Annotated in this window: 54 protein-coding genes (2 of these 54 running past the window's edge); 28 read left to right on the forward strand and 26 right to left on the reverse strand. The window is 58.6% G+C overall.

What is annotated here, in order from left to right; all coding sequences use genetic code 11:
* From hrpB to AKG12_RS09435, 3 genes are all read left to right on the forward strand, one after another.
* On the forward strand, positions 1 to 1801 hold the 3' portion of the coding sequence (gene hrpB / locus AKG12_RS09425) for an ATP-dependent helicase HrpB (protein WP_052818616.1). The gene continues 686 nt to the left of window position 1, outside the view; 1801 of the gene's 2487 nt are visible here — the last part of the coding sequence; the start codon falls outside the window, past its left edge; its stop codon occupies positions 1799 to 1801.
* Between the two features lie 29 nt (positions 1802 to 1830).
* Positions 1831 to 3138, forward strand: coding sequence for a two-component system sensor histidine kinase ActS (gene actS, locus AKG12_RS09430; protein WP_082178795.1), 1308 nt, complete (start codon positions 1831 to 1833; stop codon positions 3136 to 3138).
* Between the two features lie 73 nt (positions 3139 to 3211).
* Positions 3212 to 3799 (forward strand): ActR/PrrA/RegA family redox response regulator transcription factor, encoded by a 588-nt coding sequence (locus AKG12_RS09435; protein ID WP_046799745.1) that lies wholly within the window; start codon positions 3212 to 3214, stop codon positions 3797 to 3799.
* A gap of 6 nt (positions 3800 to 3805) precedes the next feature.
* On the opposite strand, the gene AKG12_RS09440 is transcribed toward AKG12_RS09435, so the two are convergent.
* Positions 3806 to 4291, reverse strand: a complete 486-nt coding sequence (locus AKG12_RS09440; protein WP_004444350.1) for an MmcB family DNA repair protein — start codon at positions 4289 to 4291, stop codon at positions 3806 to 3808.
* A gap of 183 nt (positions 4292 to 4474) precedes the next feature.
* Between AKG12_RS09440 and AKG12_RS09445 the strand changes: the two genes are divergently transcribed.
* Entirely contained in the window at positions 4475 to 5188 is a 714-nt protein-coding gene (locus AKG12_RS09445) for a L,D-transpeptidase (RefSeq protein WP_046799744.1), read from the forward strand.
* A gap of 81 nt (positions 5189 to 5269) precedes the next feature.
* On the opposite strand, the gene AKG12_RS09450 is transcribed toward AKG12_RS09445, so the two are convergent.
* From AKG12_RS09450 to hslV, 4 genes are all read right to left on the reverse strand, one after another.
* A complete protein-coding gene (locus tag AKG12_RS09450) occupies positions 5270 to 7438 on the reverse strand; it encodes a malate synthase G (protein WP_052818618.1) in 2169 nt (722 codons plus the stop codon).
* Between the two features lie 119 nt (positions 7439 to 7557).
* On the reverse strand, positions 7558 to 8523 hold the full coding sequence (locus AKG12_RS09455) for a DUF1402 family protein (protein WP_052818819.1): 966 nt from the start codon (positions 8521 to 8523) through the stop codon (positions 7558 to 7560).
* A gap of 196 nt (positions 8524 to 8719) precedes the next feature.
* Positions 8720 to 10027, reverse strand: a complete 1308-nt coding sequence (gene hslU / locus AKG12_RS09460; RefSeq protein ID WP_052818619.1) for an ATP-dependent protease ATPase subunit HslU — start codon at positions 10025 to 10027, stop codon at positions 8720 to 8722.
* Between the two features lie 75 nt (positions 10028 to 10102).
* Positions 10103 to 10627, reverse strand: coding sequence for an ATP-dependent protease subunit HslV (hslV, locus tag AKG12_RS09465; protein WP_046799741.1), 525 nt, complete (start codon positions 10625 to 10627; stop codon positions 10103 to 10105).
* A gap of 201 nt (positions 10628 to 10828) precedes the next feature.
* Between hslV and hisB the strand changes: the two genes are divergently transcribed.
* From hisB to coaA, 7 genes are read left to right on the forward strand one after another with little or no spacing between them, the layout of a single operon-like run.
* Positions 10829 to 11425 carry an imidazoleglycerol-phosphate dehydratase HisB gene (gene hisB / locus AKG12_RS09470; protein WP_046799740.1) on the forward strand — a complete coding sequence of 199 codons (597 nt, stop codon included), beginning with the start codon at positions 10829 to 10831 and terminating at the stop codon, positions 11423 to 11425.
* Positions 11426 to 11447: 22 nt separating this feature from the next.
* The gene (locus AKG12_RS09475; RefSeq protein ID WP_052818620.1) at positions 11448 to 11942 is read left to right on the forward strand and encodes a DUF2628 domain-containing protein; all 495 of its coding nucleotides are present in this window, start codon (positions 11448 to 11450) and stop codon (positions 11940 to 11942) included.
* Position 11943: 1 nt separating this feature from the next.
* Positions 11944 to 12594 carry an imidazole glycerol phosphate synthase subunit HisH gene (gene hisH / locus AKG12_RS09480; protein WP_052818621.1) on the forward strand — a complete coding sequence of 217 codons (651 nt, stop codon included), beginning with the start codon at positions 11944 to 11946 and terminating at the stop codon, positions 12592 to 12594.
* A gap of 1 nt (position 12595) precedes the next feature.
* Positions 12596 to 13345: a 1-(5-phosphoribosyl)-5-[(5-phosphoribosylamino)methylideneamino]imidazole-4-carboxamide isomerase gene (gene hisA / locus AKG12_RS09485; RefSeq protein ID WP_052818622.1), complete on the forward strand. Its 750-nt coding sequence runs from the start codon at positions 12596 to 12598 to the stop codon at positions 13343 to 13345.
* Positions 13342 to 14118, forward strand: coding sequence for an imidazole glycerol phosphate synthase subunit HisF (gene hisF, locus AKG12_RS09490; protein WP_052818623.1), 777 nt, complete (start codon positions 13342 to 13344; stop codon positions 14116 to 14118). The genes hisA and hisF overlap by 4 nt, the downstream gene beginning before the upstream one ends.
* A gap of 15 nt (positions 14119 to 14133) precedes the next feature.
* Complete coding sequence (locus tag AKG12_RS09495; RefSeq protein WP_045020515.1) at positions 14134 to 14457, forward strand: phosphoribosyl-ATP diphosphatase; 324 nt, start codon at positions 14134 to 14136, stop codon at positions 14455 to 14457.
* Positions 14454 to 15455 carry a type I pantothenate kinase gene (gene coaA, locus AKG12_RS09500; protein WP_170979844.1) on the forward strand — a complete coding sequence of 334 codons (1002 nt, stop codon included), beginning with the start codon at positions 14454 to 14456 and terminating at the stop codon, positions 15453 to 15455. The genes AKG12_RS09495 and coaA overlap by 4 nt, the downstream gene beginning before the upstream one ends.
* Positions 15456 to 15498: 43 nt before the next feature.
* Here the strand turns inward: coaA and lysM are convergent, their stop codons facing one another.
* The 3 genes from lysM to AKG12_RS09515 form a co-directional block, all read right to left on the reverse strand.
* Complete coding sequence (lysM, locus tag AKG12_RS09505) at positions 15499 to 15948, reverse strand: peptidoglycan-binding protein LysM (protein WP_046799734.1); 450 nt, start codon at positions 15946 to 15948, stop codon at positions 15499 to 15501.
* 86 nt (positions 15949 to 16034) lie between these two features.
* Positions 16035 to 16469, reverse strand: a complete 435-nt coding sequence (gene arfB, locus AKG12_RS09510) for an alternative ribosome rescue aminoacyl-tRNA hydrolase ArfB (protein WP_046799733.1) — start codon at positions 16467 to 16469, stop codon at positions 16035 to 16037.
* Between the two features lie 127 nt (positions 16470 to 16596).
* Entirely contained in the window at positions 16597 to 18207 is a 1611-nt protein-coding gene (locus AKG12_RS09515) for a phosphoenolpyruvate carboxykinase (RefSeq protein ID WP_052818821.1), read from the reverse strand.
* Positions 18208 to 18545: 338 nt separating this feature from the next.
* On the opposite strand from AKG12_RS09515, the gene chvI reads away from it, so the two are divergent.
* The 12 genes from chvI to trxA all read left to right on the forward strand — a co-directional run bounded on the left by chvI (position 18546) and on the right by trxA (position 36096).
* Positions 18546 to 19271: a two-component system response regulator ChvI gene (gene chvI / locus AKG12_RS09520; RefSeq protein WP_081284512.1), complete on the forward strand. Its 726-nt coding sequence runs from the start codon at positions 18546 to 18548 to the stop codon at positions 19269 to 19271.
* Between the two features lie 56 nt (positions 19272 to 19327).
* Positions 19328 to 21118 carry a two-component system sensor histidine kinase ChvG gene (gene chvG, locus AKG12_RS09525; protein ID WP_046799731.1) on the forward strand — a complete coding sequence of 597 codons (1791 nt, stop codon included), beginning with the start codon at positions 19328 to 19330 and terminating at the stop codon, positions 21116 to 21118.
* Positions 21108 to 21572: an HPr kinase/phosphorylase gene (locus tag AKG12_RS09530; protein ID WP_052818625.1), complete on the forward strand. Its 465-nt coding sequence runs from the start codon at positions 21108 to 21110 to the stop codon at positions 21570 to 21572. Before chvG ends, AKG12_RS09530 begins: the two co-directional genes overlap by 11 nt.
* A gap of 125 nt (positions 21573 to 21697) precedes the next feature.
* On the forward strand, positions 21698 to 22099 hold the full coding sequence (locus tag AKG12_RS09535; protein WP_003505374.1) for a PTS sugar transporter subunit IIA: 402 nt from the start codon (positions 21698 to 21700) through the stop codon (positions 22097 to 22099).
* Between the two features lie 10 nt (positions 22100 to 22109).
* Positions 22110 to 22385, forward strand: a complete 276-nt coding sequence (locus AKG12_RS09540) for an HPr family phosphocarrier protein (protein ID WP_046799729.1) — start codon at positions 22110 to 22112, stop codon at positions 22383 to 22385.
* A gap of 127 nt (positions 22386 to 22512) precedes the next feature.
* On the forward strand, positions 22513 to 23913 hold the full coding sequence (gene ahcY, locus AKG12_RS09545) for an adenosylhomocysteinase (RefSeq protein ID WP_052818626.1): 1401 nt from the start codon (positions 22513 to 22515) through the stop codon (positions 23911 to 23913).
* Between the two features lie 208 nt (positions 23914 to 24121).
* Positions 24122 to 26707, forward strand: coding sequence for a sensor histidine kinase (locus tag AKG12_RS09555; protein WP_052818628.1), 2586 nt, complete (start codon positions 24122 to 24124; stop codon positions 26705 to 26707).
* A complete protein-coding gene (gene tsaE / locus AKG12_RS09560; RefSeq protein WP_052818629.1) occupies positions 26704 to 28215 on the forward strand; it encodes a tRNA (adenosine(37)-N6)-threonylcarbamoyltransferase complex ATPase subunit type 1 TsaE in 1512 nt (503 codons plus the stop codon). Before AKG12_RS09555 ends, tsaE begins: the two co-directional genes overlap by 4 nt.
* 16 nt (positions 28216 to 28231) lie before the next feature.
* Positions 28232 to 28969: a nucleotidyltransferase family protein gene (locus AKG12_RS09565; protein ID WP_052818630.1), complete on the forward strand. Its 738-nt coding sequence runs from the start codon at positions 28232 to 28234 to the stop codon at positions 28967 to 28969.
* The gene (addB, locus tag AKG12_RS09570; protein WP_052818631.1) at positions 28966 to 32151 is read left to right on the forward strand and encodes a double-strand break repair protein AddB; all 3186 of its coding nucleotides are present in this window, start codon (positions 28966 to 28968) and stop codon (positions 32149 to 32151) included. Before AKG12_RS09565 ends, addB begins: the two co-directional genes overlap by 4 nt.
* Entirely contained in the window at positions 32141 to 35698 is a 3558-nt protein-coding gene (gene addA / locus AKG12_RS09575) for a double-strand break repair helicase AddA (protein ID WP_052818632.1), read from the forward strand. The genes addB and addA overlap by 11 nt, the downstream gene beginning before the upstream one ends.
* Positions 35699 to 35775: 77 nt before the next feature.
* The gene (gene trxA, locus AKG12_RS09580; RefSeq protein WP_052818633.1) at positions 35776 to 36096 is read left to right on the forward strand and encodes a thioredoxin; all 321 of its coding nucleotides are present in this window, start codon (positions 35776 to 35778) and stop codon (positions 36094 to 36096) included.
* Between the two features lie 46 nt (positions 36097 to 36142).
* Here the strand turns inward: trxA and AKG12_RS09585 are convergent, their stop codons facing one another.
* From AKG12_RS09585 to AKG12_RS09620, 8 genes are all read right to left on the reverse strand, one after another.
* Positions 36143 to 37522: a bifunctional folylpolyglutamate synthase/dihydrofolate synthase gene (locus AKG12_RS09585; protein WP_170979845.1), complete on the reverse strand. Its 1380-nt coding sequence runs from the start codon at positions 37520 to 37522 to the stop codon at positions 36143 to 36145.
* A gap of 84 nt (positions 37523 to 37606) precedes the next feature.
* Positions 37607 to 38503, reverse strand: a complete 897-nt coding sequence (gene accD / locus AKG12_RS09590; RefSeq protein WP_046799720.1) for an acetyl-CoA carboxylase, carboxyltransferase subunit beta — start codon at positions 38501 to 38503, stop codon at positions 37607 to 37609.
* Positions 38504 to 38529: 26 nt separating this feature from the next.
* Positions 38530 to 39369, reverse strand: coding sequence for a tryptophan synthase subunit alpha (gene trpA, locus AKG12_RS09595; RefSeq protein ID WP_046799768.1), 840 nt, complete (start codon positions 39367 to 39369; stop codon positions 38530 to 38532).
* A gap of 4 nt (positions 39370 to 39373) precedes the next feature.
* On the reverse strand, positions 39374 to 40594 hold the full coding sequence (trpB, locus tag AKG12_RS09600; protein WP_046799719.1) for a tryptophan synthase subunit beta: 1221 nt from the start codon (positions 40592 to 40594) through the stop codon (positions 39374 to 39376).
* Between the two features lies 1 nt (position 40595).
* Complete coding sequence (locus AKG12_RS09605) at positions 40596 to 41258, reverse strand: phosphoribosylanthranilate isomerase (protein ID WP_052818634.1); 663 nt, start codon at positions 41256 to 41258, stop codon at positions 40596 to 40598.
* 99 nt (positions 41259 to 41357) lie between these two features.
* The gene (locus tag AKG12_RS09610; RefSeq protein WP_052818635.1) at positions 41358 to 42125 is read right to left on the reverse strand and encodes a M48 family metallopeptidase; all 768 of its coding nucleotides are present in this window, start codon (positions 42123 to 42125) and stop codon (positions 41358 to 41360) included.
* A 69-nt stretch (positions 42126 to 42194) separates the two neighbouring features.
* The gene (locus AKG12_RS09615) at positions 42195 to 43427 is read right to left on the reverse strand and encodes a polyhydroxyalkanoate depolymerase (RefSeq protein WP_082178782.1); all 1233 of its coding nucleotides are present in this window, start codon (positions 43425 to 43427) and stop codon (positions 42195 to 42197) included.
* Between the two features lie 126 nt (positions 43428 to 43553).
* Positions 43554 to 44396: a fumarylacetoacetate hydrolase family protein gene (locus tag AKG12_RS09620; RefSeq protein ID WP_046799715.1), complete on the reverse strand. Its 843-nt coding sequence runs from the start codon at positions 44394 to 44396 to the stop codon at positions 43554 to 43556.
* Positions 44397 to 44524: 128 nt separating this feature from the next.
* On the opposite strand from AKG12_RS09620, the gene AKG12_RS09625 reads away from it, so the two are divergent.
* Complete coding sequence (locus AKG12_RS09625; protein WP_052818636.1) at positions 44525 to 45127, forward strand: nitroreductase family protein; 603 nt, start codon at positions 44525 to 44527, stop codon at positions 45125 to 45127.
* Between the two features lie 103 nt (positions 45128 to 45230).
* Here the strand turns inward: AKG12_RS09625 and gyrB are convergent, their stop codons facing one another.
* From gyrB to AKG12_RS09650, 5 genes are all read right to left on the reverse strand, one after another.
* Entirely contained in the window at positions 45231 to 47666 is a 2436-nt protein-coding gene (gyrB, locus tag AKG12_RS09630; RefSeq protein WP_052818637.1) for a DNA topoisomerase (ATP-hydrolyzing) subunit B, read from the reverse strand.
* A gap of 157 nt (positions 47667 to 47823) precedes the next feature.
* Positions 47824 to 48189 (reverse strand): helix-turn-helix domain-containing protein, encoded by a 366-nt coding sequence (locus AKG12_RS09635; protein ID WP_046799712.1) that lies wholly within the window; start codon positions 48187 to 48189, stop codon positions 47824 to 47826.
* Positions 48186 to 48755 (reverse strand): Smr/MutS family protein, encoded by a 570-nt coding sequence (locus AKG12_RS09640; protein ID WP_052818638.1) that lies wholly within the window; start codon positions 48753 to 48755, stop codon positions 48186 to 48188. The genes AKG12_RS09635 and AKG12_RS09640 overlap by 4 nt, the downstream gene beginning before the upstream one ends.
* Positions 48752 to 49864, reverse strand: coding sequence for a murein transglycosylase A (gene mltA, locus AKG12_RS09645; RefSeq protein ID WP_052818639.1), 1113 nt, complete (start codon positions 49862 to 49864; stop codon positions 48752 to 48754). The genes AKG12_RS09640 and mltA overlap by 4 nt, the downstream gene beginning before the upstream one ends.
* Positions 49861 to 50559 carry a Tim44/TimA family putative adaptor protein gene (locus AKG12_RS09650; protein WP_046799709.1) on the reverse strand — a complete coding sequence of 233 codons (699 nt, stop codon included), beginning with the start codon at positions 50557 to 50559 and terminating at the stop codon, positions 49861 to 49863. The genes mltA and AKG12_RS09650 overlap by 4 nt, the downstream gene beginning before the upstream one ends.
* A 154-nt stretch (positions 50560 to 50713) precedes the next feature.
* On the opposite strand from AKG12_RS09650, the gene AKG12_RS09655 reads away from it, so the two are divergent.
* Together AKG12_RS09655 and secB are read left to right on the forward strand one after the other, a co-directional pair.
* Positions 50714 to 51274, forward strand: a complete 561-nt coding sequence (locus AKG12_RS09655) for an FxsA family protein (protein WP_052818640.1) — start codon at positions 50714 to 50716, stop codon at positions 51272 to 51274.
* 102 nt (positions 51275 to 51376) lie between these two features.
* Positions 51377 to 51859: a protein-export chaperone SecB gene (gene secB / locus AKG12_RS09660; protein ID WP_046799707.1), complete on the forward strand. Its 483-nt coding sequence runs from the start codon at positions 51377 to 51379 to the stop codon at positions 51857 to 51859.
* 108 nt (positions 51860 to 51967) lie between these two features.
* Here secB and dnaQ read toward each other — a convergent pair whose 3' ends face one another.
* Genes dnaQ through AKG12_RS09685 form a run of 5 tightly spaced genes read right to left on the reverse strand, consistent with a single transcriptional unit; the run spans position 51968 to position 55569 of the window.
* Positions 51968 to 52666 carry a DNA polymerase III subunit epsilon gene (dnaQ, locus tag AKG12_RS09665; RefSeq protein ID WP_046799706.1) on the reverse strand — a complete coding sequence of 233 codons (699 nt, stop codon included), beginning with the start codon at positions 52664 to 52666 and terminating at the stop codon, positions 51968 to 51970.
* Positions 52659 to 53264 carry a dephospho-CoA kinase gene (coaE, locus tag AKG12_RS09670; protein ID WP_052818641.1) on the reverse strand — a complete coding sequence of 202 codons (606 nt, stop codon included), beginning with the start codon at positions 53262 to 53264 and terminating at the stop codon, positions 52659 to 52661. Before coaE ends, dnaQ begins: the two co-directional genes overlap by 8 nt.
* A complete protein-coding gene (locus tag AKG12_RS09675; protein ID WP_052818642.1) occupies positions 53264 to 54124 on the reverse strand; it encodes a shikimate dehydrogenase in 861 nt (286 codons plus the stop codon). Before AKG12_RS09675 ends, coaE begins: the two co-directional genes overlap by 1 nt.
* Entirely contained in the window at positions 54117 to 54716 is a 600-nt protein-coding gene (locus AKG12_RS09680) for a Maf-like protein (RefSeq protein WP_052818643.1), read from the reverse strand. Before AKG12_RS09680 ends, AKG12_RS09675 begins: the two co-directional genes overlap by 8 nt.
* 31 nt (positions 54717 to 54747) lie before the next feature.
* Positions 54748 to 55569 carry a pyruvate, water dikinase regulatory protein gene (locus tag AKG12_RS09685; protein ID WP_046799702.1) on the reverse strand — a complete coding sequence of 274 codons (822 nt, stop codon included), beginning with the start codon at positions 55567 to 55569 and terminating at the stop codon, positions 54748 to 54750.
* 407 nt (positions 55570 to 55976) lie between these two features.
* On the opposite strand from AKG12_RS09685, the gene hemE reads away from it, so the two are divergent.
* Both hemE and hemJ read left to right on the forward strand, forming a co-directional pair.
* The gene (gene hemE, locus AKG12_RS09690) at positions 55977 to 57011 is read left to right on the forward strand and encodes a uroporphyrinogen decarboxylase (RefSeq protein ID WP_052818644.1); all 1035 of its coding nucleotides are present in this window, start codon (positions 55977 to 55979) and stop codon (positions 57009 to 57011) included.
* On the forward strand, positions 57008 to 57253 hold the 5' portion of the coding sequence (gene hemJ, locus AKG12_RS09695) for a protoporphyrinogen oxidase HemJ (protein ID WP_052818645.1). The gene runs 300 nt beyond the window's last position; the window shows 246 of its 546 coding nt (coding positions 1-246); it begins with the start codon at positions 57008 to 57010; its stop codon lies beyond the right edge, outside the window. The genes hemE and hemJ overlap by 4 nt, the downstream gene beginning before the upstream one ends.

A 57253-nucleotide genomic window follows, 5' to 3' on the forward strand; every position in this document is an offset into this window, starting at 1 on the left:
CTTCCTGCCGGGCCAGGCGGAAATCACCCGCACGGCCGCGCGGCTGGAGGGACGCTTTTCCGATGATACGGACATCATCCCGCTTTACGGTAACCTGTCACAAAAGGAGCAGGACGCAGCGATCAAGCCGGCGGTGCCCGGACGACGCAAGATCGTGCTTGCCACCTCCATCGCGGAAACCTCGATCACCATCGACGGCGTGCGTGTGGTGATTGACAGCGGGTTGCAGCGACTACCGGTGTTCGAACCGGCAACGGGAATAACGAGGCTGGAGACCGTGCGGGTGTCGCGGGCTTCCGCCGATCAGCGGGCGGGCCGCGCGGGGCGAACGGAACCCGGCGTTGCGATCCGTCTATGGCATCCGGGACAGACGGCGGCGCTTAATGCCTTTACGCCACCGCAAATTCTGGCGAGTGATCTTTCCGGCCTTGCGCTGGATCTCGCTCATTGGGGTGTTCACGATCCTTCCATGCTCGCCTTTCTGGACACACCGCCTGAAGCAGCGCTTAAGGAATCGGTAGCACTTCTCAAAAATCTCGGCGCTCTCGATGAAAGCGGCGCACTGACACAGCGTGGTCGCCTGATGCGCGGCCTTTCACTGCCGCCACGGCTGGCGGCGATGGTGATTGCAGCGGCAAGCGAGAGTGCAGGGAAAAAGGCGGCGATGCTCGCCGTCATGTTGACGGAACAGGGGCTGGGCGGAAACGATCTCGATCTCGATGAACGGCTGCGGCGCTTTATCTCCGACAGGAGCGAAAGGGCGCAGGCGGCGCGCAAGCTGGCATCAAGGCTGTTCGATGCGATTGGCGATACAAAGACGGTAGCCGAATTGCCGAGCGAAGCCGGCCCGCTGCTGCTGCATGCCTATCCGGACAGGATCGCGCTTCAGCGTGGAGCACGCGGCCGTTATGTGATGGCGAATGGGCGCGGTGCCGAACTTGCCGAGACCGAGCGGCTGGCGGCGAGCAGAATGCTTGTCGTGGCCGACATTACCGGGCGAGCGGCGCAACCGCGCATCCTTGCGGCAGCAGGCATTGACAGGCTCGATATAGAAGAGCGGATGCCGCACCTTATCGTTCAGCAGGACCAGTTGCTCTTTGACAAGGCAAGCGGCCAGGCACGCGCCCGCCGGGTCACGCGCCTCGGCGCCATCATCCTCGATGAAACGCCCCTGCCCCGCCCGGAAGGCGAAAAGGCGGCACAGGCGCTGGCCAATGGCATTCGGGAATTCGGCATCGGCATTCTGCCCTTCTCGAAAGAAACCCTGCAGCTACGCGACCGGATCGGTTTTCTGAACGCAAGCATCGGTGATCCCTGGCCCGACGTCAGCGATGCGGCATTGCTTTCGCGACTTGATGACTGGTTCGTTCCTTTCCAGCACGGTGCGCGTAGCCTGCAGGACATTCGACCCGGCAGCCTTTCCGAAGGGATTATGTCTCTGGTACCGCACGAGGTGGCGCGTGACCTCGGAAGACTAGCGCCAACACATTTCGAGGCGCCGACGGGCCAGCGGCATCCCATTCGATATGATGCCAGCGAACCGACCCTTTCCATTCGCGTGCAGGAGCTTTTCGGGTTGACGTCGCACCCCGCTATCGCGCAGGGGCGCTTGCCTCTGCTGCTGGAATTGACGTCGCCGGCACACAGGCCGATACAGACCACACGCGATCTTCCGGGTTTCTGGGCGGGATCGTGGAAAGATGTGCGGGCGGATATGCGTGGGCGTTATCCGCGCCATCCATGGCCGGAGGACCCGGCAGCGGCGCTACCGACCAGCCGTGCGAAACCGCGCGGAACGTGACGACGATGAATAGGGTAAAGGAGACGAAGGTGGCTGGCCATCCTATCGAAACCACAAGGCTTGGCCGCGCCAGCCGCAGAATAAGGCTGCAGACAATTGTCTGGCTGCGATGGCTCGCCGTTGCCGGACAGACGGCGACGATCTTGTTCGTTGCTTTCGGGCTTAACTTCCCCCTGCCGCTTCTGGCCTGCGGCCTGCTGATTGCGGCGCTGGCGCTTGCCAATCTGTTTCTCACAGCCCGCTTTCCCTCCACCTATCGTCTGGAGCCGTGGGAAGCGACGTTGCTGCTGGCCTTCGACCTGCTGCAATTGACGGCGTTGATCTATATTACCGGCGGCCTTTCCAATCCTTTCGCACCGCTGATCTGCGTGCAGGTGATCATCGCGTTTGCCTCGCAGCCGCTGCGGCATTCGCTTATTCTTCTTGCCTTTGCCGTCATCTGCTCAACAGCGATCGCCTTTTCGCCGTTTCCGGTTCCCTGGTATCCCGGCGAGGTTTTGCCGATCCAGCTCCTGCTGCACGTCGGTACCTGGGTCGCGATCATCGCCACCACATCCTTTGCGGCCTTTTATGCCTATCGCGTTTCGCATGAGGCCAATCAGCTGGCCGACGCGCTGGCCGCAACCGAACTGGTGCTGGAGCGGGAAAAACACCTCTCGCAGCTGGATGGGCTGGCAGCCGCCGCAGCGCATGAGCTCGGCACGCCGCTTGCGACCATCAGCGTTGTCGCCAAGGAAATGGAGCGCGAGCTCGGAAATGATGAAAAATATGGCGAAGACATAGCGCTGCTGCGCAGCCAGAGTGAAAGGTGCCGCGATATTCTGCGCCGCCTCACGTCGCTTTCCGCCGATAATGAGGAACATATGCGTCGCCTGCCACTCTCTTCACTGATCGAGGAGGTGATGGCGCCACACCGGGAATTCGGCATTCGCCTCGAACTTGTGGAAAAGAGCAACCGGGCCGACGAACCGGTCGGCATTCGCAATGCCGGCATCATCTATGGACTGGGCAACCTCATCGAAAACGGCGTGGATTATGCGCGGGAGAAGGTGACGGTGACGGTTGAGCATGATTCGCAGAACGTCGCGGTCCTCATCGAGGATGATGGGCCGGGTTATGCCCATGACGTGCTTGCCCGTATCGGCGAGCCCTATGTGACCGAACGTCACAACGACACGCGGGCGGGCGGGCTGGGGCTTGGCCTTTTCATTGCCAAGACGCTGCTTGAGCGATCCGGCGCCACCGTTACCTTCGAAAATCTTGGCTCCAGCAAAACCGGCGCGCGGGTCACAATCATCTGGCCTCGCGCGCTTATGGACGATAAAAGAAACCGTTGACTTTACCATCCACGTTGAAGCGGCGATAAGAAGAAGAAAACAAAGCCGACGAAGTTGCCGGAAGGCCGGAAACATGAAGACAGAAGACCAGACCCCAACCACCAGCGCACCCGCGGACGATATCGATCCCATCGGACCCGACAAATCTCTGCTGATCGTCGATGATGACGGACCGTTTCTGCGCCGGCTTGCCCGGGCAATGGAAACGCGCGGCTTTGCCGTCGACACTGCCGAGACGGTGAGCGAGGGCATTGCCCGCTCCAAGGCTGCGCCGCCCAAATATGCGGTGGTCGATCTGCGGCTTACCGATGGCAACGGGCTGGAAGTGATCGAAGCTATCAGGCAGAACCGGGACGATACACAGATTGTCGTGCTGACCGGTTATGGCAATATCGCAACCGCCGTTACCGCCGTGAAGCTCGGAGCGCTGGACTATCTCGCCAAACCCGCAGATGCGGACGATGTCTTTAATGCGCTTACACAGCGCAAGGGTGAAAAGACTGAAGTTCCCGAGAACCCCATGTCAGCCGACCGTGTGCGGTGGGAGCATATTCAGCGCGTTTATGAAATGTGCGAACGCAACGTCTCAGAGACCGCCCGCCGTCTCAACATGCACCGGCGCACCTTGCAGCGCATTCTCGCCAAGCGCGCACCCAAATAAGCGGCGTCATTCGCCGAAACTGCGCCCGGTTGTCCATTCCGCCAGCATCAACCGGGTTGCAGCGGTTCTCGAGAAATCCAGCATCACCGATTTGCGGGTCGCCGGCGGCAATTTATGCTCCGGCGCATCGCGAAGCATATGGGCGCCATATCCATCCGAGAGGATCAATCCGCATTCTTCCGGAAAGATATCGGTCGGCACTTCGGGATGGGTCGCGAAAAACAGCCTGTCGCAATGCAGGCGGTATTCCGGCCATTTGCGATCGACACGGAAATCCTCGATCGAGGATTTGATTTCGATGATCCAGATCTCCCCCTTGACCGACAGGCTGATGAGATCCGCCCTTCGTCCACTCGCAAGCGGCAGTTCCGGCAGCACCGAATGGCGCATCTCGTGCAAAAGCACCTGAACGCCACGACGCACCAGCATCGCCTTGTCCGACTGGCGGCCGTCTATTAAGGGATTATTGTTGGTAACGGAAAGAATAGTCATGGATAAAGGCTGCTGAAGCGTTTGGCCCATTGTTGCAAAAAGGCAATCAACCGGCAATTTTAGATGCGCAGCCGTTTCGCGGCGACGCAACGGCTTGCCAAGAGCGGCTGAATGGAAAATAACCGATTTATCCAATTAAGCCTACTCCTTCGCACAATTTGGCGAATTTTCCGCGAGAACGACATGCGCATCCGTACTTCATTGACCGCACTTGGTCTGACGGCAGCACTGGCTCTGGCCGGCTGCGCTGAAACCACATCCCAATCAACTCGCCCGACATCCGGCAAGATAGCGGCATCAGTGCCGGTTGCTGATCCCGTTCCGGCAAAAGTCGAAACCGTTCAGATTTTCAATGACGTATACGGTCCCGTGACCGATGCGGGCTACGCGCTGCCGGCCATTCCGATCAATCGTGTAAACGAGAAGTTCCGCCGTCAGATCGTTGAGTTCCAGACGAACGAACGTCCCGGCACGATCATCGTCAATACGCGCGATCGTTACCTCTATTATATCCTGTCCGGCAACCGCGCCGTCCGTTACGGCATCGGCGTCGGCAAGGCAGGTTTTGCCTGGGCCGGTGAAGCCTATGTCGCCTGGAAACAGGAATGGCCGATGTGGCATCCGCCGAAGGAAATGGCCGACCGCAAGCCGGAAGTCGCGAAATATGTCGAGGCAGGCATGGGCCCCGGCCTGTCCAACCCGCTCGGCGCGCGCGCCATGTATCTCTTTAACGAAAAGGGACAGGATACGCTGTTCCGCATCCATGGTTCGCCCGAATGGGCTTCGATCGGCACCGCCGCCTCTTCCGGCTGCATCCGCATGATCAACCAGGATGTCATGGATCTGTACAGCCGCGTCCGTCCGGGCCGCAGCTCCAAGGTCGTCGTGATCCAGTAAGATCAGATACAAGCAAAGAAAAAGCCGCCGTGGAATTTCCCGGCGGCTTTTTTATTTATCCTAGACGTCTAAGCAGCGGCCTCAGGCTGACTGCTTCGCCTTCAGTTCCAGACGGCGGCGGTGCAGAACCGGTTCAGTGTAGCCATTCGGCTGTTCACGGCCCTTCAGTACAAGCTCGACAGCCGCCTGAAATGCGATCGATCCTTCAAAATCGGACGCCATCGGCAAATAGGCAGGGTCGTCGGCATTCTGCCCGTCGACTACCGCAGCCATGCGCTTCATTGTCTCAACGATCTGCTCTTGCGTCACCACGCCATGGCGCAGCCAGTTCGCCATGTGCTGTGCGGAGATGCGCAGCGTAGCGCGATCTTCCATCAGTCCGACATTGTTGATATCAGGCACCTTGGAACAACCCACACCCTGATCGACCCAGCGCACGACGTATCCCAGAATGCCCTGCGCATTATTGTCGAGTTCGCGCTGGATTTCCTCCGGCGTCCAATTGGGACGCGGCGCGACCGGCACCGACAGAATATCGGAAAGCTTCGCGCGGCCTCGGCTTTTCAAGCCTTCCTGAACGGCTGCGACATCGACCTTGTGATAATGTGTGGCATGCAGCGTCGCCGCCGTCGGCGAAGGCACCCAGGCGGTGTTGGCGCCTGCTTTCGGATGTGCGATCTTCTGCTCCAGCATTGCCGCCATCAGGTCCGGCATGGCCCACATGCCCTTGCCGATCTGCGCATGGCCGGAAAGGCCGCATTCCAGCCCGATATCGACGTTCCAGTTCTCGTAAGCCGCGATCCAGGCCGCCTGCTTCATGTCGCCCTTGCGGATCATCGGCCCCGCTTCCATCGAGGTATGGATTTCGTCGCCCGTGCGGTCGAGGAAGCCGGTGTTGATGAAAACGACGCGGTCCTTCGCAGCACGGATGCTTTCCTTGAGGTTGACTGTGGTGCGGCGCTCCTCATCCATGATGCCCATCTTCATGGTATTCGGCGCCATGCCGACGAGGTTTTCGACGCGAGAGAATATCTCGTTGGCGAAAGCGACCTCTTCCGGCCCGTGCATCTTCGGCTTGACGACATACATGGAGCCGGCGCGGGAATTCTGCCGCCGCCCGGACGGGCCGACATCGTAAAGCGCGATCAGCGCGGTGACGACAGCATCCATGATGCCTTCCGGAACCTCACGACCATCTCTATCGAGGATTGCCGGATTGGTCATGAGATGACCGACATTGCGCACCAGCATCAGCGAGCGCCCCGGCAAAGTGAGCGCCGAACCATTGGGTGCGGTATAATAACGATCTGGGTTCAGCCTACGGGTGAAGGTCTTGCCACCCTTCGCAACCTCTTCCGTCAGATCGCCGCGCATCAGGCCAAGCCAGTTGCCGTAAACCAGAACCTTGTCTTCGGCATCAACGGCAGCGACCGAATCCTCGCAATCCATGATGGTTGTCAGCGCGGATTCGAGAATGACATCCGAGATACCTGCCTTATCCCCCTTGCCGATTTCGGTCGAAGGATCGATGACGATCTCGGTGTGCAAACCATTCTTGCCAAGCAGGATGGTTGCCGGCCTTTCTGCCTCGCCGGTAAAACCCTTGAATTGCGCGGCATCCTTCAGTCCCGTCGTGCCGCCACCGATTGCAAGCTGCAATGCCCCGTCAGCAATTTTGAAGCCGGTCACATCCGACCAGCCTGCCGTTTCGAGCGGGGCCGATTCGTCAAGGAAGTTGCGCGCCCAGGCGATGACCTTTTCGCCGCGTTTCGGATTATAGCCCCTGCCCTTTTCCGCGCCATCGGCATCAGAAATGGCATCCGTGCCATAAAGCGCATCGTAAAGCGAACCCCAGCGGGCATTGGCGGCATTCAGCGCGTAACGCGCATTCATGACTGGGACAACGAGCTGCGGGCCGGCGACAGCGGCAATTTCAGGATCGACATTGCTGGTTTCCACCTTGAAGCCGGGACCTTCAGGCAGCAGATAACCGATTTCCTTCAGAAAGCTCTCATAGGTGTCAAAATCCACCGGAGCGCCATTTTGCCGATACCAGCCATCCAGCTTTTCCTGCAGGGCGTCGCGCTTTGCCAGCAATTCACGGTTCTTGGGAGCAAGCGCGTGGACGATGGCCGAAAAGCCTTCGAAGAAAGTCTCGTTGTCCAAGCCCGTGCCCGGCAGGACTTCATCCGTCAAAAAGGCATAAAGCCTGTCATCGATGGAAAGACCGAATTTATTCGTGCGGCTCACATGCGCCTCCTTTATTCTGAAGGCACAGATTGGACGCGGAGACCGCTGCTCGTCAATTGCGGCAGGCAGCCAAATATTATTTCCTTTTTGGAAACAATGTAGGCGATAATCGCCTTTTTCTACAAAAGCGCCTGCAGGTCCTTGATACGGTCATTCACCAGCCAGCCGTAATAGTTTTCTTCCGGCAACAGGGGCTGTTCGCCGCCTGCGGCGCGCTGGCGGTTTTTCTGTGCGAGAGCGGCCGCGCGCTGCTGAGAGCCGCCGACATTATAAAGCGTGGAGGTCACGCCCGGATTTCTCGAAATATCCATGTCGGCAATCGATCTGTAATCATCGATCGATTTGCGGATGGAGGCGGCCATGAAGGCCAGCGAGCGGTCCGGGTCCATGATCGCGGTATAGACGGCGGTGGCGTCGTTCTCATCCAACCTGTCATAACCAGAGGTTTTCGAAACCATGTCGGACAACATCAGCGCCGTCAGCGGGTTGATCTGGCCGAGACCGAAGGTCTGTCCGGCGTAGAAGGGCTGGAAAAACACGGCACTGAAACGGTTGTTCGGATAGGCAACGCCATCCACCGTCTTGCCGCGGAAGCTGCCGTCCCAGACATCTTCCCGACAGTTCCAAAGGCCGTAGGAATCCTTTTTCGACTGACATTTGGTAAATTGCGAACGTGCCAGAAACTGCGCGATGGTTTCGTCCTTGTAGCCGAAACGGAAGCTGCTGCCGGCATAGGAGGCAGCTTTGACATAGTAGGATTGCAGCCGGTCATAGGCGTCGACATTGTAGGTATGCTCGCCGACAATCGCACCGATCATATGGATCGGATCGATGCCGTAGCGCCCGGCAGTCGACTTGATCTTGGCGATCAGCGCCTTGTCGGAGGACAAGAGGTCGATCACCTTCTGGTATTTGCGTTCGAAAGAGCTGTTGGACGCCTTGGTTCTGCGGGCGGAAGCGCCGGGAACACCGGGCTGTTCGGCGTTGCGATTGCCCGGTGGAACGACCGTCGCCGCCTCGGCATAAGAAGATGAAACGGCAGTGACCGCCAGAGCCACGGCAAATGCCAGAAGAGTTTTGCGCACGAGCGAATGCCTTTTCTCAAGCCTGCGGCTTCCCTTCGAAACACGTGAGGAAAACCGGACCATTCCACGAAAGCGGTTCCAACCGGAATGCAGCCCTTCCCATAAACAAAATGCGGGCTGAATGCGAGATGAGGCAGATAAAATAAAAGAGTGCGGCAAATATGGCCGCACTCTTCTTTCGTTCTCCCTGAAGTCTTCAGAGAATATAACGCGACAAATCCGTATCGGCGGCAAGATCGCCGACATGTTTTTTGACGTATTCCTGATCGATCTTGACGGCAGAGCCGCCGCGATCCGGCGCGTTGAAGGAAATCTCGTCCAGAACACGCTCCATCACCGTCTGCAGGCGACGAGCACCGATATTCTCAACCGACGAATTGAGATGAACGGCCACATCGGCCAGAGCGTCAATCGCATCATCGGTGAAATCAAGGTCGAGTTCTTCCGTCGCCATCAGCGCCTTGTACTGCCGGATGAGGCTTGCTTCCGTCTCGGTCAGGATACGGCGGAAATCCTCCTTGGTCAGCGGCTTCAACTCGACGCGGATCGGCAGTCGGCCCTGAAGCTCCGGCAAAAGATCGGATGGCTTTGCCACATGGAACGCGCCTGACGCGATGAACAGGACGTGGTCGGTCTTGACGGGGCCGTATTTTGTCGACACCGTCGTACCTTCGACAAGCGGCAGGAGATCGCGCTGCACGCCTTCACGCGAAACGCCGGCGCCCATGCCGCCATCGCGCGCCGCGATCTTGTCGATCTCATCGAGGAAGACGATGCCGTCATTTTCCACCGACTTCACTGCTTCGCGCTGGATCATTTCATTGTCGAGCAGCTTGTCGGATTCGTCGCGGACGAGGTCGGTATAGGATTTCGAGACCGTGGTGCGCACCTTCTTGGTGCGTCCGCCCATGGCCTTGCCGAACATTTCAGACAGGTTGAGGACACCGATATTGGCGCCCGGCATACCGGGAATTTCGAAACCGGGCATGCCCGAGCCGCTATCGGCCACCTCGATATCGATTTCCTTGTCGTCCAACTCGCCATCACGCAGCTTCTTGCGGAAGCTTTCGCGGGTGCCGGGCGACGCCGTCGTGCCGACAAGCGCATCGAGCACCCGTTCTTCAGCACTGGCATGCGCCTTGGCCTGTACCTCGGCGCGTTTCTTTTCACGCACGAGGCCGATACCGATTTCCACGAGATCGCGGATGATCTGTTCGACATCGCGGCCGACATAACCGACTTCGGTGAACTTGGTCGCCTCGACCTTGATGAAGGGAGCGCCGGCAAGCTTGGCGAGACGCCGGGAAATCTCAGTCTTTCCGACGCCGGTCGGTCCGATCATCAGGATATTCTTGGGCATCACTTCATCGCGCAGGCTCTCATCGAGCTGCTGACGACGCCAGCGGTTGCGCAGTGCGATCGCGACCGCACGTTTCGCATCATGCTGGCCGATGATGTGGCGGTCCAGTTCCGAGACAATTTCCCGGGGTGAAAAATTGGTCATTCTATCCTCTCGGCTTTCCTGCTCCGGCCGGCCATTCCGGCCCGGCCCACAGGACCCATGTTTGAGAAAATTCGCTTATTCGGCGTCGAGCGTTTCGACGACGAGATTATGGTTGGTATAAACGCAGATATCGGCGGCGATATCGAGCGCCTGGCGCGCCACCTCTTCGGCAGACTTGTCCGTGTCCATCATGGCGCGGGCAGCCGCAAAGGCGTAATTACCGCCGGAACCGATGGCGATCGCACCGTGCTCGGGCTCCAGCACATCGCCATTACCGGTGATGGCGAGCGTGGTGGATTTATCGGCCACCAGCATCATCGCTTCGAGGTTGCGCAGATATTTGTCCGTGCGCCAATCCTTCGCAAGCTCCACCGCCGCGCGCATCAACTGGCCGGGATATTGCTCGAGTTTCTTTTCAAGACGGTCGAGCAGCGTGAAGGCATCCGCAGTCGCGCCGGCAAAACCAGCAATCACTTCACCCTTGCCGATGCGGCGAACCTTGCGGGCATTACCCTTCATGACGGTCTGGCCAAGGCTTACCTGACCATCGCCAGCCATGACGACCTTGCCGCCTTTTCTGACTGTAATAATCGTTGTCATCAAACACCTGTCTGCCCTACCGGGCCTGCGGTTAACGGGCCGGCATGCGGCCCTTCTCGAGTTCTATGTAAGTTTGCTTTTCGCGATTGCAATCTTCGAGGCGACGCACCGTTTTCGGCATGTCAGGCAAGACGATGGAACAACTGGATATTTGTGTCCCGTGCTGATAAGGAACGGCGACATTTTCACGGAGCGGCCAAAATGGCAGAACGTAAAGGCGAGATTATCCGCACCACCAACGAAACCTCGGTTTCGGTGCGCGTGGATATCGACGGCACCGGCAAGTCGACAATTTCCACCGGCGTGGGATTTTTCGACCATATGCTGGACCAGCTGAGCCGCCATTCGCTGATCGACATGGACATCGAGGTCAAGGGCGACCTGCACATCGATGATCATCACACTGTTGAAGATACCGGCATAGCCATCGGTCAGGCGATTGCCAAGGCGCTGGGTGACCGCCGCGGCATTACCCGTTACGCCTCGCTCGATCTTGCCATGGACGAAACGATGACCAAGGCGGCGGTCGATATTTCCGGCCGGCCCTTCCTCGTGTGGAATGTGAATTTCTCCGCACCGAAGATCGGCACATTCGACACCGAACTGGTGCGCGAGTTCTTTCAGGCGCTGGCACAGAATGCCGGCATTACGCTGCATATCCTGAACCATTACGGCGCCAACAACCATCATATCGCCGAAACATGCTTCAAGGCCGTTGCCCGCGTTCTTCGCACGGCAACCGAGATCGACCCCCGGCAGGCAGGCCGCGTCCCCTCCACGAAGGGTATGCTGGCCTGACGCCAAAGCTGTCAGGAAGCCCATGACAAGCTATCTCGTTCTGGAAGCCCCCAACGGGCCGGACAGGGACCACAAGACGACCCGCTTCATCGCAGACCGTTTCGTCTGGCTGGCGCTGGTCGCGCCCTGGCTCTGGTTGGCCATTAACCGGTTGTGGCTGGCGGCGGCCATCGTTGTCATCGTGCTGCTTCTGGCCGGGCAGGTCTCCATATTAGCCGGATTCGAACCAGTTGGCATTCTCTTTGGTTTCGCCATTGGACTCTTCACGGCGCTGGAGGGACGCGATTTTCTCGTCCGGCACCTGATCCGCAAAGGCTGGACGCTGACGTCAGTCATATCGGCCCCTGATCTTTCGAGCGCCGAAGACATATATTTCTCCGGTCTCTCCGAAAACGCCGAAACGGCGGAACAACTGTCCCAGCCGGTCTGGACCCCCTCGCCGCAAAAGCGCGGCGACAAGAATTTCGTCAACGATCCCGCCGGATCGTTTCTTTTCGACTTGAATGGAAGGCGCTGACATGCGTGTCGCGATCATCGACTACGGTTCTGGCAACCTGCGTTCGGCCACCAAAGCTTTCGAGCGTGCCGCCCGCGAAGCCGGCATCAATGCAACCATCGACCTGACCGACAGGCCGGATCACGTCGCTTCGGCGGACCGCATCGTCCTGCCGGGCGTCGGCGCCTATGCGGATTGCCGTGCCGGTCTCGATGCCGTTCCCGGCATGCATGAGGCGCTCATTGAAGCCGTCGAGAAAAAAGCCCATCCCTTCCTCGGCATCTGCGTCGGCATGCAGCTGATGTCCTCGCGCGGGCTCGAAAAAACCGTCAGCACCGGGCTCGGCTGGATCGAGGGCGACGTCGTGGAAATGACGCCATCCGATCCCAGTCTCAAGATTCCGCAGATTGGTTGGAATACGCTGGAAATCCGGCATGCCCACCCTCTTTTCGACGGCATCAAGACCGGCGCTGACGGCCTGCACGCCTATTTCGTGCATTCCTACCATCTGGCAGCCAAGCACTCGACGGATGTCATCGCCACCACCAATTACGGTGGCGCAATGACGGCTTTCGTCGGTCGCGACAATATGGCGGGCGCGCAGTTCCACCCGGAAAAAAGCCAGACGCTCGGCCTTGCCCTGATTTCCAATTTCCTGCGCTGGAAGCCCTGACATGATCCTTTTTCCCGCAATCGACCTTAAAGACGGCCAGTGCGTTCGCCTGAAACTCGGCGATATGGACCAGGCCACAGTCTATAACGAGGACCCCGGCGCGCAGGCGAAAGCCTTTGAGGATCAGGGTTTCGAGTGGCTGCACGTCGTTGATCTCAACGGTGCCTTTGCCGGTGAGACGGTGAATGGCGAGGCCGTCGACGCCATTCTGAAAGCCACGAAAAACCCGGTGCAGCTTGGCGGCGGCATCCGCACGCTCGATCATATCGAAGCGTGGCTGAGCCGTGGCCTTGCCCGCGTCATTCTCGGCACCGTCGCGGTGCGCGATCCGGTTCTGGTTATCGAAGCCTGCAAGCGTTTCCCCGGCCAGGTCGCCGTCGGCATCGATGCCAAGGGCGGCAAGGTCGCTGTTGAGGGCTGGGCGGAAGCCTCCGAACTCGGCGTCATCGAACTCGCCAAGCGTTTCGAAGGCGCCGGCGTTGCCGCCATCATCTATACCGATATCGATCGCGACGGCATTCTGGCCGGTATCAACTGGGCCTCGACGCTGGAACTGGCGGATGCCGTCTCCATCCCGGTCATCGCCTCCGGTGGCCTTGCCTCCATGGACGACATCAAGCGCATGTTGCAGCCGGATGCCGCAAAGCTCGAGGGCGCGATTTCGGGCCGCGCGCTTTACGACGGGCGCATCGACCCCGCCGAGGCGCTCGCCCTCATCAAGGCGGCTGCAGCCAAGGAGGTAAAAGCATGACCCTCAAAGCCCGCGTTATTCCCTGCCTCGATGTCAAAGACGGCCGCGTCGTCAAGGGTGTCAACTTTGTCGACCTGATCGATGCCGGCGATCCCGTCGAGGCGGCGAAAGCCTATGATGCGGCGGGAGCGGACGAACTCTGCTTTCTCGACATCACTGCCTCATCGGACAATCGCGACACGATCTTCGACGTCGTATCGCGCACGGCCGATCATTGCTTCATGCCGCTGACCGTTGGCGGCGGGGTTCGCAGCGTCGCTGACATCCGCAAGCTGCTCCTTTGCGGCGCGGACAAGGTCTCGATCAATTCCGCAGCGGTCAAGGATCCGGATTTCGTGGCGCAAGCGGCCGACAAGTTCGGCAACCAGTGCATCGTCGTTTCTATCGACGCCAAGCGGGTTTCGAAGGATGGAGAAGAAGGCCGCTGGGAAATCTTCACCCATGGCGGACGCCAACCGACGGGCATCGACGCCGTGGAATTCGCCATCAAGATGGTTGAACGCGGCGCCGGCGAATTGCTTGTGACCTCAATGGACCGCGATGGTACCAAGAGCGGCTACGATATCGGCCTGACGCGCAGCATTGCCGATCAGGTTCGTGTACCCGTCATCGCCTCGGGCGGCGTCGGGACTCTCGACGATCTGGTGGCAGGCGTGCGTGATGGCCACGCAACTGCGGTGCTTGCCGCCTCCATCTTCCACTTCGGCACCTATTCGATCGGGCAAGCCAAAAACTACATGGCCGAGCATGGCATCGCCATGCGTCTCGACTGATTGCAGGAACTCTTCATGAGCGCATTTTCCCTTTCCGATCTGGAACGCATTGTCGCGACCCGCGCCGCTGCATCTCCCGACGAATCCTGGACAGCCAAACTCGTTGCGGCCGGCCAGGAACGTGCAGCGAAAAAACTGGGCGAAGAGGCGGTCGAGGCCGTCATTGCCGCCATCGCAAAAGACCGCGACGGGCTGAAGAACGAGGCCGCCGATCTGCTTTATCATCTGCTGGTGGTGCTGAAGATTGCCGACATTCCGCTGAACGACGTTTTTGCCGAACTGGAGCGCCGGACGGGCCAGACTGGCCTTGCGGAAAAGGCGGCGAGGCCGACATCATGAATGTCACGGCAGGCAGCGGGGAGAGAGGCATGCCAGGCACACTCGATCATTTCCGTCCGGACGAATATTCGCCCTACCACTTCTTCAGTTCGGAAGAATGGGCAAAATTTCGCGCCGATACGCCGCTGACGCTTTCCGCCGACGAGGTCAAAAGACTGCGCTCGCTGGACGACCCGATCGATCTGGACGAGGTGCGGCGCATTTACCTGTCGCTGTCGCGCCTCCTGTCCTCGCATGTGGAAGCATCGCAGCTGCTGTTCGAGCAGCGCAACCGCTTCCTCAACATGGGGGATGTCAACAAGACGCCTTTCGTCATCGGCATCGCCGGTTCGGTGGCCGTTGGCAAATCCACGACGGCACGCATCCTGAAGGAACTTCTGGCCCGCTGGCCCTCCAGCCCGAAGGTCGATCTCATCACCACTGACGGATTTCTCTATCCGAACGAGGTGCTGCGGCGTGAGAACCTGATGGAGCGCAAGGGCTTTCCGGAAAGTTACGATATCGGCGCGCTCTTGCGTTTCCTCTCGGCGATCAAGGCGGGCCAGCCGAATGTGAAGGCGCCGCGCTATTCGCACCTGACCTATGACGTTCTGCCGAACGAATTCACTGTCATCGACCAGCCTGATATCCTGATTTTCGAAGGCATCAACGTGCTGCAATCGCGTGACCTGCCGGCGGGCGGGCGGATCGTGCCGATCGTTTCGGATTTCTTCGATTTCTCGATCTATATCGATGCTGACGAGGATTTCATTCACAATTGGTATGTGAACCGATTCATGAATCTTCGGCAAACCGCATTCCGCGACCCGAATTCATTCTTCAATCGCTATGCCTCGATCAGCGAAGAAGCGGCGCTGAGCATTGCCGAAGGTCTCTGGCAGAACATCAACCTGAAGAACCTACGCCAGAACATCGTGCCGACACGCCCACGTGCCGACCTTATTCTGCGTAAGGGGAAGAACCACCTGATCGACACAGTGGCGCTTCGCAAGCTGTAAAAGATGCCGCGCATGGCGGCATCTCCGGTGATTAAACCCGTTATTATGCGAGGTCGGGAATACGCAGAACCTGTCCGGGGTAGATTTTATCGGGATGGGTCAGCATTGGCTTGTTGGCTTCGAAGATAATGTTGTTCTTCGCGCCATTAGCCTTGCCGTACTGGGCTTCGGCAATCTTCCAGAGATTATCGCCCTTCTTGACCGTGTAGAAAACGGGTTCTTTCGCCGGCGCCTCAGTCACCTTCAGCTCGCCGGCCTCGACCTTGGAAATTCCGAGCGTATTGCCGACCGCGATAACCGCCTTTTCGAAAACCGACTGATCGGCCACTTCGCCCTTCAGAACGACCTTGTCGTCCACCACTTCGACCTGAACCTTGTCCGTGCCGAGATCGTGGGAAGCGAGTTCCTTCTTGACCGCATCGACATCAGGTGCGTCATCGCCGCCGATACCGAGCTTCTTTCCCGCTTCCTTGATGAAATTGAACAGACCCATAGCACCCTCCTTGGTTGTAGGGAGGATTACCAGACGATATTTGAAGCTCTATGACAAGGGCGAAACATTTGTCGCCGCGCGGGAGCCTAGTCGCCCGAGGGTTTGCCGCGCATTTTCTTGATATCGGAGCGACCGGACTTCGCCTTGAGACGACGCTCCACAGAACCCTTGGTGGGCTTGGTGGCCTTGCGCACCGGCGGCGGCGGGGCGGCGGCTTCGAGGATCAGCTCTTTCAGTCGTTCGCGCGCATCTTCGCGATTGCGCTCCTGGCTGCGAAACCGGCTCGCCTCGATCATCAGCACGCCGTCTTTCGACACACGCCTGCCACCCAGACGCAGGGCATTCGCCTTCACCCGTTCCGACAGGGAGGGCGAATTGGCGATGTCGAAAAACAGCTGAACCGCCGTCGAGACCTTGTTGACGTTCTGGCCGCCCGGCCCACCGGCCAGCACGAATTGCTCCGTCAGCTCCCAGCCGGCAATGGTGATACGGTTGCTGATGTAAAGCGGGTCGCTGGCCATGATCTTTCTCCGCGCCGGTGATGCCACAGAACGCGCGAAATGAAAACAGTGGCCAGAATCAAGAGACCGGCAAAAAAGAAACCCGGCACAAGGCCGGGTTTCCTCCTCCTCACATACGAGGCTTCATTCATTCAGCCGCGAGCAGAAGGCCTGGCGCTGCGTCGCGAACCTTGCTGTCGACGTGGTCTTCGAACTTGGTGAAGTTCGTGACGAACATCGACACCAGCTTCTTCGCCTGCGCGTCATAGGCTGCGCTATCGGCCCAGGTCGAACGCGGATCGAGGATTGCGCTGTCAACGCCATCAAGCGACAGGGGTACGGCGAAACCGAAATTCGCATCGGTGCGGAATTCGGCATCCTTCAGCTCGCCGGTGAGTGCCGCCGTCAGAAGCGCGCGGGTCGCTTTGATCGGCATGCGCTTGCCGATGCCATAAGCGCCGCCGGTCCAGCCGGTGTTGACCAGCCAGCAATCGACGCCGTGCTTGCCGATCAGCTCACGCAGCAGGTTGCCGTATTCCGCCGGATGGCGCGGCATGAAGGGGGCGCCGAAGCAGGTGGAGAAGGTCGCTTCCGGTTCCGTTACGCCCTTTTCCGTGCCGGCAACCTTTGCGGTGTAGCCAGAGAGGAAGTGGTACATGGCCTGTTCCGGCGTCAGCCGGGCAATCGGCGGCAGCACGCCGAAGGCATCGGCCGTCAGCATGATGATCGTCTTCGGATGACCGGCAATGCCCGTTTCCGATGCATTCGGAATGAAGTGCAGCGGGTAGGCGCTGCGGGTGTTTTCCGTCAGCGAATTGTCATTGAAATCAGGAACGCGGTTTTCGTCGAGCACGACGTTTTCAAGAACCGTGCCGAAACGACGGGTCGCGGCATAGATTTCCGGCTCGGCTTCGGCCGAAAGCTTGATCGCCTTGGCATAGCAGCCACCTTCGAAATTGAAGATGCCGTGCTCGCCCCAGCCATGTTCATCATCGCCGATAAGCGTGCGCGAAGGGTCAGCCGAAAGCGTAGTTTTGCCGGTGCCGGACAAACCGAAGAAGACGGCGGAATCACCCTCAGGACCGACATTGGCCGAGCAATGCATCGGCATCACACCCTTGGCCGGCAGAAGGTAGTTCAGTACCGTAAAGACCGACTTCTTGTTTTCACCGGCATAGGACGTGCCGCCGATGAGGACGAGGCCATTGGTCAGATCGCAGGCGATGACGGTTTCCGAACGGACGCCGTGACGGGCCGGATCGGCCTTGAAGCTTGGCAGGTTGATGATGGTGAGCTTCTGCTTGAAGCCGGCCAGTTTTTCCTGCTTCGGACGGATCAGCAGATTGCGGATGAACAGCGAATGCCAGGCAAGCTCGGTGACGACGCGTGTCGGCAGCGCATTTTCCTCATCGGCGCCGCCGATCAGGTCCTGAACATAGAGGGTCTTGCCGGCGGCATGGGCCAACATGTCCTGACGCAGCAGCTCGAAGTTTTCCGGCGACAGCGGCTTGTTGTTGTCCCACCAGATGGTGTTCTCGGTGGAAGCGTCGCGAACGACGAATTTGTCCTTCGGCGAACGGCCCGTGTGCTGGCCGGTGACGGCGCGCAGCGCGCCATCAATGGTCAGTTCGGCCTCGCCGTTGCGGATCGCCTCTTCGTATAATTCGCTCTCATTGAGGTTATAAAAGACGCGGGAGGCCTCGCCCAGTCCGAGTTCCGCAACTCCATTGGCAGGATTATGAACCCCAAGCTCGTTCATGACGCGTTCCTTGTTAATGACGGTAAGGACGTTGAAATTTTCACGGAAAATACGTGGCGGCTTTTGGAAACGCAAGAGCCGAACTTTAAAAAACTTAGTGATTTCAATATATTAATCGATTTAAAAGATTTTATTTCTTTTTAAATCGGTTGAAGACGCATTAAAATCCAGCTGCGGCGTTTTCACGAAATCCACTCGCCGTACCCTTACGATTTTGGGGCGAGTTTTCCTTTGCCACAATTTGTTCCACCTTTATACTCAAGAGAGTGGCTCGCGGCGCACAACCTGGCTGGGTGAATGTCGGGAGTTACGAGAAAATGACGATGGAGACCAACTACATGCAGACGATCGCGCTTGTCGACGATGACCGGAATATTCTGACTTCGGTATCGATCGCGCTCGAAGCCGAAGGCTACCGGGTCGAAACGTATACGGACGGCGCCTCCGCGCTTGACGGGTTGATCGCCCGTCCGCCGCAGCTCGCCATTTTCGATATTAAGATGCCCCGCATGGACGGCATGGAGCTTTTGCGGCGCCTGCGTCAGAAATCGGATCTGCCGGTGATCTTCCTCACCTCGAAGGATGAAGAGATCGATGAATTGTTCGGCCTGAAGATGGGCGCGGATGACTTCATCACCAAACCCTTCTCGCAGCGCCTTCTGGTGGAACGCGTCAAGGCGATCCTGCGCCGCGCCAGCAGCCGCGATGCCGCGCCAGCAGCTGGCGGCGCACTAAAGCCGACGGCGGACCAGCAGGCCCGCACGCTGGAGCGCGGGCAGCTCGCCATGGACCAGGAACGCCACACCTGCACCTGGAAGGGCGAACCGGTAACACTCACCGTCACCGAATTCCTCATCCTGCACTCGCTGGCGCAGCGGCCGGGCGTGGTGAAAAGCCGCGACGCGCTGATGGACGCCGCTTATGATGAGCAGGTTTATGTGGATGACCGCACCATCGACAGCCACATCAAGCGCCTTCGCAAGAAGTTCAAACTGGTCGATGGCGACTTCGATATGATTGAAACGCTTTATGGCGTAGGATATCGCTTCCGCGAAGCGGCCTGAATCGGCACGCAAATCGGAAGAGACCACCCGAAGAGTGGTGGCGAGGACTTAAATACGTGCTGAAGAAAACGCCGGAAACCGTCTCGGATAGCGACGATGCCGAAGAACGCGGCAGCGAACGCCGCCATCGTATCCATCCGCTGACGATCATCCGGCGCATTTTTGGCAATGCGGTGTTTTCCAGCCTCACGCGCCGCATTCTTTTCTTCAATGTCGCGGCGACGGTCGTTCTGGTCGGCGGTATTCTCTATCTCAACCAGTTCCGTGAGGGGCTGATCGACGCGCGGGTCGAAAGCCTTCTGACGCAGGGCGAAATCATCGCCGGCGCGATTTCGGCTTCCGCTTCGGTCGATACCAATTCGATCACCATCAATCCCGAAAAGCTTCTCGAATTGCAGGCGGGGCAGAGCATCACCCCCGCTCCCAATGACGAGGATTTGAGCTTCCCGATCAATCCGGAACGGGTGGCGCCAGTGCTGCGGCGGCTGATTTCACCGACGCGCACCCGCGCACGGCTGTTCGACGCCGATGCCAATCTGCTGCTGGATTCGCGCCATCTTTATTCACGCGGACAGGTTCTGCGCTTCGATCTGCCGCCGGTAACACCGGAAACCCAGACCTGGGGCGACTGGTTCACCAGCATGTTCAACCGTATGCTGCAGCCGAGCAGCCTTCCGCAATATAAGGAGGCGCCTGGCGGCGACGGTTCGATCTATCCGGAAGTCATGAATGCGCTGACCGGTGTGCGCGGCGCAGTCGTGCGCGTCACCGAAAAGGGCGAGCTGATCGTTTCAGTCGCCGTGCCGGTGCAACGCTTCCGGGCCGTGCTCGGCGTCTTGCTGCTCTCCACGCAGGCGGGCGATATCGACAAGATCGTGCATGCGGAGCGCCTGGCCATCATGCGTGTTTTCGGCATCGCCACGCTGGTCAATATCGTTCTGTCGCTGCTTCTGTCATCGACCATCGCCACACCGCTGCGGCGGCTTTCGGCCGCCGCGATCCGTGTACGCCGCGGGGCGCGAACGCGTGAGGAGATACCGGATTTTTCGGCACGTCAGGATGAAATCGGCAACCTGTCGATTGCCCTGCGTGAAATGACGACGGCGCTTTACGACCGTATCGATGCAATTGAAAGCTTCGCCGCCGACGTCAGTCATGAACTCAAGAACCCGCTGACCTCGCTGCGCAGCGCCGTGGAAACCCTGCCGCGCGCGAAAACCGAAGAATCGAAGCAACGGCTGACCGAGATCATCTTCCATGATGTACGCCGCCTCGACCGCTTGATCAGCGACATTTCGGACGCGTCGCGGCTCGATGCCGAGCTGGCGCGCGCCGACGCCTCGCCGCTCGACCTGGATGTGCTGATGAAGGGGCTGGTGGACATATCCCGCCAGATCAGCACCAAGAAGAAAAGCGTGGCAATCGACTATGTGGCCGACCGGAAGGCCGGAAGCAAAACCTCTTTCGTGGTGAATGGCCACGACCTTCGCCTCAGCCAGATCGTCACCAATCTGATCGAGAATGCCCGTTCTTTCGTGTCAGAAGAAAGTGGCCGCATCACCGTGCGTCTTTCCCGCCACAAGGATCGCTGCCTCGTGCAGGTGGAAGACAATGGACCCGGCATTCAGGCCGAAGATATCGACCGGATTTTCGAACGGTTTTACACAGACCGACCGGCAAGCGAAGGCTTCGGCCAGAATTCCGGCCTTGGCCTTTCCATCAGCCGCCAGATCGCCGAAGCCCATGGCGGCAGCCTCAGGGCGGAAAATGTCGTCGACAAATACGGCGTGATTTCCGGCGCGCGCTTCACCCTGTCGCTGCCGGCGGCCGAAACCCATGAACGCTGAACGCTTCAACCTGCACGCCACCGCCATCACCGTTCAAAACACGGGAATCCTCTTCACTGGACCATCCGGCAGCGGCAAAAGCGAGCTTGCCTTCAGTTTTCTGACCGAGGCTGAACGCTGCGGATTGCCGGCGGCGTTGATCGCGGACGATCAGATTTTCGTGTACCGCGACGGCGAAAACATCATTGCCGAGCGGCCGCAAACGATTGCCGGCCTTCTGGAGTTGCGCGGCAGCGGCATTGTTTCGCTCAACAGCGTTGCGAGCGCTCCACTACATTTTGCGGTTACGACAGTTCTTTCACCGGAAAATCCGAGACTTCCCGAAGATGACGAAGCGTTTTTGCTGCCCTGTGGCGGGCATATTCCGCTTCTGCGCATTCCGCTTGCAAGTCTTACGCCCTATGGAAAATTTGCTGCACTTGCTCAGAATCTTTTTAAAACGAATGTGAAGTGACGATGATTCGGGCGATTTTAGGCTTGCGATTCGCATTTTCCTCATCAAGATGAAATCCCACCGATGGACAGGATTGCCGCGTTGCGATAGTCGGCAATGAGAGTGCGTGTGCAAGGGAGCATTTCATGATCGGACTAGTGCTTGTCACCCATGGCAAGCTGGCTGAGGAGTTTCGCCATGCGTTGGAGCATGTCGTCGGTCCCCAGAAATTGATCGAGACGGTTTGTATCGGTCCCGAAGACGACATGGATCAGCGCCGGCAGGATATCATCGACGCCGTTGCGCGTGCCAATGATGGCAATGGTGTTATCATACTGACGGACATGTTCGGTGGCACACCGTCCAATCTCGCAATCTCCGTCATGAATAACGGCAATGTCGAAGTCATCGCCGGGGTCAATCTTCCCATGCTGATCAAGCTTGCCGGCGTTCGCAGCGAAGACAATATGGACAAGGCCCTTCAGGATGCATCCGATGCCGGCCGCAAATATATCAACGTCGCCAGCCGCGTTTTAAGCGGCAAGTGAGAAGTCAGCCATGTCGCCTCTCTCCCGGGAATTGCCGATCATCAACAAGCGCGGTCTCCACGCCCGGGCATCTGCGAAATTCGTTCAGATGGTCGAGGGCTTCGATGCGACGATCACGGTTTCCAAGGACGGCATGACCGTCGGTGGCACTTCCATCATGGGCCTGATGATGCTGGCGGCCAGCCCCGGCTGCAGCGTCTATGTCGAGGCAAGCGGCAATCAGGCGTCGGAGGCGCTGGCCGCATTGGAAGCTCTGGTGGCCGACCGCTTCGGCGAAGAAGCCTGAGCCAGCAACATATAAAGACATAAAGACCTCTTTATATCATCATTGCCAGATCGTTTGTGGCCTGCTAAACCGCTGCTACGTTTAAAAGCCGGGCCAACAGGCGCGGCATTCTGATCTGGAGAACTTCATGAGCCTTGAGAAGGACTACATTGTCGCCGACATCAACCTTGCCGCATTTGGCCGCAAGGAGCTGGACATCGCCGAAACCGAAATGCCCGGCCTGATGTCCTGCCGCAAGGAGTTCGGCGAAAGCAAGCCGCTGAAGGGCGCACGTATCACCGGTTCCCTTCACATGACGATCCAGACCGGCGTTCTCATCGAAACGCTGAAGGAACTGGGCGCAGAGGTTCGCTGGGCCTCCTGCAACATCTTCTCGACGCAGGATCATGCGGCAGCGGCCATTGCAGCGGCCGGCATTCCGGTCTTCGCCGTCAAGGGTGAAAGCCTGACGGAATATTGGGAATATACCGACAAGATCTTCCAGTGGACCGATGGCGGTCTGTCCAACATGATCCTCGACGATGGCGGCGATGCCACCATGTACATCCTGCTTGGCGCACGTGCCGAAGCCGGCGAAGACGTTTTGTCCAATCCCGGCTCTGAAGAAGAAGAAATTCTTTTCGCGCAGATCAACAAGCGCCTGAAGGCTTCTCCCGGCTGGTTCACCAAGCAGCGCGACGCACTGAAGGGCGTCACGGAAGAAACGACGACCGGCGTTCACCGTCTTTACGACCTCAGCAAGAAGGGCCTCCTGCCCTTCCCGGCCATCAACGTCAATGACAGCGTCACCAAGTCGAAGTTCGACAATAAATACGGCTGCAAGGAATCGCTGGTTGACGGCATTCGCCGTGCAACCGACGTGATGATGGCCGGCAAGGTCGCCGTCGTTTGCGGTTACGGCGATGTTGGCAAGGGCTCTGCCGCCTCGCTGCAGGGCGCCGGCGCCCGCGTCAAGGTCACCGAAATCGACCCGATCTGCGCGCTTCAGGCTGCCATGGATGGTTTTGAGGTCGTTCGCCTGGAAGACGTCATTTCCTCGGCGGATATTTTCATCACCACCACCGGCAACAAGGACGTGATCCGCATCGAGCATATGCGCGAGATGAAGGACATGGCGATCGTCGGCAATATCGGCCACTTCGACAACGAGATTCAGGTCGCATCGCTGCGTAACCTGAAGTGGACGAACATCAAGCCGCAGGTCGACATGATCGAGTTCCCGAAGGGCAACCGCATCATTCTTCTGTCCGAAGGCCGCCTGCTGAACCTCGGCAATGCCACCGGCCACCCGTCCTTCGTCATGTCTGCGTCCTTCACCAACCAGGTGCTTGGCCAGATCGAGCTCTTCACCAAGCAGGGCGAATACAAGAACGAAGTTTACGTGCTTCCGAAGCACCTCGATGAGAAGGTCGCGCGTCTTCACCTTGAGAAGCTCGGTGTGCGGCTAACTGAACTTTCCGATCTGCAGGCAGATTATATCGGCATCTCCAAGGAAGGCCCGTTCAAGGCCGAACACTACAGATATTAATATCATAGTTAATATCCACTGAAATTACACAACATCTAGATGCCGCGCACTTGACAAAGTGCGCGGCATCTTTTTTGCGCGCTCCCTTTCCGCAGATTTATGAAGGCGGTATTGTCATCAGACTTGATTCGGACACGCCAAAGGGCGGCGGGGACGAAATGGGATGTCTTGTCGAAGATGCGGCACATAGGACGGAGACAGACCGGGGATGACGGTTCACAATTCGGATCTGCGCGAGCAGACAGTTCAACGCGTTGAAAACACGCAAGCTGGCGTGGCATTGAGCGCGCAGGTTCTGGCGCATTGCCGGCTGGCGATCAGCGCGGTCCGGACAGGCTTTTCACGGCTTCCCTTGCTGATGTCGGGGACGATCCTTGCAGGTTCGGCAAGTGTCGCGCTGGCGCAGGATGGCCTTGTTGCCAAGACCGGTGCGCGGCTGTTCTCCTCTGGCGAAACAATCACCTATTCGCTCTTTGTCGGCATGCTTTCGGCGACGCTGTTTTCCGTCGTCTGGCTGGTGCGCCAGCGCGGCAATATCGAGTCGGAAAGCAGTGAATACCGCAAGGCGCTTGCCGAAACCCATCACAAGATCGCCAAATACGAGGCGCTGATTTCCGATAAGGGCCGGCGCATCGTTATCTGGGATGGCGCTGACAAGCGGCCCGAATTTCTGGGGCAATTACCCGTGGAGACCGGCGCGCCGCAAGCGGATCATGATTTTCTGGCCTTCGGGCGCTGGCTGAAACCGTCCTCTGCGAGCCAGCTTGAAAAATCCCTCGAAAAACTTCGCAGCCACGCGCAGAGTTTCGACCTGACCATCGAGACGCAGCGCGGCGAAGTCATTGAAGTTCAAGGCCGGGTCTCCGGCGGCAATGCATTTGCACGTTTCGTCGCGCTTAATAATCTGCGCGCCGAACTTGCTGAATTGCAGGTGGAGCGCGAGCGTCTGATCGCCTCGGTCTCGACGTTTCAGGACCTTCTGGATTCCATCGAACAGCCCGTCTGGCGCCGCAATGGCGAAGGCGAGCTAACCTGGGTCAACCATGCCTATGCGCAGGCCGTGGATGCGCGCGATGCCGATCAGGCCGTTCTTGAAAAACGCGAGCTGTTGAACACCGTTACCCGGCAGAAGATACGCGCGGCCGCGACGCCGGAATCACCCTATCATGACCGCATTTCGACTGTGGTCTCTGGCAACCGCACCTTCTTCGACGTTGTCGATATCAAGACCGCGGCGGGTTCGGCCGGTATCGCCATCGATGCCACCGAAACGGAAACAATCAGCGAAGAACTCAAGCGGGTTCTCAAGAGCCATGCCGAAACGCTGGATCATCTGGCGACGCCCGTCGCCATCTTCGACGGCCGGCAGCGGCTGCAATTCTACAATCAGGCTTTTGCGACCCTTTGGGGTCTCGATCTGGTTTTCCTCGAATCCGGTCCTGATAATTCCGAGCTTCTCGACAGGCTGCGCACCGCCGGCAAATTGCCCGAACAGCTGAACTGGAAAAACTGGAAGGAGACGGCCCTCGCCGTTTACCGTTCGCTCGATACCAAAACCGATCTCTGGCACCTGCCGAATGGGCAGACGCTGCGGGTCATCGCGACCGCCCATCCGCAGGGAGGCGCGACCTGGGTTTTTGAAAACCTGACCGAACAGGTCGACCTGCAGATGCGCTACAACACGCTGGTGAAGGTGCAGGGTGAAACCATCGACCATCTGGCTGAAGGTGTGGCCGTGTTCGGTGCGGATGGCCGCATTCGCCTCTCCAACCCGGCATTCCGGGCGCTCTGGGGTGTAACTTCCGAGCAGGCGGAAACAGGCACCCACATCCGTGCCATCGAAACCGCCTGCGCACAATCCTATGACAGACCGGATGGCTGGCGCGCCTTTAGCCAGTTCATTACCAGTTTTGACGATGAGCGCCCGTCCAAACAGGGTACGCTCGAACTGCTCTCCGGTCTCGTACTCGATTTCGCGATCATTCCGCTGCCGGATGCGCAGACCATGCTGACCTTCGTCAACATGACCGACAGCGTGCGGGCGGAAAGGGCGCTCAAGGAAAAGAACGACGCGCTTCTGAAGGCCGACGAGCTGAAGAACGATTTCGTTCAGCATGTTTCCTACGAATTGCGCTCGCCGCTGACGAATATTATCGGTTTCACCGACCTCCTGAAGACGCCCGGCATCGGCCAATTGACGGACCGACAGGCGGAATATCTCGACCATATTTCCACCTCGTCCTCGGTGCTTTTGACCATCGTCAACGATATTCTCGATCTTGCGACCGTCGATGCCGGCATCATGCAGCTGAATTATTCAGACAATGATCTGAACGAATTGCTTGAAGACGTTTCTGTGCAGATCGCCGATCGCCTGCAGGAGAGCGGCATTTCGCTTGAAATCGTCGCGCCGGCTCATCTTGGCAGTCTGGTGGCCGATCACCAGCGCCTGAAGCAGATCCTCATCAAGCTCCTGACCAATGCAATCAACTTTGCGCCGGAAGGCTCCGCAGTTGAACTGTCGTGCCAGCGCAGCGAGGGCGACTTCCTGTTCTCGGTGGCGGATAAGGGCCCGGGTATTCCAGAAGACATGCTGAAGACCGTATTCGACCGCTTTGCGACACGCGGCAATGGCGGGCGGCGGACCGGCGCGGGGCTTGGCCTCTCCATTGTCGAGAGTTTTGTCAGCCTCCATCATGGCACGGTCAAAATCGATAGCCGCCCCGGCAATGGCACCATTGTCACCTGCCGCATTCCTTCCGGCACGCGCCCGCATTCCATCGCCGCAGAATGAGCGAAGACATCTTGCCGATCACTATTTCCCTTGAGGGAGAAAAAGATACCATCAGGCTCGGTGAAGACCTCGCGCTGGCATTGAAACCCGGCGATTGTCTGGCGCTGATCGGTGATCTCGGCGCCGGTAAATCCACACTTGCCCGCGCCTTCATCCGCGCGATGGCGGATGAGCCGGATCTCGAGGTTCCAAGCCCGACCTTCACGATCATCCAGACCTATTCCACTCGCATTCCGGTTGCCCATCTCGATCTTTACCGGCTTTCGGATGTCTCCGAACTGGAGGAGCTCGGCATCGACGAGATGCTGGAGGACGGCGTCTGCCTGATCGAATGGCCGGATATCGCCACCGAGGTTTTGCCACCGGAGCAGACCGTCACGCTTCGGCTGACGCATTCCGGCGAGGGACGGCTGGCCTCCATCGAAGCTCCGGCAAAGCTGAAAGCACGGCTTGAACGGGTTTTCGCCATTCGCACGTTCCTCACAAGAAATGGCAGAGGCGATGCGGCCCGGCGTTTTCTGAGCGGTGACGCTTCAACACGCGCCTATGAGGCCATTTCCACTGACGGCCCTGACCTTATCCTGATGGACTGGCGACGCCCCATGAGAGGTGCGATCGTGGCTGATGGCAAGACCTATGCCGAAATCGCCCATCTTGCCCAGGATGCGCGCTCCTTCGTGGCAGTCGGCGAGTATCTGCGAGATGGCGGCTTTTGCGCGCCAGAGCTTCTGGCAGCGGATATTGATCAGGGCATTCTCCTGCTGGAGGATCTGGGGCGCGACGGGGTGCTTGCGCCGGACGGAACGCCGATAGAAGAACGTTATCTGCAGAGCGTCGCCTGCCTCGCAGCCCTTCATCAGACCCCGCGACCCGACCTGCTGCCGGTGATTGACGGCAGCACCTACAAGGTTCCCCCCTTCGATCGCCAGGCGATGAAAATCGAAGTCTCGCTGCTGGCGGAATGGTATCTTCCTCACAAACGCGGCAAGCCGCTCACCGATAGCGAGAAGAGCGACTATTACGCCCTGTGGGATAGTCTGATCGACTCACTCGCTGATTGTGAAACGGGGCTCCTGCTACGCGATTTCCATTCACCCAACCTTCTCTGGCAGGCGCAGAATAGCGGCATTCGACAGGTCGGCCTGATCGATTTTCAGGACGCGATGATCGGCCCGATCGCCTATGATCTCGCCTCCATCGTGCAGGATGCCCGGGTTACCATCGAACCCGAACTGCAGGCGCATCTGCTTTCGCATTATCTCGATAGCAGAAGAAACACGCCTTCATTTGATGAGGCCGCTTTCCTCAAGGCTTTTGCCATCATGTCGGCGCAGCGCAACTGCAAGCTTGCCGGTATCTGGGTGAGGCTGTTGGAACGGGATCGAAAACCCGGTTATATGAAACATATGCCGAGGACGTTCCGCTATCTTGCCGCGGCGCTTTCGCATCCGGAACTTGAGCCTCTTCGAGACTGGTGTGTCGGTATGGGCATGGAATTCAACGACTGAAAGACGGTTGACGACGATGACGATCAAAAACGCGATGGTGCTGGCCGCGGGGCTTGGCACGCGGATGCGCCCGATCACGGATACGATCCCGAAGCCGCTCGTCAAGATCGCCGGCAAGCCGATGATCGACTATGCGCTCGACGCCCTTGTGGAAGCCGGGGCGGAGACGATCGTTGTCAATGTGCATCACCATGCGGACCAGATGATCGCCCATCTGGAGCACCGCTCCGACGCCAAAATTCTGATCTCCGACGAGCGGGCGCAGCTGATGAATTCCGGCGGCGGGCTTGCCAAGGGTCTGAAGCTTCTGGAACCCGGCCCGGTCTTCGTCATGAATGCCGATCTATTCTGGATCGGCGAGCAATTGAATGCGGTCAGCAACCTGCGCAAGCTTGCGCAATTCTTCGATCCGGAGCGCATGGATATGGCCCTGCTCTGTGTCGATATGGATCGTACCACCGGTCATAACGGCAAAAGGGATTTCAACCTTTCTGACGACGGTAAATTGGCGCGGTATTGCGATGGCGACCCAAACCCGGTGGTTTATGCCGGCGCCATCGCCATGGATTCGCGCCTGCTTGATGATGCGCCGGCGGATGCCTTCAACCTCAACATCTATTTCGACCGCGCCATTAAAAAAGACCGGCTTTCCGGGATTTCGCTTGACGGACACTGGATCACCGTCGGCACGCCCGATGCGATAGAAGACGCAGAAAACATCATCCGGCAATTCAGGGAAAAACGCTCGGCATGACGACGTCCCGCCCCGAAAAGCGCGTCCTGACGATCGCTGCGGGAACACCGTTCCTCAAAACGCTCGCGGAAACGCTGTGTGACGGGACACTGACAGCCAGCTATAGATACGATCCTGCCGATCCGCTTTCACTGGCCAAGGTGACGATCTATGTGCCGACGCGGCGCTCGGCCCGCGTGCTGCGCTCCGAATTCGTTGATCTTCTGGGCGGCCGATCCGCCATTCTGCCGCTGATCCGGCCGCTTGGCGAAACGGACGATGATAGCGGCTTCTTCGAGATCGAAAATCCTGAGATCATGGATCTCGCGCCACCGATTTCCGGCACCGGCCGGCTGATCGAACTGGCGCGTCTTATTCTGGCCTGGCGCAACAGCCTGCCGGACGCCATCCGGGCGATCCATTCGGATTCGCCGCTCGTCGCCCCCGCCAGCCCTGCGGACGCCATATGGCTGGCGCGTGCGCTTGGCGAGGTGATTGATGCCATGGATACGGAAGAAAAGGATTGGGAAGCGCTTCAGCATCTCGATACCGGCGAACATGCGCAATGGTGGCAGCTGACGGCGGATTTCCTGAAGATCGCCAGCGTCTTCTGGCCCGCGCGCCTTGCTGAACTCAACCGCTCCTCGGCCGGCCGGCATCGAAACGGCATCTTACGGGCCGAGGCAAACCGGCTTGCCAATTTGCCGGATACCGGACCGATCATCGTGGCCGGGTCTACGGGCTCCATTCCGGCCGCAGCCGACCTCATCGCCGCCGTTGCCGACTTGCCGCAGGGCGTCGTCGTGCTTCCGGGGCTTGATCTTGCCATGTCAGAGGAGCAATGGGAGGCAATTGCCGAGGACCCGACCGACCCTTCGAGCCGCACCCATTCGCAATACGGGCTCTATATGCTGCTGCAGAAGCTCGGCATCCTACGCGACGACGTGGATCAGATCGGAGCCATTGATAGCGATCTTGAAAAACGCGCGGCCGTATTTTCGGCGGCGCTGGCGCCGGCCAAGTCCACCAGCGACTGGAGCCGGTGGCGCGAAGACAGGGACCCCGGTTTCTTCGATGAGGCTTTTGCAGCGGCCACACTGATAGAAGCCGCCAACGAGCGCGAAGAGGCAACCGCCATCGCGGTGGCGCTCAGGCTGGCGCTGGAAGCTCCGGGTGCCGGACGTCCTTCGCAGGCAGCACTGATAACACCCGACCGCGGATTGGCGCGGCGGGTGGCGACGGAACTGCAGCGCTTTGGCATAGAGGCCGACGATTCGGCGGGTACGCCACTTTCTGCCACACCGCAGGCCGGACTGACGCAACTGGTGCTGGAAGCGATCCTGAGGCCCGGAGACCCGGTGCCGATCATTTCACTCCTAAAGCATCCACTCTCCCGTTTCGGGCTTTCCGAGGCAGCTTTCACACAAGCCTCGAAAGCGCTGGAACTCATAGCACTGCGTGGCGGCCGCGTCGAAACCGAAATCGGTAATCTGGAAGCGGTTCTGGAGGCACAGCTGCTGGCGCAGCGCGATGATCGGCACCCACCTGCCTGGCGGCTGGCATTGCCGGAAGGAAGCCTTGAAGCAGCGCGCGATCTGGCGCAGCGGATCGCCGTTGCAACCGAGCCGCTTGGCTCTGCCTTCGTCCGTCGCGATCGATCCGGCCGGGCCTTTACCGACAAACTGCCGCTCTCCCATTGGGCGGAGCGGACAGGCCGCGTGATCGAAGCGATCTGTGCGGATGAAAACAATGATCTTGCTGCGCTCTGGTCCGGCGAAGCTGGTGACACGCTTTCCGGCCTGTTCGGCGAATTGATGGAAAGCGGCGAAATCCTCGATGCGGATGGGCCACAATGGGCTGACATATTTGCGGCGCTGGTTGCCGGAGAATCGATCAAGCCGCGATCCATGCGTCATCCGCGCATCTTTATCTTCGGTGCGCTCGAAGCGCGGCTGCAAAGCGTCGATACAGTTGTGATTGGCGGCCTCAATGAAGGCCTCTGGCCGGGCCAGACGGCGAATAACCCATTCTTGTCCCGAACCATGAAGACAGCGATCGGACTGGAGCCGCCGGAACGGCGCATCGGCCAGCTGGCGCATGACTTTGAGATGGCGAACGGCACCCGGCAGATCTTTTACACCCGGGCGCTGAGGCAGGGCTCCACCCCTGCTGTCGCTTCTCGATGGCTGCAACGATTGCTGGCACTGGGTGGTGAGGATTTCGCCGGAGAGCTGAAGAAGCGCGGCGAGACCTATCGGCATTGGGCCGGTCTGATGGATGAAAGCATCGATCAGGATGCGGCAAAGCGCCCTGCCCCCAGGCCGCCGGCTGATCTGCAGCCAACCCGTTATTCCTTCAGCGAAGTGGGGCGGTTACGGCGCGATCCCTATTCGATCTATGCGCGGCGTATCCTGAAGCTCGACCCGCTCGAGCCCTTCAATCGCGATCCAAGCGCCGCCGATCGCGGCACGCTCTATCACGCGATCATCGAGCGCTATTCGCGTGAGGGACACATCCCCGGCACGCCGGCTTCGCTCGAGGCCATGCAGCGCATTCTGGACGAATGTTTCGACGCGGAAAACCTGCCGCCGCATGTGGATGTCATCTGGCGGCCACGTTTTGCGGCGGTGGCACGCGCCTTCATCGACTGGGAAAAGGACCGGCACCCATCCATTCGCCGTAGTTTTTTCGAGGCACGCGCCGGGCAGGAAATCGCCGAGGCGGGTATAAGACTGACCGGAATTGCCGACCGCATCGACATCAAGTCGAACGGTCACGCGGATATTATCGACTACAAGACCGGGCTTGCGCCATCCGTCAATCAGGCGCGCGCGCTGCTTGACCCACAGCTGGCGCTGGAAGCGGCGGCGCTGATGCGCGGGGCCTTCCGCGAAGCCGGATCGCCAACACCGGAAAACCTTATCTATGTGCGCCTGCGGCCGGGCGATCGTTTTTTTGCCGACCAGGTCAATAACGAACATTCCAGCCGCAGCGGCAAAAGACCGCCGAAATCGGCTATTGAACTGGCAACGGAATCGATCGAGCAGCTCGCCAAATTTGTGCGCTCGCTGCGCGAAGGCGAGAACGGTTTCGCCTCGCGGCTGGTGCCGGAAGAGCAACAATCCTATGGCGGGGAATATGACCACCTCGCCCGTGTTTCGGAATGGTCAACGGCGGAACCAGGAGACGGCGATGACGATTGATCCTGTCGATCACGGCCCCGCCGCCGACACGCCGGAAAGCTGGATCGACTGGACCAGCGCCCGGCAGCGGCTTGCCTCTGATCCGTCCAGTTCCGCATGGGTGTCAGCCAATGCCGGCTCCGGCAAGACCCATGTGCTGACCCAGCGCGTCATCCGCCTGCTTCTGGCCGGATGCCGCCCCTCGGCGATTTTGTGCCTCACCTATACCAAGGCTGCCGCGTCTGAAATGTCCAGCCGTGTCTTCGACCGGCTGGCGGAATGGGCTACTTTGCCGGATTCCGATCTTAGGGATCGCATCACCGCTATCGAAGGCAAAGCGCCAGATCGCATAAAGCTTGCTGAAGCGCGGCGGCTATTCGCCAAGGCGCTGGAAACGCCGGGCGGGCTGAAAATTCAGACCATCCACGCATTCTGCGAGGCCCTGCTGCATCAGTTTCCACTGGAAGCCAATGTCGCCGGCCATTTCTCGGTTCTCGATGACCGCGCCGCCACGACCCTGCTGGCCGAAGCCCGCCGCTCTCTTCTGACGGCGGTTTCGACAGGAGGCGACACGGAACTGGCGCAGGCGCTTGCCTATGTGCTCGATCTTGCCGACGAAAGCGGGCTGGAATCTCTGCTCTCCGCCATCATCGCCAATCGCAGCGCCCTTCGCGCCTTTCTGCTCGAGGCAAAACAATCCGGCGGCATCGATGCCCGTTTGCGGCAGGCGATGCAGATCGATCATGAGGAAACCGAGGAAACGGCGGCGGCGGCCTTCTGGCCCCTGCCCGGTCTTTCCGGGCTCGCGCTTGACACCTATCTGACGCTTGCCGATGAGGTGGGCGGATCGCGCGTCATCGATGTTGCTTATGCGCTGCGGGAAGCGAAACGGCAGTCGGACCCGGTGCGGCGTATGGAGTTCATCGAGGCCGCGCTGCTGACGGCCAAGGGGGAGAAAAAATCGGATGCCTATGTCATCAACAAGGGGATGCAGAAATCCGCCCCTGATCTTGTCGATGCGCTGACGCTGGCGCGGGACCATGTTGTCTCCTGCCGCAACCGATATCGTCTGGTGCGGATGCTGGCGGCGACAAAATGCGCCCTTGTTCTGGCAGAGAGGCTGATCGGTGATTTCGAAGACCTGAAAAAACAGCGAAGCCAGCTCGATTTCGAAGACCTGATCGAGCGCGCGGCCAACCTCCTCAACCGCGATACGGCCGGCGCCTGGGTGCATTACAAGCTGGATCAGGGTATCGACCATATTCTCGTCGACGAGGCGCAGGATACCAGCCCGGTACAATGGTCGATCATCCAGTCGCTAGCTGCGGATTTCTTCACGGGCGAGAGCGCCCGCATGGGGCGGCGCACGCTGTTTGCCGTGGGCGATGAAAAACAGTCGATCTATTCCTTCCAGGGCGCGCGGCCGGAACGGTTTTCGCAGGAGCGCGAAGAGACCAAAAGGCGCGTGGATTCCGTGGAGCAGGCGTTTCACCGCATCCGCCTGCCGCTGTCCTTCCGGTCCACGGAGGATGTGCTGGCCGCCGTCGATCAGGTCTTTTCAGATCCGAATAACGCCAGCGGTCTTAGCGCCGATAACGAGCCGGTGGAACACCGATCCAACCGCGCCGGCCATCCTGGCACCGTGGAAGTTTGGGACATGGTGGCACCGGAAACCGCCGAAGATGAAGAGGATTGGACAGCGCCCTTCGATGCGCTGCGGGAAAGCGCTCCGGCCACAATCGTCGCCCGAAGGATCGCCGCACGCATCGCCGAGATGATCGGAAGCGAGACCATCATTGAAAAGGGCGTCGAGCGTGCTGTCGAGCCGGGCGACATTCTGGTGCTGGTCAGAAAACGCCACGCCTTCGTCAATGCGCTGACCCGCGAGCTGAAACGGCGCAAGAATATTCCCGTTGCCGGTGCGGACCGCCTTCGCCTGACCGACCACATTGCCGTGCAGGACCTTCTGGCGCTCGGCCGTTTCGTGGTGCTGCCGGAGGATGATCTTTCGCTTGCCGCGCTGTTGAAGAGCCCGCTCTTCAACCTGACGGAAGATGATGTCTTCGAGATCGCCGCGACGCGATCGGAGACGGAGAGCGTATGGCAAAGGTTACAGGTCCTTTCGCGGGAAGAAAACAGTCACCTTTCCCCCGTTGTCGGTAAGCTGGGCGGTTTCATCGCGCTTTCGAAAACGGCCACCGTGCATGATTTCTTCGCGGCGGTTCTGACGCTGCATGATGGGCGCAAAAAATTCCTCGGCCGGCTCGGTAACGAAGCGAGCGATGTTCTGGACGAGTTCCTGTCCTTTGCGCTGGACCACGAAAGGACAGGCCTGCCCGGCCTGCAGGCTTTTCTGTCCGTTCTGGAGACTGATTCGCCTGAAGTGAAGCGCGAGCAGGACAAGGATCGTGGCGAAGTACGGATCATGACCGTACATGCCTCCAAGGGCCTCGAAGCGCCGGTCGTGTTTGTCGTCGATGGTGGTTCGAAAGCCTTCAACCACAGCCATGTGCCGAAACTGCGCTTCATCGAAGCGGATGGGGACGCCGTCCCGGTCTGGCTGCCCGGCAGCGGCTTTTCCAATCATCTCATTCGCTCGGATGAGGAGCGCCTGAAGACGGCCGCGGAAGACGAATATCGACGGCTGCTGTATGTGGCGATGACCCGCGCCGCCGATCATCTGGTCGTTTGCGGTTATCGTGGCCAGAAAGAAAACCCGGAATGCTGGCACGCCATCGTCAAGGCGGCGCTTGCCGATAATCAGGATCACTGTCAGCCGCAGCAGTTCGTAGCCGATGGCGAGGAATGGCAGGGGCTTGTCTGGCGCAAGTCCGAAGCTCGCTCGACACCTGCCCCGCAGACTGTGCCAGAACCGCAGCGAGATGAAGATTACACTCTTCCGGCGGGACTTCTTGCCCCCTTGCCGGCCCTGCCCTCTCTGCCCAGACCGCTAAGCCCTTCCGGTGCGGGCACCATCATCGATGACGGCGCGGACGATCTTGCCGTGCGTTCACCGCTGTTTGGCGAAAAAGCCGATGTCTCCTCTCTGGCGTTGCAACGGGGCCGACTGGTGCATCGCATGCTGCAGGCCCTGCCCGATTTTGCCGAGAGTGAACGGGAAGCTGCGGCGCGGCGTTATGCTGAACGGGCAGCCCGTTTCTGGCCTCCCGACGAGCGCGAGTATCTGATACGGGCGGTCTTGCGGGTTCTGTCCGAACGGGTGGTGCAACCGGCCTTTTCCGCCAACAGCCGTGCGGAAATATCGATCATGGGCACGATGACGATCGGCCGACAGCAATATGCGGTGTCGGGCCGTATCGACCGGCTGGCGGTGAATGGCGACCGCGTCATCCTCGTGGATTTCAAAACGAACCGCGTTCCTCCACGTGAAGCACGTGAGATCCCCTATTCCCACGTAGCGCAGCTTGCCATCTATCGGGAAATTCTGGCACCGCTTTATCCCGGCAAGGAATTTGTCTGCGCGCTGATCTATACGGAAAATGCCAGTTTTGTGACGGTTGGCGATGATGCGATGAGAGAGGCTCTTGCCGCAATAAAGACAAAGTGAGATACCGGGGCATTGAAATTCCGACGCGCCCGCATCACATCGATAGCGGAAAAGTTTAGCTGAAAGGAGAGCCAAATATGGCTACCGTAAAAGTCGACGCCGCCAACTTCCAGTCCGAAGTCCTCGAATCCGCCGAACCCGTTGTGGTGGATTTCTGGGCCGAATGGTGCGGCCCGTGCAAGATGATCGCGCCGAGCCTTGAAGAAATTGCATCTGAGCTTGCCGGCAAGGTCAAGGTTGCAAAGCTCAACATCGATGAAAACCCGGAACTGGCCGCCAAGTTCGGCGTTCGCTCGATCCCGACGCTCGCCATTTTCAAGGGCGGCGAAGTGGCCGATATCAAGGTAGGTGCTGCACCCAAGACAGCGCTTTCCGCCTGGATTTCCGGCGCCGCATAAGCCATTTTTTGGAATGAAAAAAGCCCGGCATCACTGCCGGGCTTTTTTATTGGGGAACCGTGCCGTTCAATGCAAGCGCATTTCCGGCAAGATAAAGCGATCCGCCGATCAGGATGCGCGGCGGTGGCCCATCCGGATCAAAGCGGCGGGAAAGCTCATCCAGCGCCTCGGTAAGAGACGAGGTCGGTGCCGCGACCAGCCCGGCATCGAAGGCCGCATGGGCGAGCACGACAGGATCAATCGCCGCATCCGTGCCGCCGATCGGCACGGTGAAGACATATTCGGCAATATCGGCGAAAGCCTTGAAATAGCCCACCGGATCCTTGGTATTGATCATACCGGCGATGATGAACAGCGGCCGTGGTGTCTTCTCCTCGAACCCCGCCATCGCCTCGGCAATGACTTCACCCGCACCGGGGTTGTGACCGCCATCGACCCAGATTTCCGAATCCTTCGGAGCCATTTCAGCGATTTTGCCGGTCAGGATGCGCTGAAGACGGCCGGGCCACTCCACTGACGTCATGGCCTTTTCGATCATCCGCTCCGTTACCTCAAAACCGGCGGCCTTGACGGCACGGATCGCGGCGGCGGCATTGGCAAGCTGGTGGCGGCCGGGAAGCCGCGGCAGCGGCGCATCGGTCAGGCCGTATTCATCCTGATAGACCATGCGGCCGAATTCTTCATGGGCGGAAAAATCCTGCCCGTAGACTGCCACCGGGCAGCCGAGCCGCTCCGCCGTGGCGACGAGCGTTTCCAGAGCCGCATCATATTCCTGATGGCCGATGACGACGGGGGAACCCGACTTCATGATCCCGGCCTTTTCGGCGGCGATCAACTCGACGCGGTCACCGAGATAGGCCTGGTGGTCCAGCGAGATCGGCATGATGACCGACACGGCAGGATTGTTGATTACATTGGTCGCATCAAAGCGGCCGCCCAGACCAACCTCGACGACGGCGGCATCAGCGGGCTGTTCCGCAAAGAGTACGAACATTGCGGCGGTCAGAATTTCGAAAACCGTTATCATCTGGCCGCCATTGGCAGCTTCAATACGGCGTAGCGCATCCGCAAAGACCTCGTCCTCGACATACTGGCCCTTATTGCCGGTAACGCCGATGCGATACCGTTCATGCCAGTTCACGAGATGCGGAGAGGTATGGACGTGGACGGAAAGACCTGCGGCCTCCAGTAAAGCACGACAAAAGGCCGTGACCGAACCCTTGCCGTTCGTGCCTGCCACATGAATAACGGGCGGCATCCTCTTCTGGGGATTTCCGAGTTTTTCGAGAAGACGGGAAATTCTGTCGAGTGAAAGATCGAACCCCTTGGGGTGGAGCTGCATCAGCTCTTCAATGATCTTCTCGGCCTCACTGATCGCGGGCTTCGTCATGTCTTCTGTTCGCCTTTCAGGCGTTTTGCTTGCCATTTGTCCGCCGCACCAAAGATGAAATCATGCAACGTATAGCATCATCCCGAAGGCCGTTCAGGCCTTCGGGCGACATATTTTTGCTCAGGCTGAAGCGGCAAGCGGTACGACAGCGTTTGCGTTGTCAGCAGGCGCCTTGGTCATGATCTTAAGCAAATTGGCCAGCGTATCCGGGATTTCGCGACGGTCGATCACCATGTCGACCATGCCGTGCTCCAGAAGATATTCCGATGTCTGGAAACCTTCCGGCAGCTTTTCGCGAATGGTCTGCTCGATCACACGCTTGCCGGCGAAGCAGATTTCCGCACCCGGCTCGGCGATATGAACATCGCCCAGCATGGCATAGGAAGCGGTCACGCCGCCGGTCGTCGGGTTCGTCAGAACCACGATGTAGGGCATGCCGGCTTCTTTCAGCATGTTCACTGCAACGGTCGTACGCGGCAGCTGCATCAACGAAAGAATGCCTTCCTGCATGCGGGCCCCACCGGAGGCCGGGAACATGACGAGCGGGCAACGCTCGGAAATGGCGCGCTCGAATGCCTTGACGATGGCTTCGCCGGCAGCAATGCCCAGAGAGCCCCCCATGAACTGGAATTCATGCACGACGGCAACGATCTTCAGGCCTTTCAGGAGGCCGACGCCGGCAAGGATCGTATCTTCCTGCTCGGTCTTCGTGCGGCTGTCACGCAGGCGATCGGTGTATTTCTTGGAATCGCGGAACTTCAATGGGTCCTGCGCCACCTTCGGCTGCGGCAGAGCCTCATAGACACCGCCATCGAAAAGATCGACGAGACGCGCCTTTGCCGGCATCTTCATGTGATAACCCGAGGCCGGGATAACCCACTTGTTATCCTCGAGATCCTTGTGGAAGACCATCTCGCCCGTTTCCGGGCACTTGATCCACAGGTTCTCCGGAACCTCCGGACGGCGGCCAAGCATGGAATTGATCCGGGGCCGAACGTAATTGGTGATCCAGTTCAATCAATTACTCCTTGACTGAGCCGCGCTTATTCCGCAGCGGCAAGGCGCGACGCACGCACGCCCGTTGAAAGTCCCTTTACCAGCGTCGTGACGGCCGGCACGGTATCTGCGGTCGCCTGCCCGTCCTTGGTCAGGCTGCCGGCAATCTGGTTGACGATGGCCGAACCGACCACCACACCATCCGCCACAGCACCGATCGCTTTCGCATGATCGGCCGTCTTGACACCAAAACCGACACAAACCGGCAGTTCCGTATGCGCCTTGATACGACCGACCGCGCCCGAGATCAACGAGGGATCGGGCAGCGCGGAACCGGTAATACCGTTCATCGAGACATAATAAACGAAACCTGAGGTATTTTTAAGAACGGCAGGCAGACGCTTGCCATCCGTGGTCGGCGTGGCGAGACGGATGAAATTCACACCCCGCTCAAGAGCCGGAACGCAAAGCTCGTCATCCATTTCCGGCGGCAGATCGACCACGATCAGACCATCGACGCCGGCTGCCAGCGCATCTTCCAGAAACCTGTCGACGCCGTAAATATAGATCGGATTGTAATATCCCATCATCACGATCGGGGTCGCATCGTCTTGCCTGCGGAATTCGCGGGCGAGATCGAGCGTGGTTTTCAGCGTCTGGCCGCCTTTGAGTGCACGTTGTCCGGCCAGCTGGATAGCAGGGCCGTCCGCCATGGGATCGGAAAACGGCATGCCAAGCTCGATAATATCGGCCCCTGCCTCCGGCAACGCCTTCATGATGCCAAGCGAGGTTGCGAAATCCGGGTCACCACCCATGAAATAGGTGATCAGGGCCGGGCGATTTTCAGCGCGCAGATCGGCGAAGCGCTTGTCCATACGTGCGGTCATGGTCTTATACATCCATTCCAAGGAACTTGCTGACGGTGTGGACATCCTTGTCGCCGCGACCGGACAGGTTCATCAGGATGATCTCATCCTTGCCCATCTTCGGCGCGCGCTTGATGACCTCAGCCAATGCGTGGCTCGGCTCCAGTGCCGGAATGATGCCTTCAAGGCGGGTCAGCATCTGGAAGGCGTCCAGCGCTTCATGGTCCATGATCGGCACATATTCGACACGGCCAATATCATTCAGCCAGGAATGTTCAGGGCCGATGCCGGGATAATCGAGACCGGCGGAAATGGAGTGGCCTTCCTTGATCTGGCCGTCCTCGTCCTGAAGCAGATAGGTCCGGTTGCCGTGCAGAACACCGGGCGACCCGGCGGTGATGGAAGCGCAATGCTCGTCGCCTGAAAGGCCCTTGCCACCCGCTTCGACGCCGACGATGCGGACATTCTTGTCATCGAGGAACGGGTGGAAAATGCCGATGGCATTCGAGCCGCCGCCGACAGCCGCCACGACCAGATCCGGCAGGCGGCCTTCCGCCTCCAGCATCTGCGCCTTGGCTTCCTCGCCGATGACAGCCTGGAAATCACGGACCATTTCCGGATAGGGATGCGGGCCGGCGGCGGTGCCGATCAGATAATAGGTATCGTCGACATTGGTGACCCAGTCGCGCAGCGCCTCGTTCATGGCGTCCTTCAGGGTGCCGTGGCCAGCCGTCACCGGCTTCACTTCGGCACCGAGGAGCTTCATGCGGAACACGTTCGGGGCCTGACGTGCGACATCGGTCGCGCCCATGTAAACGACGCAAGGCAGGCCGAAACGTGCGGCAACGGTGGCTGAGGCAACCCCGTGCTGGCCGGCACCGGTTTCGGCGATGATGCGGGTCTTGCCCATGCGCTTGGCAAGCAGGATCTGGCCGAGACAATTGTTGATCTTATGCGAGCCGGTGTGGTTCAGCTCTTCGCGCTTGAAATAGATCTTCGCGCCGCCGAGTTCCGCGGTCAGGCGCTCCGCGAAATAAAGCGGGCTCGGACGACCGGTGTAATGGGCGCCGAGATATTTCAGTTGCGCCTGAAATTCGGGATCGTCCTTGGCCTTGTCCCATTCCGCCTGCAAATCCAGAATGAGCGGCATCAGCGTTTCGGCAACGAAGCGACCTCCGTAAATGCCGAAACGGCCGTCCTCATCGGGACCAGCGCGGAAAGAATTGGGTGTTGGCGCGTCGTTCACTTCAAGCTCCCTTTGGGCCTTTAGACCAATCATTCACCACATCAAAAAATGCGTCGATCATGGCCAGATCCTTGACGCCCGGTGCGCTTTCGACACCGGACGATAAATCTAATCCGCTCGCCCTGGTCTCCGCCAGAGCTTCAGCGACATTGTCCTTGTTCAGCCCTCCGGAAAGCATGTAATCAATACTTCCGTCAAGAGAGCGAAGGATGGTCCAGTCGAAGGAAACACCGTTGCCGCCCGGCAGGTCAGAGCCGGCAGGCGCCTTGGCATCCAGCAGGAAACGGTCGGCGATGCCGATATAAGGGTCGATTTTGGCAAGATCAGCGGCATCACGAATGGAAATGGCCTTCATGACAGGCAGGCCATATAGCGCCTTGATATTCAGCAGTCGCTCCGGGCTTTCGCTGCCGTGCAATTGCAGGATATCCGGTTTTACGAGATCGACGATCTCATCGAGATAATCATTATCAGCATTGACGGTGACGGCAACAACCTTGGCGGCGCCACGGACGTCGTCCGCTAGCCTGGCAGCGATATCGGGCTCAATGTTGCGCGGGCTTTTTTCAAAGAAGATAAAACCGACATGGGACGCACCGCGCCTGACGGCGCGCTCCAGCGCTTCCGGTGTCTTCAATCCGCAAATCTTGATATCCGGTTTCATACCCGCGACCTGACATGAAATGCGACGAGAGTCGAGCCAAATCGCATTCGTCTATGGAATGTTTCACGTGAATCCAGATGGCGATCCGCGTCTCCGGTTTCAATCGAAATCGATGGCGTGGAGTTTAGAGCCATGGCGTTTCAGCCAACCCTTGGCTTCTTCCGTATGCGGGCAAAGCTTTTCACATAGAGCCCAGAATTTCGGGCCGTGGTTCATTTCCCTGAGATGCGCGACCTCATGGGCGGCGAGATAATCGATGACCTTTTCCGGAGCCATGACAATGCGCCAGGAGAAACTCAGGTTGCCATCATGGGAACAGGAGCCCCAGCGGCTGCGGGTATCCTTCATGCTGATGGAACGCACCGGCCGGCCGGCCGCACGCGCATGAACCGCAACCAGTCTTTCCAGATCGGCCTTCGCTTCTTTTTTCAGGAAAGTTGCGATCCGCCGTCTCAGATGTTCCGGCGCGCCGCTGACTTTCAGAATGGCCGCGCCGTCCGCGTCTTTAGAAAAATGGGTCAAGCCGCGCAGGCTGCCGGTATGGTCTATGCGGTGGGGTATGCCGCGAATATCGATGGTCGCGCCGGGACGCAGACCGTCATCCGGGTTGAATTTCAGAAGCTTGCCTTCCAGCCAGCCTTGATGCCTTTCGAGAAAATCATCAACCTGGCCATGGTGAAGTCCCATCGGGATCGTCAGCTTCAGTGCCCGGCCACCGGGTTCAATACGCAGGGTGATGCGGGTGGCGCGCGGGTTTTCCCTTACCGTGATCGGCACCTGTCTGCCCGCCACGGCGACAGTGCGCTGGCTGGGTGCGGCCTTTTTGGCCGCTGGCGATTTCACGGATTTTCCGAAGAGCGAAAACATGCGCTGTTCATAGCCGATTCGCCGCCGGTTTGGCCATGCAAATGCGCGTCACCGCCTGCCGTCTCACCCCTATGCGGTCTGTTGTTTGCGGATGAAATCCAGCATGCGTGGCACGATTTCCTTGCGGAACCGCGAACCGTTGAACACGCCGTAGTGGCCGACATCGGGTTGCATGTAGTGGGCGCGTTTTTCATCGGGGATGTTCCGGCAAAGATCATGGGCGGCCTTTGTCTGGCCGACGCCGGAGATATCATCATTTTCACCTTCCACAGTGAACAATGCGACATTGCGAATTGCGGCAGGATCAACCGCCCTGCCCCGGTGCTGCATATTTCCCTTAGGAAGCGCATGGTCAATGAAGACCGTTTCCACCGTCTGTAGATAGAACTCCGCCGTCAAATCCATGACGGCCAGATATTCATCGTAAAATTCGCGGTGTTTTTCGGCGGAATCACCATCATTCTTGACGAGGTTGAGGTAAAAATCCTTGTGTGCCGTCATGTGCTTGTCGAGGTTCATGGACATGAAACCGGACAGTTGCAGGAAGCCGGGATAGACATTTCTGCCAAAGGCCGGCTGCGGCCACGGCACCTGCATGACGACGTTGTCGCGGAACCATTCAATCGGCTTGGCCTTGGCGAGACCATTGACGGCGGTGGGATTGATGCGCGTATCGATTGGCCCGCCCATCAGCGTCATGGATGCCGGCGCGAAACGATCTTCATCCGCTTCCATCAGGGAAACGGCGGCCAGAACCGGCACGGATGGCTGACACACGGCGACTACATGCGCGCCCGGACCAATCTGCCGCAACATTTCAATGACATAGCTGATGTAATCGTCGAGATCGAAAGTCCCCTCACTCACGGGCACCGTGCGGGCATCGGTCCAATCGGTGATGTAGATATCCGCGGAGGGCAACAGGGCCTCTACCGTCCCGCGCAGCAGGGTGGCATAGTGACCGGACATGGGCGCAACCAGCAGCACCTTCTGATCGGACTGGCGGGCTGCATCGAGTTCTCTTCTGAAATGAACGAGATTGCAGAACGGACGCGACCATACGATCTCTTCCGCGACAGTGACGCTCTGACCATCAATAGTCGTGCTGCCAAGACCAAATTCGGGCTTTACGTAACGGCGGGTCAGGCGCTCGAACACCTCGAAACCGGCATCGAGGCTTCGCCCGAAGGCAGTGCTGGAAAGCGGGTTGAGTGGATTGTTGCAGGCCTGGCGCATCATATCGGCACCGGCACGCAGCGGCATCATGGCCGCATGGTTCATTTCATAAAGATGGTAGAACACTGATGACGCCTCCCTCGCGGATCAAGCTCTTTTTTTGACCATAGCAGCTTTTCGCATGTGCACAAAATCGAAGGCGCCGGCAGTTTCCCGCCGACGCCTCAATTTCAGTTGAATGCCCGACGGCAATCAGATGTCGGCAACGAAAGTCTGCTTCTGGGAACCGAGGGCTTCAATGCCGAGTTCCACGACATCGCCAGCCTTCAGATAACGTGGCGGCTTCTGACCCATGCCAACGCCGGGGGGCGTGCCAGTGGAGATGACGTCGCCGGGATGCAGCGACATGAACTGGCTGAGATAGGAAACCACATGGGCGACGCCGTAAACCATGGTCTTGCTGGAGCCATCCTGCATGGTCTGGCCATTCACCTTCAGCCACATGCCGAGGTTCTGCGGATCCGCGACTTCGTCCTTCGTCACCAGCCAGGGGCCGATGGGGCCGAAGGTGTCGCAGGACTTACCCTTGGTCCACTGCCCGGCACGCTCCGTCTGGAAGGCGCGCTCGGAAACATCGTGGGAAACGCAATAACCGGCGACGTAGTCGAGGGCATCCGCTTCGGAGACATATTTGGCGGTCTTGCCGATGACGACACCAAGCTCGACTTCCCAGTCGGTCTTTTCGGAACCGCGCGGAATGGTGACGTCATCGTTCGGACCGACGATGGCCGAGGTCGCCTTCATGAAAATGACAGGCTCCGGCGGTACGGTCGCACCTGTCTCGGCAGCATGGTCGGAGAAATTGAGGCCGATGCAGATGAACTTCCCGGTTCCCGCAACGCAGGCGCCGATACGCTCCTCGCTCAGAACCGGAAGCGTGCCGAGATCAATGGCGGCAATCTTCTTGAGGCCTTCGGGCGAGATGGCGTCGCCGCCGATATCCTTCACGTGGGCGGACAGATCGCGGACTTTTCCTTCCGCGTCGAGAATGGCAGGCTTTTCCTGGCCGGGCTGGCCAACGCGCATCAATTTCATGGAACTCTCTCCCGGTTGTCAGACAAGATGATGCATATATGAACGATGCATTCATCCTTGTCACCCCTTGACTGCGCCAAGTTTTGAAAAATACCTTTTCCTTCCCGTCAATCAAAAGGACACGGCCCGTGACGAACAGCAACTCCCGGCAATCTGAATATCCCGTCGATCCCCTCTTCCTCGACCGCTGGTCTCCGCGCGCCTTTGATGGCAGCGCCATATCGCAGGAACACCTGCTGACCATTCTGGATGCGGCCCACTGGGCGCCCTCGGCATCCAACCTGCAGCCATGGCGATTTGTCTATGCCCATAAGGACAGCGAAGACTGGCCGCTCTTCGTGGAACTGCTGATGGAGGGAAACCAGCGCTGGGCAAAAAATGCCTCGGTGCTGCTGTTCGTCGTTTCGCGGGACTATAATATCTCCCGCGAAGGCGAGAAAAAACCTTCAGCGACCCATTCCTTCGATGCTGGTGCTGCATGGTTTTCACTCGCGATGCAGGCGCATCTGCTCGGTTATCATGCCCACGGCATGGGTGGCATCCTGAAGGACAGGATCGTTGAAGCGCTGGATATTCCTGAAGGCTACAAGGTGGAAGCCGGGATTGCCATCGGTACGCTAACCGACAGTTCCGTCCTTCCGGACGATCTGGCGGAAAGGGAAGTGCCGAGCAAGCGCCTGCCGCTTGCGGAGGTGGCTTTCGAAGGGCGCTTCACCGGCAAGGCCGATTGATACCAGGCAATTCAGAGAACAAAAGGCCCGGCGATTATCGATCGCCGGGCCTTTTGTTAAAGTTTCGTTTCACGTGAATCGTTACGCGAGACGCTCCACAGGATTAAATGTCGAGGTTGGCGACGCTGAGCGCGTTTTCCTGGATGAAGTCGCGGCGCGGTTCCACCTCGTCACCCATCAGGCGGGCAAACAGGCCGTCGGCATCGGTCGCATCGTTGACCTTTACCTGCAGCAGCGAGCGGACATTGGCGTCGAGCGTCGTTTCCCACAGCTGCTCAGCATTCATCTCGCCGAGCCCCTTATAACGCTGCATGGAAAGACCCTTGCGACCGGCGGCGAAAATCGCATCCAGAAGCGCACGTGGTCCTGCCAGTTCCATGGTGCCATCCTTGCGTTGCAGGACCGGTGGCGTGGCGTAGATTTCACGGGTGCGGGCTGTGAGCTGATCGATATGGCGGGCATCGGCCGAACCGAGCAGTCCCATATCCAGCGTCGAGACCTCCTTGACGCCGCGCACCATGCGCTCGAAACGCAGACCGCCATCCTCCAGCACCGTGCCGGACCAGCCGCGTTCGGTTTCTTCCGCAATCATGTCCAGACGGCGGGCCACTTCGGCAACGGTTTCCTGAGCACGGGCCGCATCGGCCGAAAGCTCCGGGTTAAGCGCACCGGCAATGGCAGCCTGTTCGACGATTGAACGGCTGTAGCGGGAATGCAGACCATCGATCAGCGAACGCATGCGCAGCGCATCGAGAATGACTTCGCGAAGATCGGCGCCGACGCGAACCTCACCGGTGCCGAGGGTCAGCGATGCTTCCTCAAGACCCATGGAAATGAGGTATTCTTCCAGCGCCTTCTCATCCTTGAGGTACTGCACGGATTTGCCGCGTGTCACCTTATAAAGCGGCGGCTGGGCGATATAGAGATGGCCGCGCTCGATCAGTTCCGGCATCTGGCGGAAGAAAAAGGTCAACAGCAGGGTACGGATGTGGGCGCCGTCGACGTCAGCATCCGTCATGATGATGATCTTGTGGTAACGCAGCTTGTCGGCGTTGAATTCGTCCTTGCCGATCGATGTGCCGAGCGCGGTAATCAGCGTCCCGATTTCCTGGCTGGACAACATCTTGTCGAAACGGGCGCGCTCAACGTTGAGGATCTTACCGCGAAGCGGCAGGATGGCCTGCGTTTCACGCGAGCGGCCCTGCTTGGCGGAACCGCCGGCGGAGTCGCCCTCAACGAGAAAGAGTTCGGATTTGGCCGGATCGCGCTCGGAGCAGTCGGCAAGTTTGCCGGGCAGAGAAGCAATATCGAGCGCACCCTTGCGACGCGTCAGTTCGCGCGCCTTGCGGGCGGCTTCACGGGCGACGGCCGCTTCCACCACCTTGCCGACGAGGATCTTCGCTTCCGAAGGGTGCTCTTCCAGCCAGGTGGAGAGCGCTTCGTTGACGAGGCTTTCCACGACCGGACGAACTTCGGACGAAACGAGCTTGTCCTTCGTCTGCGAGGAGAACTTGGGGTCAGGAACCTTGACCGAGAGAATGGCCGTCAGGCCTTCGCGGCAGTCTTCGCCCTGCAAGCTCACCTTTTCTCTTTTCATGATGCCTGACGTATCGGCATAGGAGGTGACCTGACGGGTGAGCGCCGCGCGGAAACCGGCCATATGGGTGCCGCCATCGCGCTGGGGAATGTTGTTGGTGAAGCAGAGCACATTCTCGTGGTAGCTGTCGTTCCACCACAGTGCGACCTCGACGGTGATGCCGTCCTTCTCGCCATGAATGGCAACAGGCTTATCCACCAGCGGTTTCTTGGCGCGGTCCAGATAACGGACGAAGGCCTCAAGTCCGCCGTCATACAGCAATTCCTGCTGCTTGACGTCCGAGTGGCGCTTGTCGGTGAGCAGAATGCGGACACCGGAGTTCAAGAACGCCAGTTCGCGCAGACGGTGCTCCAGCGTGCCGTAATCATAGTCCGTCATGGTGAAGGTTTCGGGGCTTGCAAGGAAGGTAACTTCCGTGCCGGAGCGGCCTTCATATTCGCCAATCACGGAGAGCGGTGCATCGGCTACGCCATGGGTGAAGCCAATTTCGTGCAGCTTGCCGTTACGGCGGATTCTGAGCTTCAGCCAGACGGACAGCGCATTGACCACCGAGACGCCCACGCCATGCAGACCACCCGATACCTTGTAGGAGTTCTGGTCGAATTTACCGCCCGCGTGCAGCTGGGTCATGATGACTTCAGCGGCGGAAACACCTTCGGAAGAGTGGATATCGGTCGGAATGCCGCGGCCGTTATCCGTCACCGTCACCGACCCGTCGGCGTTCAGCGTCACCGTCACCAGATCGGCATGGCCCGCGAGCGCCTCGTCGATGGCGTTGTCGACCACTTCGTAGACCATGTGGTGCAGGCCCGAACCGTCGTCGGTATCGCCGATATACATGCCGGGCCGCTTGCGCACGGCATCAAGACCCTTGAGGACCTTGATCGAATCGGCTCCGTATTCCGTGTTAACGCCGACTTCGCTTGACGATGTTTCGGTCATAAGTACTCTTTCCAAAGTTTCCTGGCCAGGTTTTCCAGTGAGAAGGCCTGAAGCCAGCGAATCACTCAAATCCGACATGCGACTATAGAAATTCTACACCCAATCCCAAAGGCCGCATGCTTCAGGATGCTGCATAAAGCAGGGGATAGAGGGGGTTTCAATCGCAAGAACGGCTTTTTTGCAGCACCGCTGACAGTTCCTCTATCACACTCGGCGACAGCTTGCGAATATCCCGCGCCAGGCGATTGGCGAAAGCCGTATATTGCGGCGCAAGACCGACCGTATCGATCACCACCTTGGGGTCGGACGAACCGGCCAGAAAGAACAATTCCTCCGCCTCGTCCCAGATGATGTTGAAATATCCGGCGATGCGCTGGAGAAGATCGAAGCTCGGCTTACCGCGTTTGCCATGCTCAAGCGCCGAGAGATAGGCGGGCGAAACACCGATTGCCGCAGCCATCTGCTTTTGCGTCACGCCCTTGCGTTCGCGAAGCTGCCGTACGGCCTCAGCAAACGGTGTCATGATTTTTCGCCCCGCCGGCGCGCCAGCCGCACATAGAGTGCGCCGTCGCCGCCATGATTGGCGGATGCGTCCTCGTAGGACGAAATCAGGTGGCGATATTCCGGTTTGGAAAACCACATGGGCACCGCTCTTTTCAGCGCACCGTCGCTGCCGATCGAGCGCCCCTTTCCGGTGATGACGAGCACGTGCCTGAGACCCCGTTCATGCGCGCGCAATAGAAAATCCAAGAGCACCGCATGGGCTTCACTCTGAAACATGCCATGCAGATCGATACGCCCTTCCAGGGGCAACCGGCCACGGGTTAGTTTGCGTTTGACCGGCTTTTCCATCGGCTGATGAATTTTCGGCTTCTTGTCCAGCGTTGCCGGCGACACATCGACCGGTTCCGCAAGCATGCGCGGAAAAAGGCTGTTGCCGGTTTGCGGGACAATGGGCTCCGTCGGAGCCTCTTCTATGTCGTCGAAAGCCAGCAAATCCTCCAGCCTGCCGGAGATAGGCCGCGCGGTTCTTGCGACCTTGCCCCACAGAATGCGTTCTTCCTTGCCAAGCTTTCTGCTGCCTTTCATCGCCGATACCTTTCCGCAGCACTGCGCGGCATCAGTATATAAAAATCGGCCTCATTGCGCACCGTGCCGGCAAGCTCTCCTGCCTCGAAACCCGAGCCGGTGAAAATATCGCCCCGCGCCGGGCCGACGATAGCCGAACCCGTATCGAGCGCCAACATCAGCCGGGCAAAGGGTTTTCCATCATCCAGATGCGTCAGGGTCGGCGCATGGATAAAAAAGGGAAAACCGAAAGTATGGATAAGCCTGTCCACGGCAAGTGCCCGCCCGGCAACCAGCGGCACCTTGGCGGCGGCAATTGGCCCCATGTCCTGATCGACGACATCCGCCTCGCGGAAAAAAATGAAGGAGCGGTTGTGCCACAGCACCTCATCGACCTCATCCGGGTGATCGGCAAGCCACTTGCGGATCGTCTGCATCGAGATCGTCTTCGGATCGAGCTCTCCGCGATCCAGAAGCAGTCGGCCGATCGGCGAAAACGGATGCCCGGCCTTGGCCGCATAAGTCATGCGTTTTATTGTTCCATCCGGAAATACCAAACGGGCCGCACCCTGCACGTGGACGAAAAACAGGTCGACCTTCGATTTCGCCCAGGCGATCTCAAGACCCCTGCCCGCCAGATATCCCTCATCGATCGCCCGCCGATCGGGAAAATAGGAAATACCGTCCTCTTCCGCTTTTCCGAAAGCATAGGACGGATCGAAACCGGAGGGACGATTGTCGTCGTCTATATCCACCAGCTCCGGCGGTCTGCGATAGATCGGGTGACACCAGACATCATCACGAACGGATGATACTTCCAGCTCGGGTTCATAGAAGGCGGTTACAAAACCGCTTTTTCCTCCAGTTGGAGAAATTTTAAAGGGTACACAATTTGTCTCGAAGAAGCGGCGGGCCTGTTCCGGACTAACCCCATCCTCCTCATCGGCCATTTCCAGAAGAGAAACCAGCTCAGCAGCGGTCAGCCCCAGCGCACCGCTCTTATAAGGCTTTGCATTCCGAAGATGCGACAGAACCGTCCGCATCACCGGAAAAAGCTTGCCCGGATCGTCTTCCCGCCAGCCGGGCAGGTTTTGGAAAGAAACTTCCTCGATCGAAAAGGACGCGGTCATTGCTCGGATTCGGTGGCGATCAGCTTCCAGTTCGGATCGCGCGAGCGCATGTCACGCGAGAAGGTCCAGATATCGTCCACTTCCGCAACCGCGTCCGGGTCGCCATCCACCAGCTTGCCGTCCTTGTCATAGGTTGCCGAAATAAGCTGGCTGACGATCCTCAGCGTGATCTGCACCTCGGAATCACGAATGCCGGCCTGGGTGATATCGGCTTTCTCGATACCCACGAAAGTGGATTTAACGACTTCGCCGCGGCTTTCACGTTCGGAGATCGCCGCCTCAAAGCCTTCGAAGACCTCTTTCGACAAGAGATTCTTGAGGGTATTTCGGTCGCCATCGGCAAAACCCATGACAATCATTTCATAGGCCATGCGAGCACCATTCAGGAATTCCTTGGGCCGGAACGTCGGGTCCTTGGTCATTACCTCGCGCAGGGAGGCATTCAGGGAAGAATCCACAGGCGCCAGAGCATCCGCCTCGGCAAAGGGATTTTCATCCTCGGCCTCACCGCGTTTCGGCAGGGTCACGACCTTGTTATCGTCCGTGACGGGGCCTTTGGCGACATCGCGCGGGCTATAGGGATCGAATGGCGGTTTCTCATTGCCCGTCCGGCGGCCGAGAACACTGCGCAACTGAAGGAATATCAGCACCGCCGCAACGAGAAAAAACAATGTGATAAAGTCGCTAAAGCCCATCTTTTACCAAAACCGCCATTTAAATTCGAAAACCACACCATCATATAGTCTGCATCTTATCATCATTCAAATGTGCAGATTCAATCATTGGTGTCCCGGCATCGATGTTCCGGAAACCAGCAATCTGCCAGAGATGCACACGCAAGGCTAGAAGATGCGTTTTTCCTTTCTCCCCATTGTCATCCTGATGATGCCCATTCTCGAAATCGCCGGTTTCATCATTGTCGGCAAAGCCATAGGCCTCTGGCTGACCCTGGCGCTCGTTCTCTTCACGTCGTTTCTCGGATTGCTCATCCTGCGCCTCGGCGGCATCGGCATGGTGAGAAATCTTCAGGATGCAGGACGCACCGGCGCCCAGCCGGCCGACGAGTTGGTCAATGGCGCGATGCGGGTGGTTGCCGGGATACTGCTGATCATCCCCGGCTTCATCACTGACATCCTCGGCCTTCTGCTTCTGTCGACCACGGTACGGCGTTTTTTCTGGAAGGCTTTCGGACCACGTGTCGTCGTGGCGGGTTCCTTCCGCCAATCCGGCCAGCAATCAGGCCATCAGGCCGGTCCACAGCAGGGAGACTATTCCGGGTTTCGCAATGGTCCAGGACATGCGGGCAGTTCGAAGGTTGTCGATCTGGATGAGGACGACTTTCACCGTGAGGAACAGAAGGACTCTCCATGGTCGCACAAGCCGGATGATCGCGATCTGCCCAAGCCCTGATCGCCCCTCAGAACCGATGTAGGGCCCCGATCACGAAGGGTTGTAAGGCTCCGGTCGAAATGATAGACCGCCATCCACGAATTCACGCCGCGAGGAAACGTAATGACCGCTGAAAATGGTGCACAGGGCGCAGTTAGTCCTTCCCTCAACATTCTTACCCAGTACATCAAGGATCTTTCCTTTGAAAATCCGGGCGCACCTCGTTCGCTCCAGGCCCGTGACAATGCGCCGGCGATCAACATCAATGTCAACGTCAACGCAAACCCGATCTCCGGTTCGGATTTCGACGTTGTTCTGTCGCTGAACGCGGAAGCCAAGGATGGCGACAAGGTCCTGTTCGCGGCCGAGCTGGTTTATGGCGGCGTGTTCCGCATCGCTGGTTTCCCGCAGGAGCACATGCTGCCGGTGTTGTTCATCGAATGCCCCCGTTTGCTGTTCCCCTTCGCCCGCCAGATCATTGCGGACGTTACCCGCAACGGTGGTTTCCCGCCGCTGATGATCGACCCAATCGATTTCGCTCAGATGTTCGCCCAGCGCGTTGCCGAAGAGCAGGCCAGAGCCAAGGTCCAGGCCGTACCGAACTGAAGCCTTTAGAGCTTTCTAAAAAAACAAAACCCGGGTTCTTCGCCCGGGTTTTTCTTTGCCTTCATTTCTCTTTCCCGGCATTTACTATTTTCCGGCTCTGAGCAGACCTCAATTCTGGTAACGGTTCCAGATCGCCTTGTCCCCCATGCCGAGAACGAGCTTGCCATGGGCCGCAACCGTCTCCGTATCCAGCCGCGGCGCCAATGCCCTCGGCCTCTGTAGCGGCTCAAATGGCACATCGTCCTCGATGATCACTGCTTCCTGCTTGGCGGCGGAACCGAAACCGAGGGCCGTCTGACGCCCGCCGATCATTTCGATATAAACTTCTGCAAGCAATTCGGAGTCGAGAAGCGCGCCGTGCTTGGTGCGGTGGGAATTGTCGATGCCGTAGCGCCGGCAAAGCGCATCCAGGGAATTTGGTCCCATCGGGTTCTTGCGACGAGCGAGCGAAAGCGTGTCCGTCACCAGATCGGCTGCGACGGGCTCAATGCCGAGACGGGCAAATTCCGCATTGATGAAACCCATATCGAATGTCGCATTATGCGCCACCCAGCGGGCACCCTCGAAAAAATCGCGAATCTGATCGACGACTTCGGCGAATTTCGGCTTGTCTTTCAGGAAGTCGTCTGTGATGCCGTGAACCGCAAGCGCGTCCGGGTGAACCTTGCGGTCTTCCGGGCTGATATAGAGATGCAGCGTCCGGCCGGTCGGAAAATGGTTGATCAGCTCAATGCCGCCGATTTCGATCACACGGTCGGACTTCGATTCAAGACCGGTGGTTTCCGTATCGAAAATGATCTCACGCATTATTCTCTCCGTGACCGGTATCGGCCAATCTCTGCAATATTCCTCTTACCTGATCCCGCGCCGCTTCGACACCATTTCCGCTATCGATAACAAAATCGGCGCGCTGACGCTTTTCGGCGTCCGGTGTCTGGCGCGCAAGTATCATTTCGAATTTCTCTTGTGTCATGCCTGGCCGGGCCAAAACCCGCTGTCGTTGTATCTCCGGCGCGCAGCTCACCACTACTATTTTATCGACGCGCTTCTCCGCCCCGGTTTCAAACAGCAGGGGAATATCGAGGAGGGCGAACTGACGACTATCTTCCCTCGCCTCCGCCAGAAAGGCTTCCTGCCTTTCGCGGACAAGCGGGTGGACAATCGCTTCGAGCCGGCTGAAATTAGCCGGATTCCCTCGCAGAACTTCGCCGAGTTTTTGCCGATCCACCGCACCGGAAATGCTGGTTCCGGGAAAGGCCGCTTCAATCAGCGGAACCGCTTGTCCACGATAAAGCGCGTGCACGACCTCGTCCGAATCAAGAACCGGAACGCCTTCCTCAGTAAATAGCCGCGCCGTCGTCGTTTTTCCCATCCCAATCGAGCCGGTAAGACCGATGACGATCATCAATGTTTCTCCATGTCCGCTATGATCAGGGAACGGAGAGTTTCATCGACTTCCGGCATTTCGCCGAACCATCGCTGGAAACCGGGCTTCGCCTGATGAAGCAACATACCGAGCCCATCCACCGTTATTATGCCCTGCGCTTCCGCCATTTTCAGGATCGGCGTTTGCAACGGTACATAGACGATATCGGTCACGACGGCATTGGAGGCGAGTGGCGAAAAATCGAATTCAGGCGCTTCGGTGCCGTCCATGCCGAGCGATGTGGTGTTCACGAAAAGCCCGGCACCCCGCATAACTTCATGAAGTGCCACCTGGGGGTGCGAAAAAACCCGAGGGCCAAAACGGTCGGCCAGTTCCCGGGCGCGCTCAACCGTACGATTCAGAACGTGGATTTCGGCAATGCCGCGATCGCGCAGGGACTGAATGACCGCCCGGCTTGCACCGCCGGCTCCCAAAACCACCGCCCTGTCGATTTTGTCCCAGCCGGGATGACGCTCATCGAGATTGGCGACGAAACCATAACCATCCGTATTGGTGGCATGGAGCTTACCTTCTTCCACCCAGATGGTGTTGGCCGCACCCAGTTCTTCCGCCAGAGCATCGGGGCTGTCGGCTAAGCTATAGGCCGCTTCCTTATGCGGTATGGTGACGTTGCCGCCAACCGCCGTACCCGGTTTGGCTTCCTTAAGTGTGGCAATGAAATTCGGAAAATCTTCCGGAGAAACTTCCACAGCCGTATAAGACCCGGCAATGCCGAATTTCTTTAGCCAGTAGGAATGGATGATCGGTGAGCGCGAATGCTTGATCGGGTAACCCGCGACGAAGGCGTTTATGGTTAATGTTTCACGTGAATCAGCCATCGATGACATCCATGTCGCGCAGTTTCGATAAAAGTGGCAGCAGCGGCAGGCCGAGTATGGTGAAATAATCCCCCTCGATAGAGGTGAATAGCTGGATTCCCTCCCCTTCGAGCTGATAGGCACCGACGCTGGTCAGCGCTCTGTCACCCACCCGCTGCAAATGACGGGAGACAAATTCGGCGCTCAAAATCCGCACGGCAAGTTCCGCACTGGAAACCGTCTGCCATATCACCTCACCGGCATGAACGAGAACAGCGGCACTGTTCAGACGATGAACCTGGCCGGACAATGACAGCAGATGCGCTTCGGCCTCCGCCATGGTTTTCGGCTTGTGGTAGACTCGCGTGCCGAGTGCCATGGTCTGGTCGCATCCAAGAACCAGCGCCGCCGGATGCAGCTTGCTGACTGCAAGGGCCTTTGCCTTTGCCAGTTCCAGCGCCACCTCTTCCGGGCTCGCGCCGTCTCGTTCAAGCTGCTCATCAAGCGCACGCTCATCAATATCCGCGGGTATTGCAGAAAATGTCAGCCCCGCATTACGCATCAGCATCTGGCGGGATGCACTGGACGAGGCGAGGATCAACTCTTGTTTCATCGACTGTCTGCTCCGAATGGTGAGATTCGGATTATCGTGTCCTTTGGCGAAGGGCAAGGATGGCAGCCGCCGTTTCCTCAATGGAGCGGCGTGTGACATCAATCAGCGGCCAATTGTTTCGGGCGCAGAGCGCACGGGCATATTTCAGCTCTTCCATAATGGTGGCGCGATCCGTGTAACGGCCGCTGTCAAATCCGCCCGTTACACCCAGTTCCCGGTTTTCGCGCACCTGCGATATTCGGTCGGATGTTGCGACAAGACCGACTATCAGCGGACGGGTGGCTGCATAGAGGCTATCGGGCAGGGGCACATTGGGAACGACCGGGATGTTGGCAGTCTTTATTCCCCGGTTGGCGAGATAGATGCTGGTTGGGGTTTTTGACGTGCGGCTGATGCCGATGATGACGATATCGGCCTCGTCATAGGTTTCCGGCATTTGCCCGTCATCGTGGTCCATGGCGAAATTCAACGCCTCAATCCGCGCAAAATAATCGGCGTTCAATGCATGCTGCGCACCCACCCGCCTTCTTGATGGGGCACCGAGATAGGTCTGGAAAATGCCGATGATCGGTTCAAGGACATTAACGCAAGGAACGCCGATCGCATGGCAGCGCAGATCCAGGAACTCGGCCAGCTGCTGGTCGACGATGGTATAAAGAACGATGCCCGGTTCCTTGTCGATCAGATCAACGACCTGTCCAAGCTGTTTCTGGTTCCTGATCATTGGATAAACATGTTCCACCGGCATGGAGGCGTGGAACTGGGCCGAGACGGCACGACCCGCCGACATCAGAGTCTCTCCCGTTGAGTCCGAAATCAGGTGCAGATGGAAGAAACTTTTTTTGTTCTCCACGCTGTTTTTCTCCCGCTGTTGATAAACCGGGACAAACTTCAAAATTGTCCTGAGGGCCGAGCCGCTACGTGAATAAGGTGGTGTTTTTCCACAATCCGCAAGTGGCTGCAATCATCCCCGGCGGGCCTGTGAATAATTGGAAGAACGCAAAACTGTTCAAACTTTTCCCCAAATTATCCACAGATGGATGCTCTCGAAATGCAATCTAAATTACTGAAATTACTTTAAAAATATCTGTTTTCCCATTTAGCATGCGATGCTGCGTGGAACAATATCCGCTAATGCCCATCAAACCCTGCGGCTGCGGCATTTCGACTGGAATGATTTTAATCCTTGCTACCCACAGACTCTAAGAAATAGAAAATCTTTTAAATCTCTTTGATTTTATTTTTTAGAAGTTGGGTGCCATGAGCGAACGCAAGGTAATGATGGTGTTGAACGGGCAGACGGTCACACCGCCACCCATATGGCTGATGCGCCAGGCCGGACGCTATCTTCCGGAGTACAGGGAAACGCGAAAGAGCGCCGGAAGTTTCCTTGATCTCTGTTATAATCCCGAGCTGGCAACTGAAGTGACCCTTCAGCCCATCCGCCGGTTCGGGCTGGATGCCGCGATTCTCTTTTCCGATATTCTGGTGATACCTGACGCGCTTCATCGCAACGTCTCCTTCAGTGAAGGAAAGGGTCCAGCCATGGATCCGATCGATGTAAGCAGCATTCAGACGCTGGATCCGACTGATGTGATGGCGCATCTTGCGCCCGTTTTCGAAACCGTTTCGCGTCTGCGCAAGACGCTGCCGGATGAAACGACGCTTCTGGGCTTCTGCGGTGCGCCCTGGACAGTTGCGACCTATATGATCGCCGGCCATGGAACGCCGGATCAGGCGCCAGCGCGGCTGTTCGGTTATCAGGAACCCGCGGCGATGGAAAAGCTCTTGGCTTTTCTCGCCGATGTTTCTGCCGATTATCTGGTGGCGCAGATCGATGCCGGTGCTGATGCGGTGCAGATTTTCGATTCCTGGGCCGGCGTGCTCGGTGAAAAGGAATTTGAGGAATACGCGGTAAAACCGGTTGCCCGCATTATCGCATCGGTGCGTGCTCGTCGTCCCTCAGCAAAGATCATCGCCTTCGCCAAGGGTGCCGGTTATCTACTCAAGGATTATCGCCGTAGAACGGGTGCAGACGCCATCGGACTCGACTGGTCGGTGCCGCTGACCTTCGCCCGGGACTTGCAGAAGGAAGGCCCTGTGCAGGGCAATCTGGACCCGATGCTGATGGTGGCGGGCGGCAGGGCTTTGCAGGAAGGCATCGATGCGGTGCTGCAGGCGCTTGGACAGGGGCCGCTGATCTTCAATCTGGGCCATGGCATCACCCCGCAAGCCGACCCGGAGAACGTTACCAGACTGGTGCAGCGTGTGCGGGCTGGCGGAGCCGGGGCATGAGCGAGGAGAAACAGACCTCTCCCCGTTCCGGAAACAGGGCAGCCTTGCGGGCTGGTATCGCACTCGGTGTTTTTGCGGGTTTTGTTGCCCTGTTGTTTTACGCCGATCCGGCCGATCTCTATCTCTGGATCAAGGCGCTGCATATCATCGCAGTGATCTCCTGGATGGCGGCGATTTTTTATCTGCCGCGGCTTTTCATCTATCATACCGACGCGCCCGCCGGTTCGCAGCAATCCGAAACC

The sequence above is a fragment of the Agrobacterium sp. SUL3 genome, assembly GCF_001263295.1.
Taxonomy (GTDB): Bacteria; Pseudomonadota; Alphaproteobacteria; order Rhizobiales; family Rhizobiaceae; genus Agrobacterium; species Agrobacterium tomkonis.

Bases quoted from the DNA above. Each gene is read 5' to 3' on its own strand.
- AKG12_RS09435 (WP_046799745.1), top strand. From the start codon at position 3,212: ATGAAGACAGAAGACCAGACCCCAACCACCAGCGCACCCGCGGACGAT.
- AKG12_RS09440 (WP_004444350.1), bottom strand. From the start codon at position 4,291: ATGACTATTCTTTCCGTTACCAACAATAATCCCTTAATAGACGGCCGC.
- AKG12_RS09445 (WP_046799744.1), top strand. From the start codon at position 4,475: ATGCGCATCCGTACTTCATTGACCGCACTTGGTCTGACGGCAGCACTG.
- hslU (WP_052818619.1), bottom strand. From the start codon at position 10,027: ATGACCAATTTTTCACCCCGGGAAATTGTCTCGGAACTGGACCGCCAC.
- hslV (WP_046799741.1), bottom strand. From the start codon at position 10,627: ATGACAACGATTATTACAGTCAGAAAAGGCGGCAAGGTCGTCATGGCT.
- hisB (WP_046799740.1), top strand. From the start codon at position 10,829: ATGGCAGAACGTAAAGGCGAGATTATCCGCACCACCAACGAAACCTCG.
- AKG12_RS09475 (WP_052818620.1), top strand. From the start codon at position 11,448: ATGACAAGCTATCTCGTTCTGGAAGCCCCCAACGGGCCGGACAGGGAC.
- hisH (WP_052818621.1), top strand. From the start codon at position 11,944: ATGCGTGTCGCGATCATCGACTACGGTTCTGGCAACCTGCGTTCGGCC.
- hisA (WP_052818622.1), top strand. From the start codon at position 12,596: ATGATCCTTTTTCCCGCAATCGACCTTAAAGACGGCCAGTGCGTTCGC.
- hisF (WP_052818623.1), top strand. From the start codon at position 13,342: ATGACCCTCAAAGCCCGCGTTATTCCCTGCCTCGATGTCAAAGACGGC.
- AKG12_RS09495 (WP_045020515.1), top strand. From the start codon at position 14,134: ATGAGCGCATTTTCCCTTTCCGATCTGGAACGCATTGTCGCGACCCGC.
- coaA (WP_170979844.1), top strand. From the start codon at position 14,454: ATGAATGTCACGGCAGGCAGCGGGGAGAGAGGCATGCCAGGCACACTC.
- lysM (WP_046799734.1), bottom strand. From the start codon at position 15,948: ATGGGTCTGTTCAATTTCATCAAGGAAGCGGGAAAGAAGCTCGGTATC.
- arfB (WP_046799733.1), bottom strand. From the start codon at position 16,469: ATGGCCAGCGACCCGCTTTACATCAGCAACCGTATCACCATTGCCGGC.
- AKG12_RS09515 (WP_052818821.1), bottom strand. From the start codon at position 18,207: ATGAACGAGCTTGGGGTTCATAATCCTGCCAATGGAGTTGCGGAACTC.
- chvI (WP_081284512.1), top strand. From the start codon at position 18,546: ATGCAGACGATCGCGCTTGTCGACGATGACCGGAATATTCTGACTTCG.
- AKG12_RS09530 (WP_052818625.1), top strand. From the start codon at position 21,108: ATGAACGCTGAACGCTTCAACCTGCACGCCACCGCCATCACCGTTCAA.
- AKG12_RS09535 (WP_003505374.1), top strand. From the start codon at position 21,698: ATGATCGGACTAGTGCTTGTCACCCATGGCAAGCTGGCTGAGGAGTTT.
- AKG12_RS09540 (WP_046799729.1), top strand. From the start codon at position 22,110: ATGTCGCCTCTCTCCCGGGAATTGCCGATCATCAACAAGCGCGGTCTC.
- ahcY (WP_052818626.1), top strand. From the start codon at position 22,513: ATGAGCCTTGAGAAGGACTACATTGTCGCCGACATCAACCTTGCCGCA.
- AKG12_RS09555 (WP_052818628.1), top strand. From the start codon at position 24,122: ATGACGGTTCACAATTCGGATCTGCGCGAGCAGACAGTTCAACGCGTT.
- tsaE (WP_052818629.1), top strand. From the start codon at position 26,704: ATGAGCGAAGACATCTTGCCGATCACTATTTCCCTTGAGGGAGAAAAA.
- AKG12_RS09565 (WP_052818630.1), top strand. From the start codon at position 28,232: ATGACGATCAAAAACGCGATGGTGCTGGCCGCGGGGCTTGGCACGCGG.
- addB (WP_052818631.1), top strand. From the start codon at position 28,966: ATGACGACGTCCCGCCCCGAAAAGCGCGTCCTGACGATCGCTGCGGGA.
- addA (WP_052818632.1), top strand. From the start codon at position 32,141: ATGACGATTGATCCTGTCGATCACGGCCCCGCCGCCGACACGCCGGAA.
- trxA (WP_052818633.1), top strand. From the start codon at position 35,776: ATGGCTACCGTAAAAGTCGACGCCGCCAACTTCCAGTCCGAAGTCCTC.
- AKG12_RS09585 (WP_170979845.1), bottom strand. From the start codon at position 37,522: ATGGCAAGCAAAACGCCTGAAAGGCGAACAGAAGACATGACGAAGCCC.
- trpA (WP_046799768.1), bottom strand. From the start codon at position 39,369: ATGACCGCACGTATGGACAAGCGCTTCGCCGATCTGCGCGCTGAAAAT.
- AKG12_RS09605 (WP_052818634.1), bottom strand. From the start codon at position 41,258: ATGAAACCGGATATCAAGATTTGCGGATTGAAGACACCGGAAGCGCTG.
- AKG12_RS09610 (WP_052818635.1), bottom strand. From the start codon at position 42,125: ATGTTTTCGCTCTTCGGAAAATCCGTGAAATCGCCAGCGGCCAAAAAG.
- AKG12_RS09620 (WP_046799715.1), bottom strand. From the start codon at position 44,396: ATGAAATTGATGCGCGTTGGCCAGCCCGGCCAGGAAAAGCCTGCCATT.
- gyrB (WP_052818637.1), bottom strand. From the start codon at position 47,666: ATGACCGAAACATCGTCAAGCGAAGTCGGCGTTAACACGGAATACGGA.
- AKG12_RS09635 (WP_046799712.1), bottom strand. From the start codon at position 48,189: ATGACACCGTTTGCTGAGGCCGTACGGCAGCTTCGCGAACGCAAGGGC.
- AKG12_RS09640 (WP_052818638.1), bottom strand. From the start codon at position 48,755: ATGAAAGGCAGCAGAAAGCTTGGCAAGGAAGAACGCATTCTGTGGGGC.
- mltA (WP_052818639.1), bottom strand. From the start codon at position 49,864: ATGACCGCGTCCTTTTCGATCGAGGAAGTTTCTTTCCAAAACCTGCCC.
- AKG12_RS09650 (WP_046799709.1), bottom strand. From the start codon at position 50,559: ATGGGCTTTAGCGACTTTATCACATTGTTTTTTCTCGTTGCGGCGGTG.
- AKG12_RS09655 (WP_052818640.1), top strand. From the start codon at position 50,714: ATGCGTTTTTCCTTTCTCCCCATTGTCATCCTGATGATGCCCATTCTC.
- secB (WP_046799707.1), top strand. From the start codon at position 51,377: ATGACCGCTGAAAATGGTGCACAGGGCGCAGTTAGTCCTTCCCTCAAC.
- dnaQ (WP_046799706.1), bottom strand. From the start codon at position 52,666: ATGCGTGAGATCATTTTCGATACGGAAACCACCGGTCTTGAATCGAAG.
- coaE (WP_052818641.1), bottom strand. From the start codon at position 53,264: ATGATCGTCATCGGTCTTACCGGCTCGATTGGGATGGGAAAAACGACG.
- AKG12_RS09675 (WP_052818642.1), bottom strand. From the start codon at position 54,124: ATGGCTGATTCACGTGAAACATTAACCATAAACGCCTTCGTCGCGGGT.
- AKG12_RS09680 (WP_052818643.1), bottom strand. From the start codon at position 54,716: ATGAAACAAGAGTTGATCCTCGCCTCGTCCAGTGCATCCCGCCAGATG.
- hemE (WP_052818644.1), top strand. From the start codon at position 55,977: ATGAGCGAACGCAAGGTAATGATGGTGTTGAACGGGCAGACGGTCACA.